The following is a 57671-nucleotide window of genomic DNA, read 5'->3' as shown; positions in this document are numbered from 1 at the left end:
CTTTTGCTCAAAAGCGCTGGTGTGCTGCTAGTGGACTTGACAATGTTGAGATAGTATCCGACCACCGCGATGCTTCGTTCGGAGAAGCTTACGGCTTATTGATGCAAGAGCTACGTCTACTAGCCCGCTCTACGTTTGTAGTGGACTCAAATGACAAAGTGACATACGTTGAGTATGTAGGAGAAGGCACAGACCACCCTAACTACGAGGCGGCAATTGAAGCGGTAAAAGCTGCAGAATAATACTTAACTCTTTAATATGCATCAAGACGAGCAGACTGTGATAATAGCAGTCTGCTTTATTTTTGCCCGCTCTCCATGTAAAATAGGAATACTGAAATTTGGCGAAAGAAACAGGGGAAAGTATTTTGTTGAAATCAACAGGAGTTCTATAGACTCCCAGACCAAAGTAGCCAATAAGAAAAGGAGTGGCATAATGTCCATTACAAAATTGGAAAATACATTCACATTATTTGATACAACAGCACAAATGCTGCAGGAAGAACTAGACTGTACATATTTAGAGGCACTTGCAGAAACAGCAGAAAACCTTTTTCATGGTTCTGTCATTCAAGAAGAAGTGTCTGAAGTGACAAAACGAAGACTCGAGAAAGAATACAGTAAGCTGAAGATCACATCCCTTCAAAAAGAAGAAATCAGAAAAGGATTTCAGCTCGCAATCCTTAAAGGAATGAAAGATGCGGTTCAAGCCAATCACCAGATGACACCAGATGCCATTGCCATGTTCATGGGATACCTTGTCGGAAAATACACATCACACCTTCAACAAATTACTCTCCTGGACCCTGCTATCGGGACGGGAAACCTTCTAACTGCAGTACTTAACCACCAACCGAACAAAAAATTGGAAGCATTCGGGGTGGATGTAGATGACCTTTTAGTAAAACTAGCTTATAACAACGCCAACCTGCAAGAACAGGCAATCAGCTTATTTAATCAGGATGGACTGAGTAATCTGTTTATAGAGCCGGTGGATGTGGTGGTAAGTGACCTGCCGGTAGGATTCTACCCTGATGACGCAAATGCAGCAAACTTCAAGCTTAAAGCTGCAGAGGGGCATTCCTATGCGCATTATTTGTTCATCGAGCAAAGCTTGCGCTATACAAAGCCTGGAGGTCACCTTCTATTCCTTGTACCAAATTCTATGTTTGAAGAAGAAGAATCAAAACAAGTGAACTCGCTAATAAAAGAGGAAGCCTATATCCAAGGTATGCTGCAGCTTCCTGAAACAATGTTCCAAAACAAAAACCATGCCAAAAGCATCCTTGTCCTGCAGAAGAAAGGAATAGGAGTCGCTCCTCCTAAAGAAGCACTGCTTGTGAATCTTCCGAGCTTCTCCAACATGCAGGCGATGGAAAAAATAATGGGCCAAATCAACCACTGGTTTTCAGAGCAAAAAAGTAAAAAATAACTAGACTATTCTAGTTTGCGATAACCCAGTTGATCGTAGTGGAAGGAGCGAAGACTCCTCGAAAATGCTAGCGCATTTCCTTCGTGCGATGAATCGCTGCCGAAGCCTTACTTGTCCTGCGGGAGGAAGGGACATGGAAGACCCCACAGGGCATAGCCCGAGGAGGCTTCCGGACCGCCCGCGGAAAGCGAAGCTCCTGCAACGAAGATCAACCGTTAAATGCTAATTCAATAGTCTGAAATAACTATGCTATTCTTCAGAAAATAACGAATATAAAAGGTAAGCGTTACCATTAGATGAAGGCTCTTGCAAATGCAGTATGACGGTGTTTAAATGAAAAAGGTATATATAATATCGGAACTTGCACAAGATAGGTAGAGTGTAAAATCATTTAAATCAAGTATCCAAGTGTGACCATATAAAAGGAGTTGTACATATCGTCATGTCAAAAGTTATTGCAATTAACGCAGGAAGCTCTTCACTAAAGTTTCAACTGTTCGAAATGCCGAGTGAAAATGTTATTACAAAAGGATTGGTGGAACGTATCGGACTGAACGATGCCGTTTTCACCATCTCCGTAAACGGTGAAAAAGTAACAGAGATCACTGACATTCCAGAACATGGGGTAGCAGTTAAAATCCTACTAAGCAAACTGATCGATCTTGACATCATCCAAAGCTTCGATGAAATTACAGGTATCGGACACCGTGTAGTACACGGAGGGGAAAAGTTCAATGATTCAGTTCTGATTACAGACGAAGTATTAGGTCAATTAGAAAAGCTTTCAGAACTTGCTCCACTTCATAACCCAGCAAACATTGTAGGCATTAAATCATTCAAGGAAATCCTTCCGAATGTACCTGCTGTAGCTGTTTTTGATACTGCATTCCACCAATCCATGCCGGAAAAATCGTTTCTTTACAGCTTGCCGTACGAGTACTATGAAGATTATGGCATCCGTAAATACGGTTTCCATGGTACATCCCATAAGTATGTATCCGAGCGTGCTGCAGAATTGCTTGGAAGACCGGTTGAGCAACTTCGTCTAATTTCCTGCCACTTAGGGAACGGTGCAAGTATCGCGGCCATTGAAGGTGGAAAATCCATTGATACATCCATGGGCTTCACACCACTTGCGGGTGTAGCAATGGGTACTCGTTCAGGTAATATCGACCCTGCTTTGATTCCATTCATCATGGAGAAAACAGGGAAAAATGCGGACGAAGTATTGGATGTATTGAATAAACGCAGTGGTATCCTCGGGGTTTCCGGATTCTCCAGTGACCTTCGCGATATCGAATCTGCTGCAAAAGAAGGAAATGAGCGTGCGGAGCTTGCATTAGAAGTATTCGCAAGTCGTATCCATAAATACATCGGTTCCTATGCTGCCAGAATGTACGGAGTAGATGCAATCATCTTTACTGCAGGTATTGGTGAGAACAGTGATGTTATCCGTGCAAGAGTTCTTCAAGGACTTGAATTTATGGGCGTTTACTGGGATCCGACTTTAAATAAGGTCCGAGGAAAAGAAGCATTCATCAACTATCCTCATTCACCAGTTAAAGTCATCATCATTCCAACTAACGAAGAAGTAATGATTGCAAGAGACGTAATGAAAATCGCATTATAATTCACAGTCCCCGTCTTCTTTCAAATGAAGATGACGGGGACTGTTTTTTTGTCCCGAATTGCTATGGTATAATGGAGTAAACTAGCAGTTGGAAAAGTGAGGGGAAGAACTGTGTCCAATAGGAAGCATGCAGAGCAATATAAACTTAAACTTTCACAGTGGGAAGAGAAGCTTTATACATATGAACCATCCCAATTTTCTGATACATTGGATCTTTGGGTGGACAAGGCGTTCGACCTTTTGCCGGACGAAACAAAGAATTTATTTTTCACACAGATTGACACGTGGTTGTTTCATTTACATGGCATCATTCAACAATCCTCCTTCCAGCAGCAAGCAGAAAGACGGATTGTCAATATGGCCCAAAGCTATAGTGAAAATGTAGAAAAAATTGAAGATATAAGAGAATTGTCATTATCACAGAAAGCATTTATCGCAGAACAGCAGATAGCCAAGCAAAAGCTGTATGCGGTGGTGCAAGGAGGGATGACTGGTACGGCAAAGCTATCCACCCTTGCTATCGATATTCCGGCTTTTGCAGCCTTGAATATCCGCACGACCCAGCTTGTGGCGATGTCCTATGGCTATCGCGCAAGTACACCGGTAGAAATGGTGAAATCCTTGCAGTTATTTTATGGCGCTACCATTCCGAGGAAGTATCAACGGCAACGCTGGGAAGCTTTGAAGGAACAGATTGGACAGGATACGGATCATTATTTTGATGTGTTGACAGATAAAGATCATCCTACTGTATGGCTACAACAACCACTGATGCACCTTGTGAAACTGTTGTTTGTTGCCATTATTGGACGCAAAAAAGTGAACAATGTCCCATTGCTCGGGATGATAACAGCCTCAGGGACAAACTATTACTGGACCAAAGAGGTTTCCGAGTTCTCCCATTACTATTATATGATGAGACATTTCGTGGAAAATGGAGAGTTGGACGAAGCCGAATGTGAACTGTTTTAAATGATAGGAAAAGCGGAGTTCCACAACGGAGCCCCGCTTTTCATTTAAGAATGTATTTTTGATTGAGATACATGTTGGTTCATTCGGTACCATAGCCATAAATCATTGATAATGCTTGCATATTCAGCAATTTCGGAGTTTAATTGGCAGGATCGTTCAAAATTGGCTTCGTCATTCAGTTGAGCTTGTTTCCAATTAATCTGTTCTTCCAGCTCTTTGATGCGATCAGGAATTCTGCCCCGGATCTTTTCCCATTGCAATAATATTTCCTGCTGCATTTCTTTATTATACTGATTCCATTCCAGCTCAAGTTCTGGCAAAGGAATCCCAAGTCTTTGATCCTTTTCAAAAGAAAACATGGCGACTTCCTTCCTTTTTTTCCCCGTTTTCCCCATTGTATAATAACTCCAATCAACATTCTACGAATACGTCATTTTTTTATTCTAGGAGAAAAAAAAGAATAAAAGGAATTTTTTCCACCATTAATTGTGTGCTACTCGATGCAAACTATGATAGATACTGAAGTTGAAGGGTGGAAAAAATGATGAAGAAAAAGGAACCGAAAGAAATCTTCTCCTATGATGACAATGCAGTGAACGAAGTGCATAACCAAATCACAGATGCCTATTCAAGTGGAGTGGTCGGTGAGCAGTATAGTTCAAACGCGTATCAACCGGTAGAAGAGGAAAGTGAACATACTTCCCACGAATAACAAAAACGGTGCCAAATTTCTGGCACCTATTTTTGTGTTTTTCCTTTTAATAACAAGTAAATGCTTGCTGTGATGATAAATGCCAAGAAGCCGGGAGAAAGAAATTCGGGTAATAAGAAATAAATCAAGATACCAATACCTATACAGATGAATGCAGGGTTGTTATAGGAGGGGAGTCCTTCATCCGGCTCTATGTTCTTCTTTTTAATAACAAGAAAATCAGTGATGATAACAGCAGATAAAGGGATGACAAAGGCACCAATTAGAGAGATATATTGCTTTGCCTCCTCCACCAGTGCAGGAGAAAGGGAAAAGAGAATCCCCACTGCCCCGAAAAGGATGGAGCTTTTCACTCTCCCAAGCCTTGGAATGGAGTTCAATAGACTGAACCCTCCTGTATAGGCATTACTTAAGTTAATAGAGACCATCGATAAAATTGCCGCTCCAAGGATAATTGACGTCAATAGGCCAGAGTCTGTCATTTCGCTTGTTGCGATAAAGGGATTAAGGCTCCCGGTCAAAGCGGCAGTGTAGGCTCCGAAAAACGCAGTCATAATAAAGCCGGCGACATTTCCGGTAAACAATCCCCAAAAGCCCTGTCTGGATGTAACGGCATACCGTGTCACGTCTGCCGATGAAGATACACCGGAAACGTATTGAACAAAGGCAAGGCTTGCAAAAAAGCCCATCATAGGTAGATTCCAACCACCTTCAGTGCCTCCAGAAATTCCGCTCACGGTAACTCCCTGATTGAATAATAGATAAAGCATGAAAAGTTGGCCGACTATTAGCAGGGGCATGAAGTATTTGGTCGCTTTTTTTACAGCATCAAACCCGACAAGTGCAAGTCCACTCATGATGAAAGCTAAGAGCAGTGCAATGCTGGAAAAAGGTAAGCTTATTTGAAAGGTTCGCTCCAAGATGAATTGAATAACCAACGTTCCACCTATCGTCTGGACGGAAAACCAATAGAGGGAGGTGATTGTTCGAATTGGAGAGGAAATGAACCTCGCCCCTTTTACACCGATGATGGACCGGATTGCGTATTGAGAAGGGATTCCCCGCTCTGCCCCTGGTAAAGATAAATAAGAGACGAAAATAAATGCAAGCGTTGCACCCACAATCGTGGAAAAGAATGCGGCAAAAAAACTGAGTCCCCCTTGGATCACTGCAAGAGCAGGCACAAGAAAATTCCCGGCATTCACGGAAAAAGCCATTTGGATAATTGTATATTCATACCATTTGGTTTTTCTTAATTCTTGTGGAACTGCTTCTAATCCGAACCGTTCCATTCGGCTTTGAGCTGGTATTACAACAGGCTGCGCTTTTGCCATGACGAGTGTCGGCTCCTTTCTTTCGTGTACCTAACAATCATTTTATCGTATCTTAACGGGTTAAATGTTGTAAATTTAGTGAAATTACAAGAAAATAGAGAAGTACGTAATTTGATTAAGGGGGAATCCAGTTTGAGACATGCCGTAATTACAGCTGGTTCCAAAGGACTTGGGAAAAAAGTGACGGAACTGCTGTTGGATAAAGGGTGTTCCGTTTCCATAAATTTTAGAAGTGATACAGAAACAATTGAACGTTTGAAAAAAGAGTGGATTGATGTTGATGAGAATAGATTGCACTTTTTTCAAGGTGACGTGACACAAAAAGAGGACTTGTCCCGACTTATCGATGAGGTCTTAGAGAAATTTGGAAGAATTGATTATCTCATTAACAATGCAGGTCCTTATATTTTTGAACGGAAAAAATTAGCAGATTATACCGATGACGAATGGTACGAAATGATAGAAGGAAATTTGAGTGCCGTTTTTCATCTTTTCCGAAAAACAATTCCTGTGATGCGAAAACAGAAGTTCGGTAGAATTATTACTTATGGTTTTCAAGGAGCAGAATCCTCCCCGGGCTGGATTTACCGTTCAGCCTTCGCTGCTGCAAAGGTAGGGCTTGTTTCACTTACCAAATCTATCGCTTTTGAAGAAGCAGAAAACGGTATTACTGCTAATATGGTCTGTCCGGGAGATATTGTCGGCGAGATGAAGGAAGCGACGATCGATCAGGCCAAAGGGTTGGGGGATGCCAAGAACACCCCAGTGGGCCGATCCGGTACAGGAGAGGATATTGCCAGAGCCATCGGATTTCTTTGTGAAGAGCAATCAGATATGATTACCGGGGCCGTGTTGGAGGTAACAGGCGGAGTGGAAGTAATCAACCGTTTTCGTTAAAGGTAGCGAAGTGCCTGTAATGTTAGATTATATTGATAATTCCGTCTGTTTTAAAGCGCTTACAAAAACCTTTAAAAAACTATTTTACATTTTCTAGTTTAATGTTATATTAGTTACGTCTTAACGCTTTGTGATTATGATGAAGGAGGTATTTGATCCATGAAAATTGGTGTACCTAGAGAGATAAAAAACAACGAAAACCGTGTTGCTATGACACCTGCAGGGGTTGTGAACCTGGTAGGTTTCGGACATGAAGTATACATAGAAAAAGAAGCAGGTATCGGATCTGGCTTTACAGATGAGCAATATGTACAAGCAGGTGCCAAAATGGTGGAAACAGCGGAAGAAGCATGGTCCATGGATATGGTCATGAAAGTAAAAGAACCTCTTCCTGCAGAGTATATTTATTTCCGAGAAGGACTGATCCTTTTCACATACCTTCACCTTGCTCCAGAGCCTGAATTGACGAAAGCTCTGATCGATAACAAAGTAGTAGGGATTGCATATGAAACAGTTCAGCTTCCAAATGGTTCCCTGCCATTATTAACACCTATGAGTGAAGTTGCTGGCCGTATGGCTACACAAATCGGTGCTCAATTCCTTGAGAAAATTAAAGGTGGAAAAGGAATTCTACTAGGTGGTGTTCCTGGTGTTCGCCGTGGTAAAGTGTCCATCATCGGTGGAGGTGTTGCAGGTACGAACGCTGCTAAGATGGCAATTGGACTTGGAGCGGATGTTACTATCCTTGACCTGAATCCAGACCGTCTGCGCCAATTGGATGACATCTTCGGAAAAGACATCCAGACTCTAATGAGTAACCCGCTTAACCTTGAAATCGCGGTGAAGGAATCCGACCTTGTGATCGGTGCCGTTCTTATTCCAGGTGCAAAAGCACCGAAGCTTGTATCAGAGGAAATGATTCAATCAATGGGTGCAGGTTCTGTTGTTGTGGATATCGCAATCGACCAAGGTGGAATTTTCGAAACAACAGATCGTATTACAACACATGACGACCCTACTTATGTGAAGCATGAAGTGGTTCACTATGCAGTAGCCAACATGCCAGGGGCGGTTCCACGTACATCTACGATCGCCTTGACGAACGTCACGGTTCCTTATGCGGTACAGATTGCAAACAAAGGATACAAACAGGCTTGCTTGGATAATGAAGCTTTACTAAAAGGTATCAATACATTAGAAGGTTATGTAACGTATGCAGCAGTTGCGGAGTCTCATGAATTAGCGTATGAGAGTGCTAGCAATTTGTTGGTGAAGAGCTGATATAGGTTCAATGAAAAGCCATACATGGGGCTCGGTCCTGTGTGTGGTTTTTTGTTGGGAAGAAAAAAACCAGATACCCTTCACTAGGGTACCTGGTATAGTATTATGCTTTAATGATCTGCAAATCTTTTGGATAGCTTGTCAACAATTCGATTCCGCTTTCCGTCACCAAAATATCATCCTCAATCCTTACGCCACCGACTCCCGGCTTGTAGATACCCGGCTCGATTGTAAATGCCATTCCTTTTTGAAGCTTCATCGTATTTGTTTCATTCATGGATGGATATTCATGTACTTCAATTCCAAGGCCATGGCCGATACGGTGCGTGAAAAATTCACCAAAGCCACTTTCCGTAATGATAGAGCGGGCTGTTCTATCAAGCTGACCGATTTCCACTCCCGGCTTACAGATATCGACTGCAGCAAGCTGAGCTTTAAGTACTGTTTCATAGATTTCTTGCTGCTGCTCGTTCACATTTCCGAAGGCAACTGTTCTTGTGATATCCGAGCAGTACCCATTTAAGACAACGCCAAGGTCGAATAACACAAGGTCCCCATCTTTAACTTGGTCCAAGCCTGGTTTCCCATGAGGCGCTGCCGTCTTCAATCCTGTTAGCGCCATGGTGGAAAAGGACATCTGGCTAATGCCTTTTTTCTTTAGCTCATACTCGATTGTAGCGACAAGCTCTTGTTCGCTAACGCCTTTTTTTAGATGGTGCACACCGACTTCCACTCCAAAATCCGCAAGTTTGGCCGCTTCTTTCAGAATGGAGACTTCTTCCTCATCTTTCACAAGACGGAGTTGATACATTTTATCTTCCGCGGCGGCAAGCCCTACACCCGGGAAAATCGTTTCTAACTTATGTAAACGTGCTACGGTCATATGCTCCTGCTCCACGGCAAGCTTTTCGATGTTAATACCTTGCTGTTTCACATACTCCTGAACCTTTTGCCAAGGGTCATCTGTATCATTGTATCCGACAATGCTATAGGCCCATCCAGTTTTCTTTACTTGCTCCACTTCCATATTCGGGCAGACAATCGCAGGTTCATTGTTTGGAAAAGCCAGAAGCCCTAAGAGTCTTTCGTGTGGATCCGTGTAAAATCCGCTTATGTAAAAAACGTTTGGGGTAGAGGTCAAGAAACAAGCTGATAAATCCTCTTCTTTTAACCAATCTACCAATTGTTGCAGACGATTCTCTTTCAATTAAACCACTCCTTTATTGAACTTACTTCTAGATACGAAGATACGTTTACATTTAGAGTATCAGGGAATCATACTTCTGTAAATTTTATTAGCTCTTTTCGTCAATTTATTAGAAGGGATTTTCTTAAAAAGAGAGAAGATTAACGAGAGTTGAAGAATTTTTGTATGTAAAGGAGAGGTTGGAATGAAGGTTTCGTATCATGGACATTCTGTAGTGAAAGTAGAGGCTAATGGGAAAACAATTCTTTTTGACCCGTTTATAACGGGTAACGGTCTGACTGATTTGAAAGCGGACGACCTAAAAGTGGATGTCATTCTATTAACGCACGGCCACAACGATCACGTAGGGGATACCGTAGATCTGGCTCTCAAAAATGATGCACTAGTAATTGCACCTTTCGAGCTTGCCGAATATTTGGGCTGGCAGGGTGTGAAGGTACACGAGATGCATATCGGAGGAGCCCATGAATTTGATTTTGGCAAGGTGAAGTTGACGCAGGCCTTCCATGGCTCGAGCTATACAGATTATGAAACAAAAACGATTACTTATACAGGCATGCCGAGTGGTATCCTACTGACCATTGACGGAAAAACCATTTTCCATGCTGGGGACACAGCACTGTTTTCCGATATGAAAATGATTGGGGAATTAAATGATATTGATGTAGCATTCTTGCCGATCGGGGATAACTTCACGATGGGGCCGGATGATGCAGTACTTGCTGCGAAATGGTTAGGCGCATGCACGGTGGTGCCAATCCATTTCAATACCTTCCCCGTCATTGAACAGGATCCGCGCAAGTTTGTTTCCAAGCTGCCAGAAGGTGTCGGTAAAGTGTTGGAGGCAGGCGAAGCTATCGAACTATAGGTCATTTTCAAGATTCAAAGAAAAGAAGCGGTTGTGCTTCTTTTTTTTGTTGTTCTGAATATACATGATACAAGCTATCCAGTATGGAAGGAGTGTCATGTGTTGAAGAACAGACTATTATTATCGTTACTATGTATAGTAGCCCTTTTATATGTCGCCGTTCCCCGTTTGCCGATGACCGAAGATGGACTTGCGGGATGGTTTGGCATTGCGTGGCTTGTGCTCGCTTTAATGGCGGTAGGGGGAAACATGGCAGCCATTATGTATCTTCCGAAGAGGAAACGAATGGTGAATAAAGTGAAATTGGCAGAGGTAAAAAAGGTCCGATTGCGCCAATATCAGTAAACACGTTGAATACAAGGCGTGACACCCGTATAATGAGGATATAAATAATTTTGTGGACGGGTGAAGAGTGTGACTAAGCATGAACAGATTCTCCAATATATCGAAGAACTTCCAATTGGGGAAAAAATATCAGTACGACAAATAGCCAAGGCGTTGACTGTCAGTGAAGGTACTGCTTACAGAGCAATTAAGGACGCCGAAAATAAAGGATATGTTAGTACCATCGAACGCGTTGGTACTATTCGTATTGAGCGGAAGAAAAAAGAGAATATTGAAAAGCTTACATTCGCAGAGGTTGTTAATATTGTAGATGGACAAGTTCTCGGCGGCAAGGAAGGACTTCATAAAACGTTGAACAAGTTTGTCATCGGTGCGATGAAGCTTGAGGCGATGATGCGCTATACGGAAGCGGGCAACCTGTTGATTGTCGGGAACCGCTATAATGCACACAAGTTGGCAATAGAGGCCGGAGCTGCCGTTCTGATTACCGGTGGATTTGACACGGACGAAGAAGTAAAGCGGCTCGCTGATGAAATGAAGCTGCCGATCATTTCCAGCAGCTACGATACTTTCACAGTTGCAACGTTAATAAACCGCGCAATATATGACCAGCTGATCAAAAAGGAAATCGTGTTGGTAGAAGATATTTTGACACCGATCGAAGCGACGACCTATTTGACCACAGAGGACACGATTGCAGAATGGTATAAAGTGAATGAAGAAATCAAGCATAGCCGCTTTCCAATCATAGACAAGAATCTTAAGGTGCAGGGTGTAGTCACCTCCAAGGATGTGCTTGGGAAGGATTCTGGGACGCTTATCGAAAAAGTGATGACGAAAAACCCCATCACCGTTAACGGCAAAACATCTGTCGCCTCCGCAGCCCATATTATGGTCTGGGAAGGAATTGAGATGCTGCCGGTTGTGGATCAGAGTCATCGATTACTTGGAATCATCAGCCGTCAGGACGTTCTGAAGGCGTTGCAGATGATCCAAAGGCAGCCACAGGTCGGCGAAACGCTGGATGACATTGTGACCAACCAGTTTGTGGATGTAACGGAATCAAAAGGGGCAGAGGCATACCAGAGTGAAGTGACCCCCCAGATGACCAATTCGGTCGGGACGATATCGTACGGTGTGTTTACGACCATTGTTACAGAGGCTGCAAAGCGTGTTATTCGTAATTTGAAAAAGAGTGATATGGTCGTGGAGAACATCACAATCTATTTCATCAAGCCGGTTCAGATCGACAGTACTATTGAGATCAGGCCAAAGGTGCTGGAGGTAGGCCGCAAGTTCGGGAAAGTGGACGTGGAAGTTTACCATGACGGCAATGTCGTCGGCAAGGCGATGATGATGGTGCAGTTGATACAGTAAGTAGTTGGGGTTTTGGGAAGCGCTCTTACCTTTGGAGGTGGGTGCGCTTTTTGGTGTTGCTTGGTGTTGTTTGGGATTTGGTGGCTGTGGGGGAGAGCTAAGGTCAAGTTCTAGGGCTTGAAGTGTGGAAGGGCTTTTGGTGGGGGAGCCGGGTTGACCCTGTGGATGTTGTCGAAACTTCCCGATTTCCTGATAAAAGTTGAAATTTCATGATATATCTTCGAATTTCATGATATATTCTCAAATTTCATGATATATTCCCAAATTTCATGATAAAATCCAATATTCATTGATAAATGAAATACCTGTCTGCTAAATTCAGTATTTTTAAAGGATTTCATGCCTCTCTATCGAATTATTTCCAACAAACCATATAAAGGAGAGATTAAATGATAAAGAAACCAAGGGAAAAGTCAGTGAGGTTATTGACACTTGAAGCGGCAATTAGAAGAGTGCCTCATGAACATCCAAAATATCGACTAATAGAGAAGGAACACGGCAAATTGCATTACGGTTTTATCGGTGAGAAAGCCCTTGATTATTTCCTCACTTTCCTCCCCAATAAAAATACGCAATTGTTACACGGACTTCGTATAGAGGACCCCCTAAATCGATTCTTTCAAATGGACACACTTTTGATCACTCCCGCGTATTGTCTAATTTTAGATTCGAAATATATTTCTGGTACTTTGGAGTTTGATGAAACAACAAATCAATTAATAAGACATAGGGGTGAGGAGAAAGAAAAGTTTGGAGATCCTTTATCCCAAATTGAGCGGCAAAAATATCAACTCTCATTATGGTTGGATAAGCATAACTTTCCCCCCTTACCGATTGCTGGACAAATAGTTCTTACTCACTCAAATGCCACCTTAATCAACGCTACACCTTCACTAATGAAAAAAGTCGCATTCCATACAAACCTTCCCAACAAACTACAAGATTTAGATAATCAGAAATTCGAACCTCTACTGGATAATCCCACTTACAAAAAGCTTACAAAGGTGCTTATTAAAAAGCATACACCTGATGATTTTTCTTTATTACACCATTATGGAATTCATTATCATGAACTTCGAAAAGGAGTAGTTTGTCCACGTTGTACCTACTTACCTATGCTACAGAAACATGGGAGCTGGATTTGTAGAAATTGCGGGTTGTATTCTAAAACGGCTCACATCGAAAATCTAATGGATTACAAATTATTAGTTGGTAATATCATAACAAACAGAATGATAAGAGATTTCCTTCTTCTGCCTTCACCAAATGTAGCAAACTATCTTTTATCCTCCATGAACCTCCCCAACCAAGGAACCAACAAAGGAAGAAAATACCTATTAAATTATTTTCAAACAATAACCATGCCGGAACATAACAAAAAGCCGCCCCGATAAAAACTCCCAAGGGCGACTCCTCTCAAATATAAAAACAAACCTTAATCCGTAACCGTCTTCTCTCTCATTTCCGCTTCCTTAACCGCTTCTGCTTCTTCAATAGCAAATGGCATGTAGAAACGGTAGGCTTTGTAGCCGGCCCAGATGCTGCCGAGTCCAACTAGTATCAGGACAATCCCTACAATAATTGCAACAGTGGACAAGGGATCAATCAGTGTATTGATTCCGAAAAAGAAAACAAAGCTCCCTAGAGCAATGCTGGATTTCGCGCTCAGCCATTTCTTTTCTGCGGGAAGGCGAGTACGGAAGTATTTTACTTTATACATCAAATAGAACATTAGTGAAAAGATAATGAGAAAAACAAAAATAGCCAAAAGGACACACTCCTTCTTGAATTCATTCATTGCTTATTATTTTAACATAAGCATACAAGCTATATTGTAACGTGTTCGTGAACAAAATTCTACTTTTGCATGATAAGGTTAATTCTTTGAGTTCGACTGAATGTGTGATTAAATAAAAGGTAATATAAGAAGGCTGTTTTCGTAAACTTTGTTGCTATTTCGTATTTTTATAACAACCGTAATAATTGTTGCTGTCGTGCTCTTTTCCTGGTTATTCGGAGAGACTGCATGATATTTTGAAAGTAGATACACTGTGAAAAATCCAAAGGCCGATTTTTCTTGGTAAAAAGTCCAAATGCCGACTTTTTACTAGTAAATAGCAACAATCTTTTAGAAAAGAGCCTATAAGAATCAGGTGAAAGAGGGATACATACAATGAGGCAGCAGATTATAGATGAAATCAAGGCGCATGATACGGTTATTATCCACCGTCATGTAAGGCCGGACCCGGATGCATATGGGTCCCAATGTGGATTGGCTGAGTTGATCAAGGAGAGTTATCCGGAAAAAAAGGTGTATCGCGTGGGGAAAGAGGAGGAGTCATTGAGCTTTTTGAGCAAGCTGGATGAAATACCTGACTCGAGTTATGATGGGGCGCTTGTAATTGTCTGTGATACGGCGAACACTGATCGAATCTGTGACCAGCGCTACAAGCTGGCTGCCAAATGGATTAAAATCGATCATCATCCGAATGAGGACAGGTATGGGGATTTTATGTGGGTGGATACGGATTCCAGTTCCACGAGTGAAATGATTTATGAATTGTATCTTGCCGGGAAAAACCAGGGATGGGTGATGACAAAGGAAGCTGCGAGACTAATTTTTGCGGGTATAATTGGTGATACAGGCAGGTTTCTTTTCCAGAGCACGAATACAAAGACATTCCAATATGCGAGTGAGCTGTTGAGCTACGGGTTTTCCATGACCGAGCTATATGATGAGCTGTACCGCACAAAGCTGCATATTGCCAAGCTGAGCGGATATGTACTTGAGAACTTTTCGCTGCATGTGAATGGCATTGCTTCCATGAAGCTAACACCGGATGTTCTGCAACGCTACAATGCATTGCCTTCTGAGGCTTCACAATTGGTCGGGATGCTCGGACATATTGAAGGTATCAGAGCATGGGTTTTCTTCATTGAAGAATCCGATCAGATCCGGGTGAGACTCCGTTCGAAGGGGATGATCGTTAATGAAATTGCGAAGAAATACAACGGTGGAGGGCATCCGCTGGCATCAGGAGCGTCCATCTATAAGTGGGAAGAGGCGGACCAGGTGCTTGCTGATTTGATAGAGGCTTCCCGCGCACAATTGCAAGGAGAATAGACGATAATAAGTAAAAAGAGGAAGTGTCCTAGAAAACAGTAGACGCTCCCTCTTTTCATTCCATTTTGACAATCAGCAAGTCGATTTCAATGGTCGTATCAACGTAGAGGAAATCGACATCAAAATAGTATTGCTTATCATCAAGAGAATAACTCTTGTTTTCAATTACCTTAATCAACAGTTCTTTGTTGTCTTTTATGCTGGCAATATCTTTTGATACAAGATGGTTCAGGTCTTCTGTAATCCTTGCGACGATCGATGAACGGCTGAAGGAGTTGAGCAAGTATTTCTCATGATTGATGATGGATATTTTGAAATCCTCAATTTTCAGTTGGTCTTTCTCTTCCTTCAGTTTATCATTGTCCTCGGTAAGAATATGGATTCTGTCTTTGTAGCTTTTCACTTCATCCTTGTACTTTTTTAAATCACCGAGATTTTTTTCCAACGTAATGCCATACATCAGCATGAATATTAGCCATCCAGCAATGGCACCTATTACAACTCCGGTAAAGAACCGTTGCCACCCTGGATCACGGTTATACGGAGGAACCCTCATATTATAAAGTCTCCTGTGTCAGCCAGCTGATAATGAGCGCGCCGGTTTGGGCACCACCGGTAGCGGAAATGATCAGAAGCAGTTGTTTGACTAGAAATTTTGTTTCTCCATTAAACAATCCCTTTTCCAGATTATAAAAGGTGTCAAAGGTACCACCGATGGCTGCTACAATTGCCCATATTTTCAAACTTTTGGCCAAACTCCACATTCTACTCAAAGGAGGGTCCCCGACGAGGAAAGCCGCAATGCCCCCAATGATTGCTCCTCCCAGTAATACCCCGACAGCAATGAAAAAACTGAATATCAGGGTAGCGACAAATGGATCTTTTACGTCCATTTTCATCATCCTTTCTGTCCTTAATCATATATATGGACAGGAAGTGGTAAGTATGTTGATGTTAATGGAGAAGTTTTCATGATTGTTTTTGTGACAGTATAGCCCCTATAATGAATGTAATAAATGGAAGCGTTAAATAAGGTGTGATGATTAATGAGTTTTGTTCATTTACATATAAAAAGCAGTTACAGTCTTCTGAACAGTTCTGTCCGTTTTTCCAAGCTGATGGAGCGGGCAAAAGAGATGGGGTTAACCTCGCTTGCACTCACAGATGAAGATGTCATGTACGGTGCAGTTGATTTTTACAAAGCATGCAAGTCTGCAGGCATAAAACCTATTATCGGGTTGACGTTATCTGTTCTAGCAACAGAGGAGGATGAAGAGTCGGCGTACCCTATTCTTCTTTTGGCAAACAATAAACAGGGGTTCACTAACCTGATGAAATTATCGAGTGTTGTGCAGACGAAAGCTCTACAAGGAGTTCCGAAAAGGTGGCTGAAGCATTATGCCAATGGTCTAATTGCCATCCTGTCAGGGACAGATTCCGAATTGGCTCATCTCGAAGAACAGACTTCAGATGTGTATAAAGATATGTTCGGGAAAGATCATGTCTACCTCGGTATCGACAGAAATTCCGATGCAGCAAGAGAGCAGTCTGAAAACACACGCAAAAGACATATAGACTTGCCGATAGTTGCTTTGAGTAAGGTGCATTATCTCCATAAGGAGGATGTGTTTGTTTATGAATGCCTACGCAACATCAAGCAAGGAACAAAACTAGAATCACTACCGAAAGTGGCCCCTGATTACTTGCGTACAGTAGGGGAAATGGTCCAGCTGTTTGAGGATATTCCTGATGCATTGGAAAACACCATTAAGATAGCAAATCAGTGTCATGTGGAAATAGAGTTTAACCAATCGGCACTTCCAAGCTATCCTGTACCTGAGGGGGAGAAAGCGGACACCTATTTAGAGAAGTTGTGTAGGGAGGGACTCAAGGCGCGGTTGGGTGAGGACCTGCCCGAGTATGAGGAGCGCCTGAACTATGAACTTAAAGTAATCAAAGGGATGAGGTTTAGTGATTATTTTCTAATTGTATGGGACTTCATGTATTTTGCAAGAAACGCAGGAATTCTGACAGGTCCGGGAAGGGGATCTGCTGCAGGATCACTTGTGGCATACAGTTTGTTCATTACAGATGTGGACCCGATTCACCACGAGCTGCTTTTTGAACGTTTTTTAAATCCGGAACGAATAACGATGCCTGATATAGATATCGATTTCCAGGATAATAAGCGTGATGAAGTGATTCGGTATGTTGCCGAAAAGTACGGACAGCTCCATGTGGCCCAGATTATCACATTTGGAACGCTTGCTGCCAAGGCGGCATGGCGGGATGTTGCGAAAGTGTTGAATCTTTCGGGAAAAGAACTGGAAATGATATCAAAAATGATTCCTTCGAGACCCGGAATAACACTTGAGGCGGCATTCAAGGAAAACGATAGGCTGCAAAAAGCCATTAACGAGACAAAAGAAAGGCAGCGAGCCTTCCAAACTGCCCAGAAGATTGAAGGATTGCCACGTCATTCCTCCACCCATGCAGCTGGGGTGGTTATCACCGAGAGTCCGCTGACAGAAATGATACCTATCCAGGCGGGACAACAGGATATCTATCTTACGCAATTCACGATGGAAACATTGGAGGAACTTGGACTTCTTAAAATGGATTTCCTTGGTTTAAGAAATCTGACCATGATCCAAAGCATTCGCTATCAGGTGAAAAAAGAAGCCAAAACAGAAGTGGACGTTATTCCAACAGATGATCAAGCGACGTTTCGTATGCTAAGTGATGGGGACACTTCAGGAATCTTCCAGCTGGAATCACCCGGAATGAAAAAGGTGCTGACAAAGCTCAAACCTACTAATCTGGAAGATATCGTCGCCGTAAATGCCCTGTATCGCCCAGGCCCAATGGAACAGATCCCTTTATTCATTGATCGAAAGCATGGACGAAAACAAGTCGATTACCCGCATCCTGATTTGATTCCAATCCTGGAGAAAACGTTTGGAGTTATCGTCTATCAGGAGCAAATCATGCAGATTGCTGCTGTAATGGCTGGCTTTTCGTTGGGGGAAGCCGACCTTTTGCGAAGAGCTGTTGGAAAGAAAAAGAAAGAAGTGTTGGCACAAGAGCGTGCGCATTTTGTGGAAGGGTGTTTAAAGAAAGGCTATGACGAAAAGGCGGCCAATGAAGTCTATGATCTCATTGTTCGTTTTGCCGATTACGGTTTTAACCGGAGCCATGCGGTTGCCTACAGTATGATTTCCTACGAGTTGGCCTATTTAAAGGCAAACTTTCCGAAGATATTTATGGCCACCCTGTTATCGAGTGTGATGGGTAATGAACAGAAGCTCTCCCAATACATTACGGAAACGAAGCGAAAAGGGATTCAGGTACTGCCTCCTTCCATCAACAAAAGCGGAATTGGCTTTCAAGTGGAACAAGAGGGAGTGCGCTTCAGTCTTTTGACAATAAAAGGGGTAGGCGTACAGGCAATAAAAGCGCTGATGGAAGAGCGGAAAAGGAAACCTTTTGCCGACCTGTTCGATTTCTGCAACAGGGCCGCATCCAAGGTCAACCGGAAAACGATGGAGATGCTCATCTATTCAGGAAGCATGGATGAATTCAAAGAAGACAGGGCTACCCTCTTGGCAACTTTGGATGTTGCCCTTCAGCATGCGGAACTTGTCATGCCGTCTGATGATGATCAGATCGATTTCTTCCTCGAAGCGGAGTTTGATATTAAGCCGAAGTATGTGAAAGTGGAGCCATTGCAACTGACAGAACAGTTGCAACTGGAAAAAGAGGCACTGGGGTTCTATCTTTCCAAGCACCCAACAGAACCTTTCACTTCATATTTTCAGTTGGCGGGTGCCAAGCTGATTTTGGACCTTCCTTCGAGTAATCAAAAGAAAGTCCGACTCGGCAGCTTCATTTCAAATGAACGTGTGATCCGTACGAAGAAAGGCGACCTGATGGCTTTCCTCACACTATCCGACCAATCAGGTGATATAGAAGCGGTCGCTTTCCCTGAGCTGTATAAGCGTTTTTCACACCTATTGAAAACGGGAGAAACTTTATTGGTTGAGGGGAATCTGGAAGAAAGAGAAGGGAAAACCCAGCTTATTCTGAAGGATATCATGGAAATAGATGCACTTGTTGAGAAATATACACATCTTATAGGAGATTTGTTTTTGCAGATAGATGAAGAAAAGCATGAAACGGAAGTGTTTTTGCATCTTCAAAAAGTACTAAAGCAGCATCACGGACCTTCACCGGTATATGTACATTATATCCAAGCGAAAAAAACGATAAAGCTGCAGCCGGCGTCCTTTGTGGCACCAACGGAGGAGTGTCTAATCAAGCTTAGGACGTTACTTGGGGAAGGAAACGTCGTATTCAAAAAATCTTTACAATGATTAATATTATGATATAGTTAACAGGGAGGTGGTCAGACCACCTTTCCTGGTTATTTAGTAAGTACTTTTCGTAAGGATTCTAGCAATCATAAAATGTAGATTAATACTGATGTTGAAAAATAGAACCACAAATAGCAGGGGGGACATATATCGTGTCTTTAAAAGAAGAAGCACTACATATGCATAAAATCAATCAAGGGAAATTGGAATCAAAATCTAAGGTTCCTGTCCGTAATGCCAAAGACTTGAGTCTGGCATATTCCCCAGGCGTAGCCGAGCCATGTAAAGCGATTTATGATGATAAAAATAAAGTATATGACTATACCATGAAAGGGAATATGGTTGCGGTAGTATCTGATGGAACGGCTGTACTGGGCCTTGGGAACATCGGTCCTGAAGCGGCTCTGCCTGTAATGGAAGGGAAAGCTGTGCTATTTAAGAGCTTCGCAGGTGTGGATGCATTCCCAATCTGCTTGAATACAACAGATGTAGATAAGATTGTAGAGACAGTAAAGCTTCTTGAACCTACTTTTGGTGGTGTGAATCTTGAAGATATCGCTGCACCAAACTGTTTTGTGATTGAAGAGCGACTAAAGAAAGAAACCAACATCCCGATTTTCCATGATGATCAGCACGGAACGGCAATTGTAACTGTGGCAGGTCTCGTAAATGCCTTGAAACTTGTAGGAAAGAATATCGGGGAAATAAAAGTGGTGGCGAATGGTGCAGGTGCAGCAGGGATTGCCATCATCAAATTATTATATCGCTATGGTGTAAGGGATATCACCATGTGTGATTCCAAGGGTGCCATCTATGAAGGGCGTCCATACGGGATGAATAGTGTAAAAGCGGAAGTGGCGACATACACGAACCGCAACAAAGTGGAAGGGACCTTGGCGGATGTCATGAAGGGTACCGATGTATTCATAGGTGTATCTGTGGAAGGTGCCTTGACTCAGGCGATGGTAGAAAGCATGAACAAAGATTCCATCATCTTCGCCATGGCCAATCCAAACCCAGAAATCATGCCTGCAGAAGCAAAGCTTGCCGGGGCAAGCGTTATCGGTACAGGTCGTTCCGATTTCCCTAACCAGGTTAATAACGTGTTGGCATTCCCGGGGATCTTCCGCGGAGCATTGGACGTCAGGGCGACCCATATAAATGAGCAGATGAAAATTGCGGCAGTCGAAGCGATTGCAAGCCTTGTGGCACCTCATGAGCTAAGTGAAGATTATGTCATACCTGCTCCATTTGACCCTCGTGTGGCACCGGCTGTGGCTGCAGCTGTGGCTAAGGCAGCAATGGAAACTGGTGTAGCGAGAATCAAGGTCGATCCAGAAGAAGTTGCCGAAAAAACTAGACGAACTGCCGTTATCGGAAAAAGTGAATAGTTTATGACCACACCTACTAAAATGTATCTTGAAATTGTCAAAAAGATTCGGGCTATTATTGTCGAGGACGGCTTGAAAACAGGAGACAAAATTCCTTCAGAACGAGAATTGTCCGACAGGTTGAATGTCGGGCGATCTTCCGTTCGTGAAGCGCTTCGAGCCTTAGAACTCCTTGGACTCATTGAAACAAAGCGTGGAGAAGGAACATTTATCAAAGATTTTAAAGAGCATCATCTCGTAGAACTATTAGGGACTTTCATTCTCGAACAGGACAAAACAAAGAATGACCTGTTGGAAACAAAATTGGAAATAGAAAAGTCATGCATACAGCTTTTTATGCAGAAAGCTGCTGCCAAAGACTATGAAAAGCTGAGAGGAATGATAGAATCAGCTCCTTCGAGAACGGATTTCTTCAAAGAGATGGTCACAATTGTAGATAATAGTCTGATGCTACGAATTTGGACTCTTGTAAATAGTTATGCACGTATTATCGTAAAGGATAATATGATAGAGAGTGGTGCGTTTGAGGTTTTGCTAGAGGCGATGAGAGAAAAGCAACCCGAACAAGCAATAAAGTTATATGAAAAACATTTTGCAGAAATTGTCGATAGAAAGTAGACAAGAATCTACAACATCCATTGAGGAGTTTCCGTTACATTAACAGTATGAGAAAAAAGGTAAGTTAAGGAATTTGTTTATTGAAATAATTTTAACAGCCTTACTTGCCTAAATTTTAACCTGTTATTAGTACCAAATACCAAAGCTAAGTAACAAGTTTTCGATTGACCTTTGAATAGTCGCTGAGTAAGGAAATACTAGACACCCGAAGAACGGAGCATGTCATATATATGCAAGTGTCCACGGCTGGTGTGCCTTTTGCTTCCAATACTCAAATAAAGGGAGGTTCTGTTGTTTTGTTAAAGGATTTGTTCACAAAAAAGAAAAAGTACGCGTCCATTCCATCTGAACAAGCACACCAAGATGTGCCGGAAGGAATTATGACCAAATGTCCAAGCTGTAAAAAAATCATGTACACAAAAGAGCTGATGAAAAATTTGAAGGTGTGTCTACACTGTGGCCACCATCACCCAATGAATGCAAAAGAAAGAATTCAAAGCTTACTGGATAAAGGAAGCTTTGTTGCATACGATGTTGAAATGGTCTCAGAAAATCCGCTTAATTTTCCGAATTACCTGGAGAAGCTTGAAGGCGACCAAAAGAAAACAGGCATCAATGAGGCTGTTGTAACAGGTGAAGGGACAATTAATAGTTTACCGCTCGTCATTGCGGTCATGGATTCCACCTTCCGTATGGGAAGCATGGGATCTGTTGTGGGAGAAAAGATTACCCGAGCTATCGAAAAAGCAAAGGAAAAGCGAGTTCCATTCCTTATTTTCACTGCTTCAGGTGGCGCCAGAATGCAAGAGGGCGTTTTAAGTTTAATGCAGATGGCAAAGACTAGTAGTGCTTTGAAGCTTCATAGTGAAAGTGGCGGACTGATCATCTCCGTAATGACCCACCCTACAACCGGTGGTGTTTCGGCGAGTTTTGCATCACTTGGGGACTATAACTTTGCGGAGCCTAAAGCGTTGATAGGATTTGCTGGGCGACGAATCATAGAACAGACGATTCGCGAGGATCTTCCCGAAGATTTCCAAACTGCAGAATTCTTATTGAAATGCGGACAATTGGATGCGGTCATTCCTCGTCTGGATCTAAAAGAAACCTTAACTAATGTACTAGATATACATCATGAAGGAGGGGAGACGAGATGGTAGGAGAAATGGAATTTGAAAAGCCGGTAGTGGAACTGCGGAAGAAGATAGGGGAACTGAAAGAGTTCACGAAAAATAGTGAGATGGATCTTACTAGTGAAATTGAAAAACTGGAAGTCAGACTCGAAAAATTAGAAGCTGATATCTATGGGAATTTAAGCCCTTGGGACCGTGTTCAAATTGCCAGACATCCTGAACGCCCGACTACCCTGGACTATATCGAACGTGTGTTTACAAACTTTCTCGAACTGCACGGGGATCGTTATTATGGAGATGATGAAGCCATTGTGGGTGGAATCGGGAAATTTGAAGGCCACCCAATCACAATCATCGGCCACCAACGCGGGAAGGATACGAAAGAAAACATCCGCCGCAACTTCGGTATGCCTCACCCGGAAGGCTACCGTAAAGCTTTGAGACTGATGTACCAAGCGGAGAAATTCAACAGACCGATTGTCTGTTTCATTGACACGAAGGGTGCTTATCCAGGAAAGGCAGCAGAAGAGCGGGGACAAAGTGAAGCAATCGCCAAAAACCTGTTTGAAATGGCTGGATTAAAGGTGCCAATAATCTGTATCGTTATTGGGGAAGGCGGAAGTGGTGGGGCGCTTGCACTAGGTGTCGGAAACCATGTACACATGCTCGAGAATTCCACTTATTCGGTTATCTCTCCGGAAGGGGCGGCAGCCATTCTATGGAAGGATGCAAGCCTTGCTAAAAAAGCGGCAGAGTCCATGAAAATTACTGCACCTGACCTGTACGATCTTGGAATCATCGATAAAATAATTCCTGAAGCAAAGGGTGGCGCACATAAAAATGTGGATTTCCAAGCCAATGGAATCCGTGAGATCTTGAAGGAGTCCCTTCAAGATCTGATGCCGCTAAGCGCTGATGAGCTAATTGAACATCGCTATGCAAAATACAAACGAATTGGTGCTTTCTCATTCAAGGAGCAACTAAAACCTCAAAAGATTAATTAAAAGTTATGGGACGAGGCACTTAATGCTCGTCCTTCTTTCTTTAGTTTGAAATTTTTTTATTGATTTGGGAAAAATATGGGTATCTTAGAAATAGGCACGGCTGACGGGGAAACAACATAATTGGGAAGCTACTCATCAAAGACTAGCCTATTTAAATAGGTAGGAACAAATACCCGTAAACAATGGAAAAATAAACCACCTCAAATAAAAGCGCATACATAAATATAATCGACAGATTTCAGTTGTTTTCGACATACCTTCGTGGTAATTTTTAATATAGAGACTTTACATGCCACTCGTTTTTCTAATAAAATGTATGTTTGGGTATACGTTTATAGGCAAATTAGCTTAAGAGGTGAAATAAATGAAGCGAATAGGCGTTCTAACAAGTGGTGGAGATGCACCAGGTATGAATGCTGCGGTCCGTGCAGTAGTAAGAAAGGCCATTTTTCACGACATGGAAGTATTCGGGATCTACCGTGGATATGCTGGATTGATTGATGGAGACATCAGAAAGCTTGAAATTGGTTCCGTTGGAGACATCATCCACCGTGGTGGTACGATGTTATATTCTGCGAGATGCGAAGAATTTAAAACAAGAGAAGGCCAGCTTAAAGGAATTGAAAACCTGAATAAGCATGGAATAGAAGCATTGGTGGTTATCGGTGGAGATGGTTCCTATCAAGGTGCCAAGAAACTTACGGAGCACGGTTTTCCATGTATCGGTGTCCCTGGTACAATTGACAACGATATTCCAGGTACCGATTTTACAATAGGCTTTGATACAGCGCTGAATACTGTTATCGATTCTATTGACAAAATCCGTGACACAGCAACATCTCATGAACGTACATACGTAATTGAAGTTATGGGACGTCATGCAGGTGATATTGCACTTTGGGCAGGACTTGCAGGTGGTGCAGAAACTATCCTTATCCCTGAAGCGAAAGATGATATGCAGGAAGTGATTGCAAGGCTGAAGCGCGGAACAGAACGCGGGAAAAAGCACAGCATCATCGTGGTAGCAGAAGGTGTAGGAAGTGGAGTGGAATTCGGAAAGAAGATTGAGGTTGAAACAAGTTTCGAAACGCGTGTAAGTGTGCTTGGTCATATCCAACGTGGTGGATCTCCAACAGCGTTTGACAGAGTGTTGGCAAGTCGCTTAGGTGCTCGCGCTGTGGAGCTATTGATGGAAGGTAAAGGCGGAAGATGTGTAGGTATTCAAAGCAACGTGCTGGTCGATCATGACATTATTGAGGCTTTATCCAAAACCCATTCCATCGATAAGAAAATGTACGACCTTTCAAAAGAACTATCCATTTAGCAATCTAAGCTTATTGGAATCGTTTTCATTACCAGGTTCTTGAGGCTTATGTTGGTGTAATGCCACTCTATTGCTTTATAATATAAAAAGATGAAAAGAACGGTATATAACTAGGAGGAAAATTTATATGAAAAAAACCAAGATTGTTTGTACGATTGGACCAGCCAGTGAAAGTGTCGAGCTATTGATCAAACTGATGGAAGCTGGTATGAATGTTGCTCGTCTGAACTTTTCACACGGTGACTACGAAGAACATGGAGCGCGTATCCGTAACATCCGTGAAGCGGTAGAACGCACGGGGAAGAATGTCGCGATTCTATTGGATACAAAAGGTCCGGAAATCAGAACACATACCATGCAAGATGGTGCGATTGAATTGGAACAAGGAAAAGAAATCATCATTTCCATGGAAGAAGTTATTGGAACAACCGAAAAGTTCTCCATTACTTACCCTGGACTATTAGAAGATGTGACACCTGGTTCCCATATACTGTTGGATGATGGTCTTATCGGATTGGAAGTTCTTGAGATCGGAGACAATGAAATCAGAACAAAAATCCTGAACTCCGGTACATTGAAAAACAAAAAAGGAGTTAACGTTCCTGGAGTAAAAGTGAACCTTCCTGGAATTACAGAAAAGGATGCAAATGATATCCGTTTCGGTATTGAGCAAGGAGTGGATTTCGTTGCTGCATCTTTCGTGCGTCGTGCATCTGACGTTCTTGAGATTCGTGAATTATTGGAAGCACATAATGCAGCGGACATCCAGATCATCCCTAAAATTGAAAACCAGGAGGGAGTTGACAACATCAACGAGATCCTGGAAGTATCCGACGGGTTGATGGTTGCTCGTGGAGACCTTGGTGTGGAAATCCCTGCCGAAGAGGTACCTCTAGTACAGAAAGACCTTATCAAAAAATGTAACCTTGCTGGGAAACCGGTTATCACAGCAACTCAAATGCTTGATTCTATGCAACGTAACCCACGTCCAACTCGTGCAGAAGCAAGTGACGTAGCGAACGCCATCTTTGATGGTACGGATGCAATCATGCTTTCTGGTGAAACTGCTGCAGGTTCCTATCCTGTTGAAGCGGTTCAAACAATGCACAACATCGCTTCCCGTGCAGAACAGGCATTGGCGTACGGGGAAATCCTTAGCAAGCACAGCAAACAGGCAGCACTGACTGTTACAGATTCTATCGGACAATCTGTTGCTTACACAGCAATCAGCCTGGACGTATCTGCAATTGTTACACCAACGGAAAGCGGACATACAGCACGTATGATTTCCAAATACCGTCCTAAAGCACCAATCGTTGCCGTTACTTCTTGTGAAGCGGTTTCCCGTAAACTGGCATTGGTTTGGGGTGTGTATCCACGTATCGGACGTCAAGCGAATACTACAGATGAAATGTTAGAAGTGGCAGTTGAAGAGTCCTTGAATACAGGTATCGTCTCTCACGGTGACCTGATTGTCATTACAGCCGGTGTACCGGTTGGAGAAAAAGGCACAACGAATTTAATGAAGATTCACGTTGTAGGCGACGTCCTTGCAAGTGGACAAGGAATCGGCAGAAAATCCGCTTACGGTAAAGTGGTTATAGCAAAAACAGCAGAAGAAGCTGCAGAAAAAATGACGCATGGTGCTATCTTTGTTACAAATGGCACTGACAAAGATATGATGCCATCATTGGAAAAAGCATCTGCCCTTATTACGGAAGAAGGCGGTTTGACCAGCCATGCAGCTGTTGTTGGATTAAGCCTTGGCATTCCGGTAATTGTTGGAGTGGAAAACGCAACTTACCTTCTGGAAGACGGACAGGAAATCACAGTGGACTCATCAAGAGGCACAATTTATACAGGCCACGCAAGCGTACTATAATAGTGGACATGACCCCCTATATCCCGGCATTTGCTGGATTCTGGGGGTCTTTTTGGGTGAAATTAGAGTAATTCTTTCATTTTTGATATAATTAGTAGGAAGTTTGTTTTTTTATAGAAATGGGGTAGTCCTCTTATGTTTAGGATTTTATTAGCGTTGATTATAGTTGTACCAGCACTTGAAATATGGCTTCTTATTACTGCAGGAAAATTGATTGGTGCAATTCCAACAATTATTCTGATCATCCTAACAGGTGTACTTGGGGCATGGCTTGCAAAATACCAAGGTGTCTCTGCACTTAGAAGTGCACAACAGAAAATGAACAGCGGGCAGATGCCTGGGGATGTAATTATTGACGGTCTTTGTATATTAGTTGGAGGCGTGGTCCTGCTCACTCCCGGTTTTATTACGGATGCCATAGGTTTTGCCTTGCTTTTACCACCGACAAGAAACTTGATCAAGCCTTCCATTATGCGAGCAATCCGAAACAGAATGGATCGTGGGCAATTCATTGTGATCAATAGAAGATAAAAACAAAACAACAATAATATGCAATAACTAAGTTGATCGTAGTGGAAGGCGCGCAGACTCCTGCTGGAGGAAGGGACAAGGGAGTCCCCGCAACGAAGGAGGCCACTGAAAAAGTACTGATTTTTAGTTCTTGGTAAACACCGCTGTTGATTTCCGCAAATAGCTTCGCTTTCCGCGGGGCGACCTTGAGCCTCCTCGGGCTGCGCCCTGCGGGGTCTCAAGATTGTCGCTACTCCCCTGCAGGAGTCTACGCTATTTGCTCCAATCCACAGCTAGAAACCATTAAAAACAATTCGGTTTCAGTTTTTCAATGCCCTCCAACGAAGTGAGGAGGGTCCCGGACCGCCTGGAACGGAGAGCAACAGCTAGGTGTATTTTAGAGTTTATAAGAGTTTACCAACAGTCTAAGGCAGTGGAGGATTTCCATTGCCTTTTTCTAAAATCATGATAATATGAAAAAATAGATAGAGAGCATTGTAAAATTTGTAAAATCAGTTTGGGGGAAATAGAAATGAAGCATTGGTTGAAGTATATGCTTGTATTAACCTTGGTTTTATCTGGACTCAGTTTGACGAATGTTGTACATGCTACCGGTGGAGAAGACGAAGAAGAAAGCATCAATGAAAAGTTTGGCTTGCCGATTGTGGTATATGGTGGGACATTAAATGACGACCAAAAGCAGGAAGTTCGGGACCTTTTAAAAGTGAAAAATCCTGAAATGGTAGAAGAGATTACGGTCACAGGTGAAGACCTTGTTAAATACATTGACGGAGAAGACCGAAATGCCCGTATGTTTTCTTCAGCTAAAATTACCAGAAAAGAAAAAGGCGAAGGCCTTGTCATCGATAGAGCTACTCCTGAAAATATCACACAAGTTACCGATGATATGTATGCAAATGCGTTATTGACTGCGGGAATTGAGGACGCAGAAGTAATTGTCGTCTCTCCTGTGAAGGTAAGTGGACATTCTGCATTGGTCGGTATCTATAAGGCTTATGAGGTAAGTGGGGAAGTGCTTGATAAGGACCGTATGGAAGTGGCTAACGAAGAGTTGAACATTGCCACAAAACTTGCCGAAGAAGAAGGCATGGATAGTGAGAAAGTTAGTGAATTACTGACAGAAATCAAGAAGCAGATTGCAGAACAAAAGCCAGCAACCCGTGAAGATGTGGAGCGGATTGTAGAAGAGCAGCTGGCGAAACTGAACATAGAATTAAGTGAAGAAGACAGACAACTATTGATTGACCTGTTTGAAAAGATGCGTTCACTGAATATCAATTTTGATAATGTGAAACAGCAGCTTGAGGACATTTCTAAGGATATCAAAAACAGGATTGAAGAAGTAGTAGGCGATGAAGGTTTCTGGCAAGGTGTTGCAGATTTCTTCCGTAACCTTTTCCAATCCATTGCGAACTTGTTCAAATAGAATATGATGACCGCTTTCTCCTTTGGAGGAGGCGTTTTTTAAAAATTTATGAAAGTACTTAATACTGTTGATTTCCGTTCCAGGCGCTTCGCTTTCCTGCGGGCGGTCCGTAATTTCTAGCTGTGGATTGTCGCCCCGCGGAAAGCGTAGCTATTTGCGGAAAGGAACAGCGACGATAAACAGAAAAGCAAAAATACTCCTATACAATTCTATTCTTACCCACTACAAACAAATAAATATCCTTAATCACATCCGCCTTCCAAAGCGTATTGAAAATGACCACAATAACCGGACCGACGATCAACCCGAGGAATCCAAACAGTTTGAATCCTACAAACAAGCTGACAAGCGTCGCTAATGGATCAAGGCCGATACTCGATGACAATATTTTCGGCTCCATAAGCTGTCTCTGTACAATCACGATTAAATACAAGACTCCAAGTCCGATGGCGAGAGGTAGATTCCCGCTGATGGCCAAAAAGATGATCCAAGGTACAAATACGAGTCCAGTTCCGAGATAAGGAATCAAGTCGACTAAGCCAATAATCAAAGCGACGGTAATGGCATATTCGACTCGTAGTATCAATAACCCTATCAAAACAATGATGGTAGTGATGGAAATTAGTGTAGCCTGGGCACGCATGAAACCAAAGAATGCTTTTTTAAGACTTAAGAACACTTTTGTAAGACTTCCTTGTGCTTGGATCGGAGTTATTTTCTTCAGTCTTACTTTGAGCTTGAACCAGTCCTTGCTGATGAAAAAGGTTGCAAGCAAGGAAAAAATCAGTACTGTTGCGAAACTGGGAATCCAAGTAATAATTTTGGGGAGATTCGTTAAGAAAGTCTGAATGAATTCTCCAACTGTGCTGGCAACAGTGCCTCCGATATTTTCTATGTTAGTCAACAGAGATTGTTGCTGACCTTCCTCCAAGCTGTGGAACATGGTGCTCATCTGGTTGAAAAATGGGAGTATTTTAGTAACGACGAACTGCTCCACATATACAACCAAGGTTTCAAAATGTCCCGGTACAACCTTTGCCAAATACTCAGTACCAGAAACGATTTCAACGATAAGAAGGGTGACTATACCAGCAACAGTGGCAAACACTGCCATTAAAGCGATGAAAACAGCCAAGCTTCTAGGAAATCTTCCCTTCGCTTCAAGCAGATTGACGAGCGGGTTTATCAAGAATGCAAATATCAATGCAATGATGAATGGATATGCGATGGAGAATAAATAATAGAAAGAGAAAAGACCTATCGCGATGATGAAAAGAACCAGGAGGAGTCTAAAAAAGATGTGTACATAGTTCCAATTCAACAACAACACCCCTTATTACCAGAAATTCCTTATAAATTATTTTACAGCCTGGACCATTCTTTTCATAGTTTTAAATTAATATTTCGGAAAATTCAGTACAATATCAATTCTTTTTCTTTCTCTTTTCATTATGGTAGTATGAAAATTAGGGTCTGGGTTTGGAAGGATGAAACAGAATGTTTAGTCAAGCTACCTTGTTTTTACTGGTACTTCTTTTAATAGGCTTTGTTGCTAAGAATCCATCATTGATGTTTGCTGTTGCAGTATTGCTTGTTATTAAAGTTATTGGTTTGGATAATAAAGTATTCCCTTATCTTCAGTCTAAAGGAATCAATTGGGGAGTAACGATCATTACCATTGCAGTTCTTGTTCCGATTGCTACCGGTGATATAGGGTTCAAGCAGCTACAGGAGGCTTTAAAATCTTCTTATGCTTGGGTTGCACTAGGTGCAGGAATAGCGGTAGCGCTTATTGCGAAAAGCGGTTTGACCCTTCTTGCGAATGATCCACATATTACCACGGCACTTGTGTTTGGTACCATACTCGCGGTTTCCTTGTTCAATGGAGTGGCGGTAGGACCTTTGATAGGTGCAGGAATAGCGTATCTGGCAATGAGGGTAGTGGAGTATTTCACTTAATGGATTTTTCACAAATTGTTTTTCCGTAATAATATTTTTTGCAGGACTTTCCTTCTTTTCATTCACAAAAGTCAGATAATTGTTTATAATAGGGACAAGGACACTTCCTTCCTACTGAGCAAGAGTAACATTGTTCGCCGAAAATGCGCGCACACCCATGAATATAGTGGATAATGCGCTTATTTTTATGAATGGAAATGTAAGCATTTTCTTAGTTTGCTAGATTCTGAATTGATAAATTACTCTAAATAATTATGCAGAGATATGATTTTTATCATTATGTTGAGCAAGCGTTCAAGTGAACAATGGTAGATAAGGATTTGAGGAAATTTTCACATAAAGGAGAGGTTTCATATGACAACAACTAAAGGTCTAGAAGGAATTGTAGCAACGACTTCCGCTATCAGTTCTATTATTGACGACACACTAACGTATGTTGGCTACAACATTGATGACTTAGCAGATCATGCTAGCTTCGAAGAGGTTATCTATCTTTTATGGCATCAAAAACTGCCGAACAAAGTTGAGTTAGCTTCCCTTAAAAAGGAAATTGCAGAAAATGCTGCGCTTCCTGAAGAAGTAATCAACCATTTCAAAACATACCCAATCGATAAAGTTCATCCAATGGCTGCACTTCGTACTGCTGTATCTCTGCTTGGACTATATGATGCGGAAGCAGATAATATGGATCCGGAAGTAAACTACCATAAGGCTGTCCGTCTTCAAGCTAAAATGCCGACAATCGTGACAGCGTTCTCAAGAATCCGCAAAGGATTGGATCCGATCGCACCAAGAACAGATTTAGGGATGGCTGCCAACTTCCTATACATGTTGACTGGTGAAGAGCCTTCTGACGTGGCAATTGAAGCTTTCAATAAAGCGTTAGTGCTTCATGCTGATCACGAATTGAATGCGTCGACTTTCACTGCACGTGTATGTGTTGCGACATTGTCTGATGTTTACTCCGGCGTTACGGCTGCAATTGGAGCGTTAAAAGGCCCATTGCATGGTGGAGCGAACGAAGCTGTAATGAAAATGCTTTCCGAAATCGGGGAAGTAGAAAACGCGGAAAGCTACATTCGTGAAAAACTTGCCAACAAGGAAAAAATTATGGGCTTCGGACACCGTGTATATCGCCAGGGAGATCCTCGTGCGAAGCATCTGCGTGAAATGTCCGAAAAGCTTACTCACCTGACAGGGCAACCAAAATGGTATGAAATGTCCGTGAAGGTAGAAGAGGTTGTCACTTCCGAAAAGCCGCTTCCACCGAACGTTGATTTCTACAGTGCATCTGTGTATCATTCTTTAGGAATTGACCATGATTTATTCACACCTATTTTCGCTGTAAGCCGTGTATCCGGTTGGTTGGCACATATCCTTGAGCAATATTCCAACAACCGCCTGATCCGTCCTCGTGCCGATTACACGGGCCCTGGCAAACAGGAATATGTACCATTGGAAAAACGCAGCTAATTACCTGACAAGCGACATTGCTGCAAACTTTGTTATAATAGCAGGGGAGGGACAATCCCTCCCAAAATACTCACGTAATTATATTTTCTTAGGAGGTTTTTACTTTGACACAAGGAACAAAAATTACAGTTACAGAAGGCGTACTAAATGTACCTAACAACCCAATCATTCCATTCATCGAAGGAGACGGAATTGGTCCTGACATTTGGGCATCTGCATCCCGTGTTTTAGAAGCAGCTGTTGAAAAAGCATATAATGGTGAAAAGGAAATTGTTTGGAAAGAAGTATTGGCTGGAGAAAAAGCATTCAACCAAACTGGCGAATGGTTGCCAAGCCAAACACTTGATGATATCCGCGAGTACATAATTGCAATCAAAGGACCTTTGACTACCCCAGTTGGTGGCGGAATCCGTTCTCTTAACGTTGCTTTACGTCAAGAGTTGGACCTTTTCACATGCTTACGTCCTGTTCGTTATTTCCAAGGAGTTCCATCTCCTATTAAACGCCCTGAAGACACTGACATGGTTATTTTCCGTGAAAACACAGAAGATATCTATGCTGGAATCGAGTATGCGAAAGGCTCTGAAGAAGTAGAAAAGCTAATCAACTTCCTTCAAACAGAAATGGGCGTAAACAAGATTCGTTTCCCTGAAACTTCCGGAATCGGAATCAAGCCGGTATCTGAAGAAGGAACTTCCCGTCTTGTTCGTGGTGCAATCAACTATGCAATCGAGCATGGCCGCAAATCTGTAACACTAGTTCACAAAGGAAACATCATGAAGTTCACTGAGGGTGCTTTCAAAAACTGGGGTTACGAGTTAGCTGAAAAAGAATTCGGCGATAAAGTATTTACATGGGCACAATATGACCGTATCGCGGAAGCGGAAGGTAAAGATGCTGCTAACAAAGCTCAAGAAGCTGCAGAAGCAGAAGGCAAGATCCTAGTGAAGGATTCCATTGCTGATATCTTCTTACAACAAATTCTTACTCGTCCAAAAGAGTTCGACGTTGTTGCAACGATGAACCTAAATGGAGACTACATCTCAGACGCACTAGCTGCGCAAGTTGGTGGAATCGGAATCGCTCCTGGAGCAAACATCAACTACGAAACTGGACACGCTATTTTTGAAGCTACACATGGTACAGCTCCTAAATATGCAGGACTTGATAAAGTAAACCCATCTTCTGTTATCCTTTCCGGTGTATTAATGCTTGAGCACCTTGGTTGGACAGAAGCTGCGAAACTTGTAGTAGATGCTATGGAGAAATCCATCGCTGCCAAAGTGGTAACTTACGACTTTGCTCGTCTAATGGACGGCGCAACAGAAGTGAAATGCTCCGAGTTTGGTGACGAACTAATCAAAAACATGTAATTTTAAAAAGAAGCAAAAACCCTTGAAGGGTTTTTGCTTTTTGAAAATAAACCAGCACTCTAGCTGTTGATTGGAGCACAGGGCGTAGACTCCTGAGGGAGATAGCGGTAGGTTGAGACCCCGCAACGAAGTGAGGAGGCTCAAGCACCGCCCCTAGGAAAGCGAAGCCCAGTGCGGAAATCAACAGCGGTGTAGGAGATGTCCATTAATAGGTTAGGGAGGAATGAACATGACAATGAGGCGTAAAAAAGTATCTGTAATCGGTGGAGGATTCACAGGTGCAACTACAGCATTCTTACTTGCACAAAAAGAACTTGCAGACGTTGTACTTGTAGATATCCCACAAATGGAGAACCCTACTAAAGGTAAAGCTTTAGATATGTTAGAAGCAAGTCCTGTACAGGGATTTGATGCAAACATAACTGGCACATCCAACTATGAAGATACAGCTAATTCCGATATCGTCGTAATCACTGCAGGTATTGCTCGTAAGCCTGGTATGAGCCGTGACGATCTTGTAACTACCAACCAGAACATTATGAAAAGCGTAACAAGGGAGATTGTGAAACACTCTCCTGATTGCTATATCATCGTGTTGACCAACCCGGTAGATGCAATGACTTACACTGTATTCAAAGAGTCCGGGTTTCCAAAAAACCGAGTAATCGGCCAGTCTGGTGTACTTGATACAGCTCGCTTCCGTACATTCGTTTCCCAAGAACTTAACCTGTCAGTCAAGGATGTTACAGGATTTGTTCTAGGTGGCCACGGTGATGACATGGTTCCACTTGTCCGCTACTCCTATGCTGGTGGTATCCCACTGGAAACCTTACTTCCGAAAGATCGCCTAGATGCGATTGTGGAAAGAACGAGAAAAGGTGGAGGAGAAATCGTCAACCTTCTTGGGAACGGTAGTGCGTATTATGCTCCTGCAGCTTCCATGGTGGAAATGGTTGAAGCAATCCTTAAAGATCAACGTCGTGTACTCCCATCCATTGCATACCTCGAAGGCGAGTATGGACATGAGGGAATCTATCTTGGCGTACCGACAATTTTAGGTGCTGGTGGGATCGAGAAGATTATCGAACTAGAATTGACAGAGGAAGAAAAAGCTGCACTATCCAAATCTGTTGAATCCGTAAAAAATGTCATGAACGTCTTAACCTAATATAGAGTAGATGATTCGGGGAATTGTTTCCCCGAATTTTTACCATACTATTGTAACCGTTTTCAAAACAGAGGTTTTTTTCAATTTCATCAGGGGGTGTCTATATGTTACTTGGTAAAAAGAGAAAGCTTGGAAGAAAGCTAGCAGAAATTCAAGTGGGAGAAAAGCTGGAGTTGACGGAAAAAATAGAAGATAAAGATCTACTACTTTATCTTGGGCTGACAAACGACGCGAACCCATTGTATATACAGCACGATTACGCGTCCCAAACTCCTTTCAAAAAACCTATTGTTCCTAATATCATGCTGACTGGAATCATTACATCAGCTGTATCAAAATACTTACCCGGACCAGGAAGCCATGTTGTTGGTCAGGACATTTCATTTCCGAAACCAGTCTATCATTATGCAACTGTACAGTTCCTTTTTGAAGTGGTGGAGGTCAACGAAGATGATCACAGTATCGTATTAAGTGTCCATGGAACAAATGAAGATAACCAGACAGTTGTAAAAGGCTCCATCACAGTCTGCCCGCCACATCGTCTCGAACCGATGGAAAGCAGTGCTATGGAAAACTTTTAAAAAGGCTATTTTCGTAAACTTTGTTGCTTTTTCGAAATTTTACTACAAACGTTATAATCGTTGCTGTCGTGCTCTTTTCCTAGCTGTCCAATATAAATGGCATGCCTTATTAAAAGTAGATAAACGGTAAAAAGTCCTAATGCCGACTTTTTACTAGCAAATTAGCAACACTCTTTGAGAAAAGAGCCTTAAAAAAGAGCTGAAATCAAGCTCTTTTTTTGTTTGGGCATTTTTGCAATGCTTAAAGACTTCTATTCTTCTTTATTGTGATGAATAATGTTTACGTGTAAAATGGAAAAGTAATGATAGTTAAATAAAAAGAGTTGGCTACTGGGTGAATAAATAGGGTTTTCCAAAACAGTTGGTGGAGGAAAAAGATGAATAAAAAGGTTCTTATAGTAGATGATGAACAATCGATTGTGACATTATTACAGTACAATTTAAAGCAGGCAGGGTATGATGTTTCCGTTGCAATGGATGGAGAAGAAGGTTTGAATAAGGCTATGAAAGAGCGTTTTGATATGATTGTATTGGACCTGATGCTTCCAAAGAAAGATGGAATTGAAGTCTGTAAAGAACTGAGACAGCACAAAATTCATACACCGATTCTAATGCTCACTGCAAAAGATGATGAATTCGATAAAGTACTTGGCTTGGAACTTGGAGCGGATGACTATATGACAAAGCCATTCAGTCCTAGGGAAGTGGTCGCAAGGGTCAAAGCGATTCTCCGAAGAATGCAGCAGCATGCAGCGGTAAATGAAGTACCTAAGGAAGCAGAAGATACTTCCGAGAAACTGGTTATCGGAGAAGTGAAAATTCTTCCGGAACATTATGAAGCTTATTTCCGTAATGAACGCTTAGAGCTGACTCCAAAAGAGTTTGAGCTTCTTGTCTACTTATCCAAAAACAAAGGAAGAGTGTTGACAAGGGACCAGTTGCTAAGCGCAGTATGGAATTATGATTTTGCAGGGGATACACGAATTGTGGATGTACATATCAGCCACTTGCGTGAAAAAATAGAAACAGACACGAAAAAACCTACATATATAAAAACAATAAGAGGTCTGGGCTACAAGCTGGAGGAACCGAAGATACATGAATAGGTTCCGTTCCCGACTCCTATTTGCACTCATCACATTAATTATCGTGGTGCTTGTGTGCTTGGGATTGTTACTTGGTCAACTTTTCAAAACCTTTTATTTGAATACGTTCAACCAAAGGCTTGTAAAAGAAACGAACCTTGTGACGATGATGGTAGAAGAGGAGAGCAATATTACCCCTGATATGCAGAAACAGTTAGAAGACGTCAGTAGCACCTTATCTGCTAGAATCAGTATTACCGATAAAAACGGAATCGTCCTCTTTGATACCAATGGACATAATCCAACCGGAGCCGATTCCCATCAGGAAATTATAAGAGATACGATCCAGAACAACAAAGATCGGGATCGAATCTTTTATGAGCAGAATAATGAGCTTTACTATTATGGAAACTCCATTACAAGAGACGGAGTGCGGGATGGTTATGTCATGCTTAGCACTCCGATTGATTCTTTGCAAAGGGTGAACCAACAGATCTGGGGATTGCTTATTGCAAGTCTCGGTGCGGCTTTTGTAGTGATTTTACTGCTTGGTGTCAGAATCACTTCTCAATATACCCGGCCCATTGAATCTGCAACAAAGGTGGCAATGGAGCTGGCCAAAGGTAACTATAAGGCTAGAACCTTTGAAGAACATGTGGATGAAACAGGGATGCTTAGCCAATCCATCAATATTCTGGCAAGAAATCTTCAGGATATGACCAAAGCGCAGGAAATGCAGCAGGATAGGCTTCGCACGCTTATTGAGAGCATGGGGAGCGGATTGATATTAATTGACGGCCGCGGCTATGTGAATCTTATTAACCGGACTTATAAGGATACATTTGATGCAGATCCTTCAGAATACCTTTACCGGTTATACTATGAAGCGATCGAACATAAAGAAATCGTCACCTTGATCGAAGAGATATTCATGACCGAAGTGAATGTCCGCAAACAGCTGCTGCTGCCTCTGAAAATTGAAAGAAGGCACTTTGAAGTTTATGGAGCACCAATTATTGGAATCAATGATGAGTGGAAAGGGATTGTCCTTGTTTTCCACGATATTACGGAATTGAAAAAGCTCGAACAGATGCGTAAAGATTTTGTGGCCAATGTTTCCCATGAATTAAAAACACCGATCACATCCATTAAAGGCTTCTCGGAGACATTGCTGGATGGTGCAATGAATGACCGGGACACGTTGGAGTATTTCCTTTCCATTATTTTAAAAGAGAGTGATAGGCTACAATCCCTGATTGAGGATCTGCTCGACCTGTCAAAAATTGAAAAACAAGGTTTCAAACTGGATCCTGCCTATATCGAAATCAATGAAATTCTGGAAGAAATATTTGTGATTCTGAGAGGGAAAGCAAAAGAGAAAGAAATAGAGCTTGTTTTAGATAGACCTCAAAAGGATTTGTATTTATTTGCTGATGCCTCCAGGGTGAAACAGGTTTTCATTAATCTTATTAACAATGCCATAGCCTATACACCGGCCGATGGAGAAGTGAAGGTAAAAATGGAAGAGGTTGGAGAAGAGATAGTTATAGAGGTTTCGGATACAGGTATCGGGATGGAGAAAGATGAAATTCCGAGAATCTTCGAACGCTTTTATAGGGTGGATAAAGCGCGCAGCCGAAACTCGGGTGGAACCGGACTTGGTTTGGCTATCGTCAAGCACATCGTTGAAGCCCATCATGGAAGTATTTCTGTAGACAGTAAATTGAACACAGGCACCACTTTTACGGTAAAATTGTCTAAAGAAAACAAAGATTTACAATAGCTTTACACACCTTTCATAACACCTTAACAAACCTTTGCTAATATAATCTATGAAAACCCCTTCATCCAAGGAGCCAATTTTGGAAGAGGAGAGAGCCCACCCTGCTCTCTCCTTCTTTTTGTTCTATATAGCCCCCCGGTACCTGACCCCTAAAACAAACAATCCTTATTACTACAACACACATTGCAGGGGTACCGCTCTTTAGAAATCTTCACAAATGATGAAACTTTTTCCCCCCACCAACGTATAAATCAACGAGAACAAAAAAAGGGGAGAGTACAACATTGATAAGTTTAAAAAGCATTTATACGACCGTTTTCCTAGTGGTCCTTGCTGCGTTTATCGGGTCAGTTGCCTTGACATCCTGGTACACAGTCGATCAGTCCGAACAAGCAGTCATCATGACATTCGGAAAAGTGGAAGAGGGAATTAGTGAACCAGGGTTACATTTTAAAATGCCTTGGCCAATTCAACAAGTAGAGAAATTGTCCAAAGAGACATTCAGCTTACAATTCGGCTATGAAGAAAAAAATGGAGAAATAGTTGAATTCACCAATGATACAAAAATGATTACAGGTGACGAAAATATCGTGTTGGCGGATATGGTCGTCATGTGGAAAATAAGTGAACCGGAGAAATACTTATTTAATAGTGATGATCCGCAAGCGGTCCTGTATAATGCAACGTCCGCATCTTTAAGAAGTATTATCGGAAGCACACAGATAGATGAAGCCCTTACTTCAGGAAAAGCACAGATTGAAGTAGAGGTTTTCGATCTTCTTACATCCCTGATGGAAACATATGATATTGGTATTGCTGTCACATCTGTCAATCTTCAAGATGTGGAATTGCCGAATGCAGAAGTACGTAAAGCCTTTACAGATGTTACGGATGCAAGAGAAATGGAGAACACCAAAAACAATGAGGCGAAAAGATATCAGAACCAGCGGATGAATGAAGCCGAAGGGGAAAAAGACGCTCTCATCTCCAAGGCGGAAGGGGAAAAGGCTGCCAGAATTGAGCGTGCACGAGGAGATGTAGCGAAATTCAATTCCATATACAATGAATACGTGAACGCTCCGGAATTAACAAAGAAGCGCCTGATTTTGGAAACGATGGAAGAGGTATTACCATATGCTGAAATTTACATTATGAATGACGATGGAAATACGATGAAATACTTCCCGCTCCGAACGGAAAATCCTGCACCAAAACCACCAGCGAACCCGGAAGGAAGTGGGAACAATGAGTGATCAAAACATAATTAACTTAGAAAAGAAAAAGCCTGATGTACAATGGAAGACAATCATCCGTGGCGGAATATTCGGAGTAGTACTCCTTATAATCCTGGGAGTTATCCTGGCCAATGTGTTTGTAGTTAAAGAAGGCGAATATAAAGTGGTCAGACAGTTCGGTGAAGTGGTCAAAATTGTCGATGAACCTGGATTGAATTTAAAAACACCATTTATTCAATCCGTTACGACTGTGCCAAAATACCAAATGCTATATGATGAAGCGAGTGCAGAAATAAATACACGCGACAAAAAACGGATGCTTATCGATAACTATGTGGTATGGCGTGTGGCAGATCCTCAATTGATGATCAGCAATCTTGCAAGTCTTGTGAACGCGGAAACAAAAATGTCTGAGTTTGTATTCTCTGTTGTCAGAACGGAGCTTGGTCAATTGAACTATGATGATATTATCAATGATGAAAAATCATCAAGGGGAAGTCTGAACGATCGGGTTACAGAAAGAGTGAATGAACTATTGGCAAAGGATAATTACGGAGTTGTGGTGACGGATGTCCGGATGAGAAGAACCGACCTGCCACCGGAAAATGAAGAGTCCGTATTTACACGAATGATTTCTGAGCGTCAGTCCACTGCTCAGGAATACCTTTCACGTGGGGATGCTGACAAGAACAGAATCATGGCTAATACAGACCGTGAAGTAAGAGAGATCTTGGCAAAGGCTGAAGCTGATGCTGACACAATTGTTGGGCAAGGGGAAGGGGAAGCTGCAAAAATTTATAATGACACTTTCTCCAAGGATGCAGAATTCTATGAACTATACCGTACTCTAGAATCCTACAAAAAAACCATTGATGGAGAGACAGTCATTGTCCTGCCATCTGACTCACCATATGCAAAACTGCTAATGGGCGGAATGGAATAAAGTATATGTTATTAGATGGATTAGAGCGGAGGGCACTCGACTCCGGCGGGAGGTAGAGGGAAACGGGAGACCCCTCAGGCTTGCCGAGGCCACTGAAAAAGTACTGAATTTTAGTTCTTGGGTAAACACCGCTGTGGATTTCCGCAAATAGCTTCGCTTTCCGCGGGGCGACCTTGAGCCTCCTCGGGCTGTGCCCTGCGGGGTCTCAAGATTGTCGCTACTCCCCTGCAGGAGTCTACGCTATTTGCTCCAATCCACAGCTAGAAACCATTAAAAACAATTTGTTTTCAGTTTTTCAGTGCCCTCGGCTTGCCGAGGAGGCTTCCGTCCCTCCCCGCGGAAAGCGAGTGCCTGCAGCGAAAAGGAACGGTCAACCTTTAAAGCCAATTACAACAATCTAGAGTCTAAGACTTATAATGCCACAATTTTTGTTTCTATTCTTATCCATGATAGAATAGAGGTAGAATTGTGGCTTTTTAAAGTTGAATTTATACATACGAAAATAGATAGGTTAGAAGGAGGAGTCACACTTGGCAAACAAATTAGTATTGATTGATGGAAACTCTATTGCATACCGTGCTTTCTTCGCACTCCCGCTATTGAGTAATGAAAAAGGGATACATACCAATGCCATCTACGGGTTCACCATGATGCTTATGCGGATACTAGAAGAGGAGAAGCCTTCACATATGCTGGTGGCATTTGATGCGGGAAAGACGACTTTCCGTCATAAGACTTTCGGGGAATACAAAGGGGGTCGTCAAAAGACGCCACCTGAACTATCCGAACAATTTTCTTTCTTAAGAGAGCTTCTGGACGCCTACAATATCAAGCGCTACGAACTACCTGAATATGAAGCGGATGATATCATCGGCACACTCGCACAACAAGCTGCAAAAGATGATTTCGATGTGAAAATTATCTCCGGAGACAAAGATTTAACACAACTTGCAACAGATAAAATCACAGTTGATATCACGAAAAAAGGGATAACAGATGTGGATTCCTACACTCCTGCTTTCATAGAAGAGAAGTACGGCTTGAAAGTAGATCAAATCATTGACATGAAAGGGCTGATGGGAGATTCATCTGATAATATTCCTGGTGTGCCAGGTGTCGGGGAAAAGACTGCCATCAAGCTGTTAAAAGAATTCGGAACAATTGAAACACTTCTCGACTCGATTGATAAAGTCAGCGGTAAAAAGCTGAAGGAGAAACTTGAGGGCAATAAAGAACAGGCGATGATGAGCAAAGAGCTCGCTACCATCATGACGGAAGCTCCGGTTGAAATTACGGTGGGGGAACTGCTTTATGAAGGATACGACAAGAAGAAAGTGCTCGACATCTTCAAGGAGCTCAGTTTCAACTCCCTGTTGGACAAGCTTGGCGAGGATGGCGAGACGGTAACAGAAGATCTGGAGGATATTTCATTCGAAATACTTGAGGAGGTCAAAGAAGAGCACTTTGCCAAAGAGAACTTCTTCATGATCGAAGTATTGGATGAAAGTTACCACCGTGCAGACATCCAAGGAATTGCTCTCGTGAACGAAAAAGGGAACTACTTCATTCCGACAGACGTAGCCTTGCAATCGGAGGAGTTCGTTGCCTTTGCATCAGATTCGAAGAAAAAGAAGACGGTCTTTGATGCTAAGAGAGCAATTGTTGCATTGAAATGGAAAGGAATCGAGCTGAATGGAATCGACTTTGATTTCATTATTGCATCCTATATTGTCAACCCTTCTGACACATCTGCCGACCTTGCTGAAATTGCCCGTAAGAAAGGCTATTATCAGATTGAAACAGACGAAGCGGTCTATGGAAAGGGCGCAAAGCGTGCTATTCCGGATCAGCAGATAGTGGCTGACCATCTTGTGCGGAAAACCTTCGCCATGCAGGAAATGAAGGAATCGTTTATTCACGAATTAAAAGACAATGAGCAGCTCGAACTATTTGAAGAGCTTGAAATGCCATTAACATTGGTGCTGGCGGAAATGGAAGCACTCGGAATCAAAGTGGATAAAGCCCGTTTGGAAGAAATGGGAGCAGACTTAGGTAATAAACTGGAAGAAATCGAAGGAAAAATATTTGAACTGGCTGGTGAAAAGTTCAATATCAATTCTCCGAAGCAGTTGGGCGTCATCCTTTTTGAGAAGCTTGGGCTTCCACCAGTTAAGAAGACAAAAACAGGCTACTCCACTTCCGCAGACGTCTTGGAAAAGCTTGCTGAAAAGCATGAAGTAATTCAACAGATCTTGCATTACCGTCAATTGGGGAAATTGAAGTCCACCTATATCGAAGGGTTATTGAAGGTTATCCATGAGGATTCTCATAAGATCCACACTCGTTTTAACCAGGCACTAACGCAAACTGGACGTCTTAGCTCGATTGATCCGAACCTGCAGAACATTCCGATCCGTCTTGAGGAAGGAAGAAAGATTAGAGAGGCATTCATACCGTCACATGAAGACTGGGTTATTTTTGCAGCAGATTATTCCCAGATTGAGTTAAGAGTTCTTGCGCATATAGCAGGCGATGAAAAATTGATAGAGGCATTCAAGGAAGATGCGGATATCCATACAAAAACGGCGATGGATGTTTTCCATGTTTCCGAGGATGAGGTCACTTCCAATATGCGCCGCCAGGCAAAAGCGGTAAACTTCGGGATTGTTTATGGAATCAGTGATTACGGCCTCTCGCAAAGCCTCGGCATTACCCGGAAAGATGCCAAAACATTCATTGACCGATATCTGGAAAGCTTCCCTGGTGTGAAAGAATATATGGCAGAAAGTGTACTTGATGCGAAGGACAAAGGCTATGTGACCACGCTACTACATCGTCGCCGTTATCTGCCGGAAATTACAAGTAGTAACTTCAACCTTAGAAGTTTTGCAGAAAGAACAGCAATGAATACACCTATACAAGGAAGTGCTGCAGATATCATCAAAAAGGCGATGATTGAAATGGCCTACAGACTCGAAGAGGAAAACATGCAGGCGAAAGTACTTCTTCAAGTGCATGATGAACTTGTATTTGAAGCACCAAAAGATGAAATTGAAAAACTGAAGAAAATCGTTCCAGAGGTGATGGAGCAGGCAGTGGAATTGAAGGTTCCTCTTAAAGTGGATTACTCCTATGGCTCCACCTGGTACGATGCGAAATAAATAAAGAAAAGATTCATAAGGAAACTCAACAAAAGTAAAAAAGCAGTCAAGCTATTAGAGGATGTGTGTTACCATGCCTGAACTACCAGAGGTTGAAACCGTCAGAAAAACGCTGGTTCAGCTTGTGAAAGGCAAAAAAATCAGTGAAGTGAAAGTGTTATGGCCAAAAATGATTAAAGAACCGGATGATGCCGTTCTTTTTGAAGAGATGCTCATTGGCCAGGAAATTGTAGAAATAGGTAGAAGGGGAAAGTTCCTCCTGTTCTATCTGAATGACTATTGCATGGTGTCCCACCTCAGAATGGAAGGGAAATACGGCTTGTTCCAGAAAGCGGAGCCTACCAATAAACATACACATGTTTTCTTCCATTTCGAGGATGGAACTGAGTTGCGTTATCAGGATGTTCGAAAGTTCGGTACGCTTCACCTTTATAAAAAAGGGGAGGAGTTGGCTGCAAAATCACTTGCAAGCCTAGGACCGGAGCCTTTTGAGGACGAGTTCAACCTAGATCTGCTAAAAGAAAGACTTGCAAAAACCAACCGAAACATCAAAGCGGTGCTCCTAGATCAGACCGTTGTGGTCGGACTTGGAAACATCTATGTTGATGAGGCCTTATTCCGTGCAGGAATCCATCCGGAAAAGACGGCTAGCAGTCTGACCGAGGAAGAACTGATCGAACTGCAACGTGAAATAGTCCTTACCCTTCAGGAAGCCGTGGACAAAGGTGGAAGCACCATCCGCTCCTACGTAAACTCACAGGGACAGATCGGCATGTTCCAGCTGGAGTTGTTCGTATATGGGCGCAAAGGGGAACCATGCCGTAAATGCGGCCACGAAATCGAAAAGACGGTCGTAGCTGGCAGAGGAACCCACACCTGTCCAAATTGCCAGCCGAAATGATGCCTGTAGATGCTCGCCCCGCGGAAAGCAACATACGGAACGGAAAGCAACAGGGAGTTTATAAACACACCACACAATTAAAACATTAGCACACATCGAATGGGCTCCTGCCATATACTATCGTAGTGATAGTTAGGGAGGAGCTCTATATGATTCCATACATCTCACTTATCCTATTAGCTTTTGCAGTTAGTCTGGATAGCTTCAGTGTCGGGTTGACATATGGCCTCAGAAAAATGCATATGCCACTTAGATCTATCAGTATTATTGCGTGCTGTTCGGCCGTCTCGCTCTTGCTTGCCATGTTAGTTGGCACCATACTTATGAATTTCCTCTCTCCTGCTTTTGCAGAGACGATTGGTGGAAGCATTCTGATACTACTGGGAATTTGGGTTCTTTATCAATTCTTCCGTGCCAGTACTGCCGATGACACCACATCATTTGTGGATGAACGAATTCTATTCAATCTTGAAATTAAATCTTTGGGGGTTGTTATTAACATCCTTAGGAAGCCGACAGAAGCCGACTTTGACCGTTCCGGTTCCATCACTGGACTGGAGGCTTTTTTTCTTGGTATTGCTTTGTCCTTGGATGCATTTGGAGCAGGTATCGGGGCGGCTTTATTAGGATATTCCCCTGGGCTTATGGCAGTCTCGGTTGCAGTAATGAGTTCTCTATTTGTTATTACTGGGATAAAATTGGGAAGGGTATTCTCCACTGTATCTTGGATCAATAAATTCTCATTTTTACCTGGCGTATTACTTATTGTTATCGGTATTATTAAAATGTGAGAAAGACTAGAGGAGGCTGTTTGGTGCAGTCTCTCTTTTAAAAAGGAGGAATGGACATGCCTTTGATCATAGGTCTAACCGGTGGGATAGCCAGTGGAAAAAGCACAGTGGCCAACATGCTGCGTGACAAAAACATACCAATTGTGGACGCAGATGTAGTGGCTCGTGAGGTCGTCGAAATCGGTACAGATACATACAAAGAATTGATAAAAGAATTTGGGGAAGAAATCCTAAATGATGACAAAACGCTGAACCGACCAAAGCTCGGAAGCATTATTTTTCAAGATCAGGAAAAACGGAAAAAGCTCAATAGCATCATGCATCCTAGCATCAGGGCAAGCATGAAAGAGAAGACAAAGAAATACATAGAAGAGGGTCATAAAGTTGTAGTGATGGATATTCCATTACTTTTCGAAAGCAACCTGACCAACCTTGTTGACAAGACCCTACTCGTCTTTGTAACCGAGAAAACCCAGCTAAAGCGCTTGATGGAGCGGAACGATTTGTCCGAAAAGGAAGCAACAGACAGAATACAATCCCAGATGCCCCTTGCCGAAAAAGTAAAGCTCTCCCACGCCGTCATAGACAACAACGGCTCGCTCACCAAAACAGAACAACAACTAAATGAAATACTAGATGAATGGCAGGTTTAAGATTTTCACGAAGTTTGTTAGACCCAGTTGATTGAAGTGTAAGCCGTGAGACTCCTTGAAAATGCTAGCGCATTTTCTTCGTGCGATGAATCGCTACCGTAGCCTTCCTTGTCCTGCGGGAGGAAGGGACAGGGAAGACCCCGGAACGAAGGAGGGCGCTGAAAAACTGAAAACGAATTGTTTTTAATGGTTTCTAGCTGTGGGTTGGAGCAAATAGCGTAGACTCCTGCAGGGGAGTAGCGACAATCTTGAGACCCCGCAGGGCGCAGCCCGAGGAGGCTCAAGGTCGCCCCGCGGAAAGCGAAGCTATTTGCGGAAATCAACAGCGGTGTTTACCCAAGATCTAAAATTCAGTACTTTTTCAGTGCCCTCCAAAGAAGTGAGGAGGCTTCCGGACCGCCCGCGGAAAGCGAACGGCTGAAACGGAAATCAACAGCTTTACAAAAATAAAATTATGTTTTAAAAAAGTATTAGTGGCATATCCAAAAATAGGGATATGCCCTTTTTTTATTTTTTACATGACATCTAGAAATCAATTATGTTATACTATTTGCAGGATAACAGATTAATAAGTATAACACATATATAGAAATGGGGAATTTGCATGAAGGCAAAGGTTGCAATTAATGGGTTTGGACGAATTGGAAGAATGGTATTCAGACGTGCCATCCAAGAGGAAGGATTAAATATTGTTGCAATCAATGCTAGCTATCCAGCTGAGACGCTAGCTCACCTTATTAAGTATGACACAAATCACGGTCGCTTTGAAGCGGATGTCTACGCACAGGACGATGCCCTAGTCGTAAATGGTAAGCGCATTCAATTGGTGAATAACCGTAATCCTGAAGAGCTTCCATGGAAAGAAATGAACATTGATATTGTCATAGAAGCTACCGGGAAATTCAATTCCCGTGATAAAGCGGCACTTCATCTTCAAGCTGGTGCGAAGCGGGTTGTCTTAACTGCTCCAGGGAAAAACGAAGATGTAACAATCGTTATGGGAGTAAATGAGGAAGTACTGGATATGAATGAGCACTTTGTCATCTCGAACGCTTCTTGTACGACAAACTGCCTAGCTCCGGTTGTAAAAGTACTAGATCAGCAATTTGGCATTGAAAATGGATTGATGACAACCGTCCATGCATATACAAACGATCAAAAGAACATTGATAACCCGCATAAGGACCTTCGTCGTGCAAGAGCATGCGGACAGTCCATCATTCCTACTTCCACAGGTGCAGCAAAAGCATTATCTCTTGTGCTGCCACACTTGAAAGGGAAGTTGCATGGAATGGCTCTTCGGGTACCGACACCTAACGTATCATTGGTAGACCTTGTAGTCGACTTGAAAAAATCTGTCACAGTAGACGAAGTAAATGATGCTTTCCAAAGTGCCTCCATCGGCTCATTGGACGGAATTCTTGGGGTGACAATGGAGCCGCTTGTATCCGTCGATTTCAACACCAACCCTCACTCCGCAGTCATTGATGGATTGTCCACAATGGTAATGGGGGACACAAAGGTAAAAGTTTTGGCATGGTATGACAATGAGTGGGGATATTCTTGCCGGGTAGTGGATCTTGTCCATTTCGTAGCCGAGAAAATGATGGAAACCAACGAGGTTATGGCTGGATAATGATTGAGATGAAGTAAAAATAGAATTTCATTAAATGTAAGCGGTTAACATTCAGTGTTAACCGCTTTTTTTCCATGAGTCGAAATCTATGTTCCGTTAGAACACACTTGGAAGCAAATCTTTTAAAAGAAAAAATACATAGCTTACGAGAAAAAAAGTCAAAAATGCCTGTTGCAAATCTAATATAAAAGCATTATACTATTTTTCGTGAACTTCTTGAAACGGTTATGTGGCTACTTAAAGGGTTAGGACCTCTCTGGACTAACTTTCCCCCGTGGTAGTAATACATTAATCACTCTTTACCTTTGAGGATTTCATGTATTTTAAAAAATGAAAAGGGGGAACGTGAGATGGAAACAGTAGGTCGTCACGTTATTTCAGAATTATGGGGTTGCGATTTTGATAAATTGAATGATATGGATTACATCGAAAAGACATTTGTCGATGCGGCATTGAAGTCAGGTGCTGAAGTAAGAGAGGTTGCATTTCATAAGTTTGCACCTCAAGGGGTAAGTGGAGTAGTCATTATTTCCGAATCCCACTTAACAATCCATAGCTTCCCTGAGCACGGATATGCAAGTATCGATGTTTATACATGTGGAGAATTAGATCCTAATATTTCAGCAGATTACATTGCAACTGCATTAAACGCTCAAACACGTGAAACAATCGAGCTTCCACGTGGAATGGGACCTGTTCAAGTAAACAAAGCAAAAGCTCTTTAAAATTATAACTAAATCGATTAGAATAAAGAGAGGTGTATAGATACACCTCTTTTTGTTATACTCACAATAAATTATACATAAATAATTCACGAGTAAGGGGTTGTCAGGCTAAAGTGGGAGCAATTCAGAAGTTGAAAGGGATATTGACTAATCATTCAGAAACACGGGAAAATCATACGGATGATGAACTTCGCAGTCGATATTATAAAACTACCAATAAAAATGCGATGAAGTCGTTACAGGACCTGTTTAAAAATATGGAAGGGGTAACGGTAAAATCCGTTTCCGAGGAACACGGAGAAATTGCGGTGCAAGTGACCAAAGGCAGGAAGGCTTTTGTCATTGTTACGGTCATTTCTGTCCGACCTTTTGAAACCGCAGTCGATTTTTCAGTTACAACAGATACGAAGCTCTTGCCATTCGATTTTGGATACAGTCGTTTACTGATTAAGCAGATGTATGACCGGGTTGATAAATCGATGATCTATATTGGTTCCGGACTGAATTCGGAAAAAAAGTAGATTGGAAATGGAGTTGAAACCATCATGAAATGTCCTGCATGTCACCATAATGGAACGAAAGTATTAGATTCACGACCTGTAGAAGAGGGCCGCTCCATCAGAAGAAGAAGAGAGTGCGAATCTTGCTCATATCGTTTTACCACCTTTGAAAAAGTGGAAGAAATGCCGCTTATCGTCGTGAAAAAAGAGGGAATCCGTGAAGAATTCAGTAGAGAAAAAGTTTTGCGGGGTCTTATCCGTGCATGCGAAAAAAGACCTGTAGCCCTTAAACAGCTCGAAGACATTGTGATGGAAGTGGAAAAGGAATTAAGGAATATCGGCATTTCCGAAGTGAAAAGCGATATGGTCGGGGAAATGGTAATGGAGAGACTATCAAAAATTGATGAAGTCGCTTATGTCCGCTTTGCCTCTGTTTACCGTCAATTTAAAGATATCAATGTCTTTTTGGATGAATTAAAGGAAATCATTGAAAAGGAACGAAAATAAGTAAGGGCTTCTACTTTTAGGAACCCTAAGTGAGAGAGGAAAATCAGATGCCTCTCTTTTTCGATTATTTTATGAAAAGAAAGGTTTGGATGTTTCATGTCTGATCGCCATTGGAAAGAACTGGTCCCTGTAGATCGGTATATAGTACGTTCAAATGGAGTGCTCCAGCAGTTTGACCGGAAACTCCTTACAATGCTTTACCAGCCATTGCTGGGCTTCAGGGGGTACAGTCTTTATATGACCCTTTGGAGTGAACTGGACCAAGATCGCCTATGGGGTGGGGAGACTACCCATCATGGAATTATGACAACCATGCAATGCAATCTGAAAGATATTCACCAGGAACGGATCAAGCTTGAAGGAATCGGTCTTTTAAAGACTTGGGTTAAAGAAGAAGATCAGATTCGCACCTTCATTTATGAACTTCAGCCCCCACTCTCCCCGGAAGCCTTCTTTTCAGAGCCTATGCTGACCATCTACTTATACAATCGTCTAGGAAAAAATAAATACTCAAGTGTAAAAAAATACTTTTCCGATAAGGTGATTCCTATAGAAGAATTCCAAGAAGTGACCCGAAGCTTCAATGATGTTTTCCAATCCGTCCAATCGGAAAATATGGCCTATGCAGCCAATGAAGAAATGATGGAGGAGCTCCCCTTGCCAGAAGGGGAAGAATGGTTGGATCGAAAAACCGGGAACGAGCCAAGAGTAGAGCAAGAGGTGTTTGACTTTGATCTATTTTTTGCAGGACTCTCGGAGGTCGTCATACCGAAAAAATCTATAACGGCAAAAGTGAAGGAAGCAATTGTAAAACTGTCCTTTATCTATACCATCGATCCGATTTCCATGCGCGATCTGATTATGAATGTGATAGACGTAGATGAAAAAGTGGATCTGGAGAAACTTAGAAAGGCGGCAAGGGATTGGTATCAGCTGGAATATCAGGATACCTTGCCTGGACTTGTGGAGAAAACACAACCGATGAACTTGAGACAGTTTACGGACAAAAAGCCTGCGACTAAGGATGAGCAGTTGATTCAACAGCTGGAGAATGTATCACCTAAGCAGATGCTTACAGATCTTTCAGGTGGATCTGAACCATCCGCCTCCGATCTTCGCATTGTGGAGGATGTCATGTTCAAGCAGCAACTGACCCCTGGTGTCGTGAATGTATTGCTCTATTATGTTCTATTGAAAACAGACATGAAGCTAAACCGTAAATATGTCGAAAAGATTGCAAGCCATTGGGCGCGCAAACAGGTGAAAACCGTAGGCGAAGCCATGGAGCTCGCAAAAGAGGAGCACCGCCAGTACCAGAACTGGGCTGATACGAAACCTGCCGCCAAGGGTTCCAACGCAGGAAGCTTTTCCAAGGCCAAAACGGGCAAAGTAGTACGCAATCGCTTCGTCAGCTCAGACGGTGCTGCCACTGAATCGGAAACGGATCAGGGGCAGTCCGACAAATTCAAGGAAGTGGAAGAGGACGAAAAGCAAAAGCTGATGGAACGTCTGGCAAAAATGAAAGAGAAGAAGATAAGGCTGGATGAATAGATAGGATGGACTTAGCGAACTGCATTTCCCATTTGGGGGGATGCAGTTTTTTTCGAACAACTATAACCAAAAAAGATGTTAATACTACTGAAAAAGGGTATCGTCTACTAAAGTCTAAAAAAAAGGGGAAATACCTTTGAAAAGAGTTGCATTAATAGTAAATCCCAACGCCGGAAATAAAAAACTGATAAATTCCATCGAACAAATAGAAGAGATGCTATTAAGCAAGTTTAAGGAAGTGACCATCCATAAGACAAAAAATGAAGGGGATGGTGCAAAACTGGTGAAGAAGATGGCTGGTGACGTGGATCTCCTTATTGGTGCTGGTGGGGACGGCACCATCTATGAATTGATCAACGCTTTGGTTCCCCTTGAGAAAAGGCCTGTTTTTGCCATCATACCCGGTGGGACCTGCAATGATTTTTCAAGGACATTAGGAATTGATCAGGTTCCTATAAAGGCAGTGAAGCAGATTCTAAAACAGAACACAGAAAAAGTAGATATCGGCCGAAGCGATAATCAGTACTTCTTGAACTTTTGGGGAATTGGACTGGTTTCCAAAGTATCAGAAAACATCGACAGTGCGACAAAGCAGCTGCTCGGAAAGCTATCCTACTACATTAGTGCAGGACAGACGGTGATGGAGGAGGAACCTTTTCAATTGAAGATTGAGAGTGAAACCACTTCCTATGAAGGAGATGCCGTCATGTTGCTTATCGGTAATGGTTCCTTTCTTGGAGGCATACAGTCCTTCTTCCCATCCTCAAGTGTGCAAGATGGCGACCTGGATGTGCTGATCATCAAGCAAACCTCCATCGCCCAGCTATGGACATGGATGCAAACAAGACTTCAAAAGGAGGTTCCGGCAGAGGGGAATGACGATCTCGTCTATTTTCGTGCAAAGGAACTGAAAATAGAGGCAACCCCCAACCAGGAAATTGATACGGACGGGGAGAAGACCTCACACACACCAGCTACCGTTTCCATTCTCCCTGGTCACCTTGAAGTGATAGTAGGGAATTTTCCGTTACAATAAAAGGTGTAATAAGCGCTTGGCCTATTCGGGACAGGCGCTTATTTTTTTTGGCTCTTTTCTCAGAAATCGAATACAGCATTTTTTATTATTTATTCATTTTTCCCCCCTTGCACCCATATACATAGAATCAGGTGTACCAAAGGGGGGACAAACTTGTTTGAGATTTCCTTTCGAAATGAATCGGATGCAAGTGCCATATATGGGAGTATGATTGAAAAAAATCCTGAAAGTGATTCTATCCTTTCTTTACATAAAGAAAAAATCGTCTTGGAATCGAAGGATATTCATTTTTACCAAAACACCATTACCCCGGTGTTGAAGAAATATATTCAACGGACAAAAGAAAAAGAGTGGATTTTGCATGTACTGGAAAATACGTTTTACTTTAAAGAGGCGGAGGAACAGGAACAGATCCTCTGTATCCTGCAGTCCATCCTGCTTGGAGAAAGGTCCGATATCCCGAACCTCCCATCAATTGAACAACGCGGAAATCAGTTGGAAGAGGTAATGGAATCATTTTTTCAGAAACCCATTTCATTTTCTTTCGATTCGTTCCTTACATTCCGGTTAAAGGAGTATTTTGAAAGCCTTCAAGTCTATATTGAAGCGGCAATTGATGAATACAAGCTGGAACAGGAATACCAATCGTTCGTTCACCAGCTCCGTGACCTGCTGGAAACTACCGAATCCAAGATAGATGAATTGCATCTCGTCTATCAATACCAATTCGACTTCTATGACAAATCATTTTCTCATATTCCAAAAAGTCAGCTTATCAAATACATGAACAGGACCCACTTTAACAATTACTCCTATTACATTGATTCTGTCGTGCTGGCTCCATTGGTTTCCATCTCTCCGAAAAAGCTCTACCTCTATACCGATAATACGGAGCATCAATTGGTGGAAACGATCCGGAACATCTTTGACGAACGGGCAGTTGTTTTACCTTTTCACTATTTTGGGCATAATAAAAGTAAAATTGATTAAAGTGACTACTTGATTTTCCTGGATAGGGAGAATATAATAACCTACATAATCAATTTTAATTTCATAGCTCAAAAAGTATCGATGAGGACATGAGTGTTTTAAAAACGGATGTTAGAGAGGGAAGTCACCGGCTGCAAGCTTCCTATCACGATTAAAGCCCTAACCACCTCTGAACTTCAACAGTGAACCTTGCAGTAGCTGTTGACGGGGAAATCCCTCGTTATCGAATAATGAAGCCGTCTTTTGTGTTTTTTAAAAAAGATGGGAACTTGGGTGGAAACACGGATATTAAACTCGTCCCTTATTTTATATAAGGGGCGGGTTTTTTTATTTTGGTTCTATAAACCATTAGTAATTACTTGGAGTAAAAGGCGAAGACTCCGGCGGGAGATAGCGCTTGGTGGAGACCCCGCAGGCTTGCCGAGGAGGCTCCAGCAGCGCCCCGCGGAAAGCGAAGCCGTTTGCGGAAAGTAATTGCGGCGTTATATGAACCAACAAAAATTTTATAGAAGAGGTGACAGGGATGTCTGAATTAATGAAAATCACATTTCCAGACGGAGCGGTAAAGGAGTTTGAGCGTGGTACGACAACAGAAGATATCGCTGCATCCATTAGCCCCGGTCTGAAAAAGAAAGCAATGGCAGGAAAGCTGAACGGAGAACTTATCGACTTGCGTTCTCCTATTGAAATAGACGGAGAGATCAGCATCATCATGCAGGACTCCGACGAAGCGCTTGAAATCATGCGGCACAGTACAGCCCACTTAATGGCACAAGCAATCAAACGTCTGTATGGCAATGTGAAGCTTGGAATCGGACCTGTAATCGAAAATGGTTTCTACTACGATATCGACATGGAGGAATCATTGACTCCAGAAGATCTTCAGAAAATTGAAAAAGAAATGAAGAAAATCGTCAGCGAAAACCTAGATGTTGCCCGTGTGGAAGTAAGCAGGGAAGAGGCCCTACGCCGATATGAAGAACTGAATGATGAGCTCAAGCTTGAATTAATCCGTGAGTTGCCGGAAGGAGAGACAATCTCCATTTACGAACAGGGAGAATTCTTTGACCTTTGCCGTGGAATCCATGTACCATCCACTGGGAAAATTAAAGAGTTCAAGCTGTTAAGCATCGCGGGTGCATACTGGAGAGGCGATAGCAAAAACAAAATGCTGCAACGTATCTATGGAACTGCCTTTTTCAAAAAAGCAGAACTTGATGAGCATCTTCGCCTCTTAGAAGAAGCAAAAGAGCGGGATCACCGTAAAATCGGGAAAGAGCTAGACCTGTTCTTCAACTCCCAAAAGGTAGGGCAAGGCTTACCGCTTTGGTTGCCGAAGGGTGCTACTATCCGACGTGTAATCGAGCGATATATCGTCGACAAAGAAGTAGAACTTGGCTATGATCACGTGTACACTCCTGTAATGGGAAGCGTGGAGCTATACAAAACTTCCGGTCACTGGGACCACTATCAGGACGGCATGTTCCCTCCGATGGAAATGGATAACGAGCAACTGGTGCTTCGTCCAATGAACTGCCCTCACCATATGATGGTGTACAAAAACAGTATCCATAGTTATCGCCAGCTGCCGGTGCGTATTGCCGAACTTGGCACTATGCACCGGTATGAAATGTCCGGAGCGCTCGCTGGACTTCAGCGAGTACGTGGAATGACTCTGAACGATGCACACATCTTCGTTCGCCCTGATCAAATCAAGGATGAGCTGAAGCGTGTAGTGAATCTTGTTCTTGAAGTATATAAGGATTTCGGTTTGGATGATTATTCCTTCCGTCTATCCTACCGCGACCCGGAAAATAAAGAAAAATACTTTGATGACGATGCAATGTGGGAAAAAGCGCAAAGCATGCTGAAGGAAGCAATGGATGAGCTTGGCCTTGACTACTTCGAAGCAATTGACGAAGCAGCATTCTACGGCCCTAAATTGGACGTTCAAGTTCGTACTGCCCTTGGCAAGGAAGAGACTCTTTCCACTGTACAGCTTGACTTCTTATTACCAGAGAAATTCGACCTGACTTATGTCGGGGAAGACGGCAAGCAGCACCGTCCGGTTGTTATCCACCGCGGTGTCGTATCCACAATGGAACGCTTTGTGGCATTCCTGATCGAAGAGTACAAAGGTGCATTCCCAACTTGGTTGGCGCCTGTACAAGTGCAAGTGATTCCTGTATCGCCTGATGCGCATTTCGATTATGCAAAAGAAGTGCAAGACCTTCTGAAATCTAAAGGAATCCGCGTGGAAATGGACGAAAGAAACGAAAAAATCGGCTACAAGATCCGTGAAGCACAAATGCAGAAGATTCCATACATGATTGTGCTTGGAGACAATGAAATCCAAGATCGCGGAGTAAACGTCCGTAAATACGGCGAACAAAAATCCGAGACAATTTCATTGGAGAAATTTGTAGATGACTTGGTGAAAGAAGCGAAGAGATAAGCTTTTCGTGATAGAGGGGATGGCTTGGCTGAGGATGCCAGGGCATTCCCTTTATTTGTTGTTGCGGTACAAACCGGGGAGTAGTGAAGTTGTTGCTCGTTGTCGGAAATTGATGGGATATGTCGTTTGGCATGTATTTCAGTGGGTTTGGACAGTAAATGGCTCACTTTGGCTTGTATTTTTAAAATTCGGACAGTATTTCCCTTAGAACGGACAGTAAATGGATATTTTCCGACAGTAAGCTAAGTGAAAATGTTTAAACAAACTCTCCCTGTCGACTGAAGTGCAGGGTGGTCGACTCCTCGAAAATGCTAACGCATTTTCTTCGTGCGATGTAATGCTGTCGCAGTGTTCCTTGTCCTGCGGGGGATAACGGTAACTTGAGACCCCGCAACGAAGTGAGGAGGCTCAAGCACCGTCCCGCGGAAAGCGACCAACCGGAACGAAAGGAGACAGGGAGTTAACCCGAACACCCATCTTTTAACCTCAATGAAAAAAACTATTGCACAATCCCATTTAATCTGATATCATTTAAAACGTTGTTTCATTTGATACGAATTCTTGACAATCAATCATCATTAATGATATATTATACAAGGTCAAATTGAATACTTGTTTGAGGACAAGAAGAAGCACCCGCTTCTCACCTGATTGACGCAGATCATGCAGTTGGCAGGTTTTACGAGAAAGATTCTATCTTTTACTTATGTAATCGTAAAGTGTGGGTGTACATGTACATCCACACTTTTTTGTTTGTACAAAAGAGTAAATTGTTCGTCAAACGGTGTTCGGAATAAACCTTGGAGGTGGCTAATTATTAGCAAGGATATGATGGTAAACGATGGCATTCGTGCTCGTGAAGTTCGTCTAATCGGTCAAAATGGAGATCAGCTTGGAATTAAGTCAAAAGTGGAAGCGCTGGAAATTGCAGCTCGTGCAAACCTTGACTTAGTAATGGTTGCGGCTAATGCGAAACCTCCTGTATGCCGAATTATGGACTACGGAAAATTCCGTTTCGAGCAACAGAAGAAAGATAAAGAAGCGCGTAAAAACCAAAAAGTAATCAGCTTAAAGGAAGTTCGTTTAAGCCCTTCAATTGATGAACATGACTTCAACACGAAGCTTCGCAATGCAATAAAATTCCTTGAAAAAGGAGACAAAGTAAAAGCATCGATCCGATTCAAAGGACGTGCGATTACGCATAAAGAGATTGGTCAGCGAGTGCTGGATCGTTTCTCTGCTGCATGTGCAGAAGTATCAACAGTTGAGTCCCATCCAAAAATGGATGGTCGTAGCATGTTCTTAATTTTGGCACCTAAAAACGAAAAGTAATTCATATGAGGAGGAACTCCAATGCCTAAAATGAAAACTCATCGCGGATCAGCGAAAAGATTCAAAAAAACTGGATCTGGTAGCTTAAAGCGTTCTCACGCATACACAAGTCACTTATTCGCTAACAAGTCTCAAAAGCAAAAGCGTAAATTGCGCAAGTCAGCTATGGTCAGCAAAGGTGATTTCAAACGCATCCGTCACATGTTAGACAACTTAAGATAATTTTTTTTAAAATAGGAGGTATTCATAATGCCAAGAGTTAAAGGCGGTACAGTAACACGCCAACGTCGTAAAAAAGTCATTAAATTAGCCAAAGGTTATTACGGTTCTAAACACACTTTATATAAAGTAGCTAACCAACAAGTAATGAAATCCTTAATGTACGCTTATCGCGATCGTCGCCAGAAAAAGCGCGACTTCCGTAAGCTTTGGATCGCTCGTATCAACGCAGCGGCACGCATGAACGGTCTTTCTTACAGCCGTCTAATGCACGGATTAAAAGTAGCTGGTATCGAAGTAAACCGCAAAATGTTAGCTGAGCTAGCAGTTAGCGACGAAAAAGCATTTGCTGAATTTGCAACTGCTGCGAAAAACAGCTTAAATAAATAAATTCTTACACAAAAGAGGCTAACAATTTGGTAGCCTCTTTTGTATTTGATAAAATGAATGAATAGACTGAGTAAGACATAGGTCACTAGTCTGCAAAATAAGTTTGGCACACATTCCAACGCTGGAGGATATGATGGAAGTACTCATCGGTTATTGTATTTTTATTAATATAGTAGGCTTCATTATTATGAAAGTGGATAAACAAAGAGCAATCGAGCATCGATGGAGGGTACCTGAACTTCATCTATGGGGAATTGCGCTGCTTGGTGGCTCTCTCGGTGCATGGATGGGAATGCAGACATACCGTCATAAAACAAAACGTCCGCTTTTCCGTTTGGGGCTGCCTTTTGTCACCTTTTTATAT

53 protein-coding genes and 1 other annotated feature (2 of these 54 cut by a window edge) are annotated in these 57671 nt (G+C 42.4%); of the genes, 46 read left to right on the top strand and 7 right to left on the bottom strand.

Features of this window, described 5'->3' with window-relative positions; genetic code table 11:
- From tpx to AB685_RS18730, 4 genes are all read left to right on the top strand, one after another.
- Nucleotides 1–242: the end of a thiol peroxidase gene (tpx, locus tag AB685_RS18745; protein WP_047972137.1), read on the top strand. It extends 259 nt beyond the left edge of the window; 242 of the gene's 501 nt are visible here — the last part of the coding sequence; the start codon falls outside the window, past its left edge; the stop codon is at nucleotides 240–242.
- A 193-nt stretch (nucleotides 243–435) separates the two neighbouring features.
- Nucleotides 436–1431 (top strand): class I SAM-dependent methyltransferase, encoded by a 996-nt coding sequence (locus AB685_RS18740; RefSeq protein ID WP_047972136.1) that lies wholly within the window; start codon nucleotides 436–438, stop codon nucleotides 1429–1431.
- A gap of 442 nt (nucleotides 1432–1873) precedes the next feature.
- Entirely contained in the window at nucleotides 1874–3061 is a 1188-nt protein-coding gene (locus tag AB685_RS18735; protein WP_047972135.1) for an acetate kinase, read from the top strand.
- Nucleotides 3062–3172: 111 nt separating this feature from the next.
- Nucleotides 3173–4033 carry an EcsC family protein gene (locus AB685_RS18730; RefSeq protein WP_047972134.1) on the top strand — a complete coding sequence of 287 codons (861 nt, stop codon included), beginning with the start codon at nucleotides 3173–3175 and terminating at the stop codon, nucleotides 4031–4033.
- Nucleotides 4034–4077: 44 nt separating this feature from the next.
- On the opposite strand, the gene AB685_RS18725 is transcribed toward AB685_RS18730, so the two are convergent.
- On the bottom strand, nucleotides 4078–4392 hold the full coding sequence (locus AB685_RS18725; protein ID WP_047972190.1) for a hypothetical protein: 315 nt from the start codon (nucleotides 4390–4392) through the stop codon (nucleotides 4078–4080).
- A 182-nt stretch (nucleotides 4393–4574) separates the two neighbouring features.
- Between AB685_RS18725 and AB685_RS31400 the strand changes: the two genes are divergently transcribed.
- Nucleotides 4575–4745 carry a hypothetical protein gene (locus tag AB685_RS31400; RefSeq protein ID WP_157860744.1) on the top strand — a complete coding sequence of 57 codons (171 nt, stop codon included), beginning with the start codon at nucleotides 4575–4577 and terminating at the stop codon, nucleotides 4743–4745.
- A gap of 26 nt (nucleotides 4746–4771) precedes the next feature.
- Here AB685_RS31400 and AB685_RS18720 read toward each other — a convergent pair whose 3' ends face one another.
- Nucleotides 4772–6079 (bottom strand): cytosine permease, encoded by a 1308-nt coding sequence (locus AB685_RS18720; protein WP_047972133.1) that lies wholly within the window; start codon nucleotides 6077–6079, stop codon nucleotides 4772–4774.
- A 132-nt stretch (nucleotides 6080–6211) separates the two neighbouring features.
- On the opposite strand from AB685_RS18720, the gene AB685_RS18715 reads away from it, so the two are divergent.
- The gene (locus tag AB685_RS18715) at nucleotides 6212–6976 is read left to right on the top strand and encodes an SDR family oxidoreductase (RefSeq protein ID WP_047972132.1); all 765 of its coding nucleotides are present in this window, start codon (nucleotides 6212–6214) and stop codon (nucleotides 6974–6976) included.
- A 159-nt stretch (nucleotides 6977–7135) separates the two neighbouring features.
- Entirely contained in the window at nucleotides 7136–8257 is a 1122-nt protein-coding gene (gene ald, locus AB685_RS18710) for an alanine dehydrogenase (RefSeq protein ID WP_047972131.1), read from the top strand.
- 103 nt (nucleotides 8258–8360) lie between these two features.
- On the opposite strand, the gene AB685_RS18705 is transcribed toward ald, so the two are convergent.
- On the bottom strand, nucleotides 8361–9464 hold the full coding sequence (locus tag AB685_RS18705) for a Xaa-Pro peptidase family protein (RefSeq protein WP_047972130.1): 1104 nt from the start codon (nucleotides 9462–9464) through the stop codon (nucleotides 8361–8363).
- Nucleotides 9465–9648: 184 nt separating this feature from the next.
- Here AB685_RS18705 and AB685_RS18700 point away from each other — a divergent pair, with 184 nt between their 5' ends.
- The 4 genes from AB685_RS18700 (at nucleotide 9649) to AB685_RS18685 (ending at nucleotide 13448) form a co-directional block, all read left to right on the top strand.
- Entirely contained in the window at nucleotides 9649–10332 is a 684-nt protein-coding gene (locus tag AB685_RS18700; RefSeq protein WP_047972129.1) for a metal-dependent hydrolase, read from the top strand.
- A gap of 99 nt (nucleotides 10333–10431) precedes the next feature.
- Entirely contained in the window at nucleotides 10432–10677 is a 246-nt protein-coding gene (locus tag AB685_RS18695) for a hypothetical protein (RefSeq protein ID WP_047972128.1), read from the top strand.
- A gap of 69 nt (nucleotides 10678–10746) precedes the next feature.
- Nucleotides 10747–12054: a CBS domain-containing protein gene (locus tag AB685_RS18690; RefSeq protein ID WP_047972127.1), complete on the top strand. Its 1308-nt coding sequence runs from the start codon at nucleotides 10747–10749 to the stop codon at nucleotides 12052–12054.
- 425 nt (nucleotides 12055–12479) lie between these two features.
- A complete protein-coding gene (locus tag AB685_RS18685; protein WP_157860743.1) occupies nucleotides 12480–13448 on the top strand; it encodes a nuclease-related domain-containing protein in 969 nt (322 codons plus the stop codon).
- Between the two features lie 41 nt (nucleotides 13449–13489).
- On the opposite strand, the gene AB685_RS18680 is transcribed toward AB685_RS18685, so the two are convergent.
- Complete coding sequence (locus tag AB685_RS18680; protein ID WP_047972125.1) at nucleotides 13490–13822, bottom strand: YtpI family protein; 333 nt, start codon at nucleotides 13820–13822, stop codon at nucleotides 13490–13492.
- Between the two features lie 405 nt (nucleotides 13823–14227).
- Here AB685_RS18680 and AB685_RS18675 point away from each other — a divergent pair, with 405 nt between their 5' ends.
- Complete coding sequence (locus AB685_RS18675) at nucleotides 14228–15178, top strand: bifunctional oligoribonuclease/PAP phosphatase NrnA (RefSeq protein WP_047972124.1); 951 nt, start codon at nucleotides 14228–14230, stop codon at nucleotides 15176–15178.
- 55 nt (nucleotides 15179–15233) lie between these two features.
- Here AB685_RS18675 and ytrI read toward each other — a convergent pair whose 3' ends face one another.
- Together ytrI and AB685_RS18665 are read right to left on the bottom strand one after the other, a co-directional pair.
- Entirely contained in the window at nucleotides 15234–15734 is a 501-nt protein-coding gene (gene ytrI / locus AB685_RS18670) for a sporulation membrane protein YtrI (RefSeq protein ID WP_047972123.1), read from the bottom strand.
- A 1-nt stretch (nucleotide 15735) separates the two neighbouring features.
- Nucleotides 15736–16071 (bottom strand): YtrH family sporulation protein, encoded by a 336-nt coding sequence (locus AB685_RS18665; RefSeq protein ID WP_047972122.1) that lies wholly within the window; start codon nucleotides 16069–16071, stop codon nucleotides 15736–15738.
- A gap of 153 nt (nucleotides 16072–16224) precedes the next feature.
- Between AB685_RS18665 and dnaE the strand changes: the two genes are divergently transcribed.
- The 9 genes from dnaE (at nucleotide 16225) to AB685_RS18620 (ending at nucleotide 28860) form a co-directional block, all read left to right on the top strand.
- Nucleotides 16225–19551 (top strand): DNA polymerase III subunit alpha, encoded by a 3327-nt coding sequence (gene dnaE, locus AB685_RS18660; protein ID WP_047972121.1) that lies wholly within the window; start codon nucleotides 16225–16227, stop codon nucleotides 19549–19551.
- Between the two features lie 152 nt (nucleotides 19552–19703).
- Nucleotides 19704–20942: a malic enzyme-like NAD(P)-binding protein gene (locus AB685_RS18655; protein ID WP_047972120.1), complete on the top strand. Its 1239-nt coding sequence runs from the start codon at nucleotides 19704–19706 to the stop codon at nucleotides 20940–20942.
- Nucleotides 20943–20945: 3 nt separating this feature from the next.
- Nucleotides 20946–21560 (top strand): GntR family transcriptional regulator, encoded by a 615-nt coding sequence (locus AB685_RS18650; protein WP_047972119.1) that lies wholly within the window; start codon nucleotides 20946–20948, stop codon nucleotides 21558–21560.
- A gap of 296 nt (nucleotides 21561–21856) precedes the next feature.
- Nucleotides 21857–22720, top strand: a complete 864-nt coding sequence (gene accD, locus AB685_RS18645; RefSeq protein ID WP_047972189.1) for an acetyl-CoA carboxylase, carboxyltransferase subunit beta — start codon at nucleotides 21857–21859, stop codon at nucleotides 22718–22720.
- On the top strand, nucleotides 22714–23697 hold the full coding sequence (gene accA, locus AB685_RS18640) for an acetyl-CoA carboxylase carboxyl transferase subunit alpha (RefSeq protein WP_047972118.1): 984 nt from the start codon (nucleotides 22714–22716) through the stop codon (nucleotides 23695–23697). Before accD ends, accA begins: the two co-directional genes overlap by 7 nt.
- Nucleotides 23698–24061: 364 nt before the next feature.
- Complete coding sequence (pfkA, locus tag AB685_RS18635; RefSeq protein ID WP_047972117.1) at nucleotides 24062–25021, top strand: 6-phosphofructokinase; 960 nt, start codon at nucleotides 24062–24064, stop codon at nucleotides 25019–25021.
- Nucleotides 25022–25148: 127 nt separating this feature from the next.
- Entirely contained in the window at nucleotides 25149–26903 is a 1755-nt protein-coding gene (pyk, locus tag AB685_RS18630) for a pyruvate kinase (protein WP_047972116.1), read from the top strand.
- Between the two features lie 135 nt (nucleotides 26904–27038).
- Nucleotides 27039–27434 carry an FxsA family protein gene (locus AB685_RS18625; protein ID WP_010195639.1) on the top strand — a complete coding sequence of 132 codons (396 nt, stop codon included), beginning with the start codon at nucleotides 27039–27041 and terminating at the stop codon, nucleotides 27432–27434.
- A 511-nt stretch (nucleotides 27435–27945) separates the two neighbouring features.
- The gene (locus AB685_RS18620; RefSeq protein WP_047972115.1) at nucleotides 27946–28860 is read left to right on the top strand and encodes a DUF1002 domain-containing protein; all 915 of its coding nucleotides are present in this window, start codon (nucleotides 27946–27948) and stop codon (nucleotides 28858–28860) included.
- Between the two features lie 199 nt (nucleotides 28861–29059).
- Here AB685_RS18620 and ytvI read toward each other — a convergent pair whose 3' ends face one another.
- A complete protein-coding gene (gene ytvI / locus AB685_RS18615; RefSeq protein ID WP_047972114.1) occupies nucleotides 29060–30181 on the bottom strand; it encodes a sporulation integral membrane protein YtvI in 1122 nt (373 codons plus the stop codon).
- Between the two features lie 176 nt (nucleotides 30182–30357).
- Here ytvI and AB685_RS18610 point away from each other — a divergent pair, with 176 nt between their 5' ends.
- From AB685_RS18610 to AB685_RS18490, 25 genes are all read left to right on the top strand, one after another.
- Nucleotides 30358–30819 carry a DUF441 domain-containing protein gene (locus tag AB685_RS18610; RefSeq protein ID WP_047972113.1) on the top strand — a complete coding sequence of 154 codons (462 nt, stop codon included), beginning with the start codon at nucleotides 30358–30360 and terminating at the stop codon, nucleotides 30817–30819.
- A gap of 354 nt (nucleotides 30820–31173) precedes the next feature.
- A complete protein-coding gene (gene citZ, locus AB685_RS18605) occupies nucleotides 31174–32292 on the top strand; it encodes a citrate synthase (RefSeq protein WP_047972112.1) in 1119 nt (372 codons plus the stop codon).
- A gap of 104 nt (nucleotides 32293–32396) precedes the next feature.
- Nucleotides 32397–33665 (top strand): NADP-dependent isocitrate dehydrogenase, encoded by a 1269-nt coding sequence (gene icd, locus AB685_RS18600; protein WP_047972111.1) that lies wholly within the window; start codon nucleotides 32397–32399, stop codon nucleotides 33663–33665.
- A 229-nt stretch (nucleotides 33666–33894) separates the two neighbouring features.
- Complete coding sequence (gene mdh, locus AB685_RS18595) at nucleotides 33895–34833, top strand: malate dehydrogenase (RefSeq protein WP_047972110.1); 939 nt, start codon at nucleotides 33895–33897, stop codon at nucleotides 34831–34833.
- A gap of 104 nt (nucleotides 34834–34937) precedes the next feature.
- A complete protein-coding gene (locus tag AB685_RS18590) occupies nucleotides 34938–35414 on the top strand; it encodes a MaoC/PaaZ C-terminal domain-containing protein (RefSeq protein WP_047972109.1) in 477 nt (158 codons plus the stop codon).
- Nucleotides 35415–35791: 377 nt separating this feature from the next.
- The gene (locus AB685_RS18585; protein ID WP_047972108.1) at nucleotides 35792–36520 is read left to right on the top strand and encodes a response regulator transcription factor; all 729 of its coding nucleotides are present in this window, start codon (nucleotides 35792–35794) and stop codon (nucleotides 36518–36520) included.
- A complete protein-coding gene (locus tag AB685_RS18580; RefSeq protein ID WP_047972107.1) occupies nucleotides 36513–38282 on the top strand; it encodes an ATP-binding protein in 1770 nt (589 codons plus the stop codon). Before AB685_RS18585 ends, AB685_RS18580 begins: the two co-directional genes overlap by 8 nt.
- A gap of 284 nt (nucleotides 38283–38566) precedes the next feature.
- Complete coding sequence (gene hflK / locus AB685_RS18575; protein WP_047972106.1) at nucleotides 38567–39535, top strand: FtsH protease activity modulator HflK; 969 nt, start codon at nucleotides 38567–38569, stop codon at nucleotides 39533–39535.
- The gene (locus AB685_RS18570; protein WP_047972105.1) at nucleotides 39528–40460 is read left to right on the top strand and encodes a protease modulator HflC; all 933 of its coding nucleotides are present in this window, start codon (nucleotides 39528–39530) and stop codon (nucleotides 40458–40460) included. The genes hflK and AB685_RS18570 overlap by 8 nt, the downstream gene beginning before the upstream one ends.
- A gap of 530 nt (nucleotides 40461–40990) precedes the next feature.
- Nucleotides 40991–43621: a DNA polymerase I gene (gene polA, locus AB685_RS18565; protein WP_047972104.1), complete on the top strand. Its 2631-nt coding sequence runs from the start codon at nucleotides 40991–40993 to the stop codon at nucleotides 43619–43621.
- Nucleotides 43622–43694: 73 nt separating this feature from the next.
- Nucleotides 43695–44522, top strand: coding sequence for a DNA-formamidopyrimidine glycosylase (mutM, locus tag AB685_RS18560; RefSeq protein WP_047972103.1), 828 nt, complete (start codon nucleotides 43695–43697; stop codon nucleotides 44520–44522).
- A gap of 149 nt (nucleotides 44523–44671) precedes the next feature.
- On the top strand, nucleotides 44672–45313 hold the full coding sequence (gene ytaF, locus AB685_RS18555; protein ID WP_047972102.1) for a sporulation membrane protein YtaF: 642 nt from the start codon (nucleotides 44672–44674) through the stop codon (nucleotides 45311–45313).
- 56 nt (nucleotides 45314–45369) lie between these two features.
- Entirely contained in the window at nucleotides 45370–45966 is a 597-nt protein-coding gene (gene coaE / locus AB685_RS18550; RefSeq protein ID WP_047972101.1) for a dephospho-CoA kinase, read from the top strand.
- Nucleotides 45967–46570: 604 nt separating this feature from the next.
- Nucleotides 46571–47602 carry a glyceraldehyde-3-phosphate dehydrogenase gene (locus tag AB685_RS18545; protein WP_047972100.1) on the top strand — a complete coding sequence of 344 codons (1032 nt, stop codon included), beginning with the start codon at nucleotides 46571–46573 and terminating at the stop codon, nucleotides 47600–47602.
- 350 nt (nucleotides 47603–47952) lie between these two features.
- Entirely contained in the window at nucleotides 47953–48327 is a 375-nt protein-coding gene (gene speD / locus AB685_RS18540) for an adenosylmethionine decarboxylase (RefSeq protein WP_010195679.1), read from the top strand.
- 113 nt (nucleotides 48328–48440) lie between these two features.
- Entirely contained in the window at nucleotides 48441–48848 is a 408-nt protein-coding gene (locus AB685_RS18535; RefSeq protein ID WP_047972099.1) for a hypothetical protein, read from the top strand.
- 24 nt (nucleotides 48849–48872) lie between these two features.
- Nucleotides 48873–49334, top strand: a complete 462-nt coding sequence (gene nrdR, locus AB685_RS18530) for a transcriptional regulator NrdR (RefSeq protein WP_047972098.1) — start codon at nucleotides 48873–48875, stop codon at nucleotides 49332–49334.
- Nucleotides 49335–49430: 96 nt separating this feature from the next.
- Nucleotides 49431–50885 (top strand): DnaD domain protein, encoded by a 1455-nt coding sequence (locus AB685_RS18525; RefSeq protein WP_047972097.1) that lies wholly within the window; start codon nucleotides 49431–49433, stop codon nucleotides 50883–50885.
- A 136-nt stretch (nucleotides 50886–51021) separates the two neighbouring features.
- Complete coding sequence (locus AB685_RS18520) at nucleotides 51022–51921, top strand: diacylglycerol kinase family protein (protein ID WP_047972096.1); 900 nt, start codon at nucleotides 51022–51024, stop codon at nucleotides 51919–51921.
- Nucleotides 51922–52074: 153 nt separating this feature from the next.
- Complete coding sequence (gene ytxC / locus AB685_RS18515; RefSeq protein ID WP_053073882.1) at nucleotides 52075–52911, top strand: sporulation protein YtxC; 837 nt, start codon at nucleotides 52075–52077, stop codon at nucleotides 52909–52911.
- Nucleotides 52912–53434: 523 nt separating this feature from the next.
- Entirely contained in the window at nucleotides 53435–55366 is a 1932-nt protein-coding gene (thrS, locus tag AB685_RS18510) for a threonine--tRNA ligase (RefSeq protein ID WP_047972095.1), read from the top strand.
- A gap of 618 nt (nucleotides 55367–55984) precedes the next feature.
- Nucleotides 55985–56123 (top strand) — a sequence feature (ribosomal protein L20 leader region).
- 56 nt (nucleotides 56124–56179) lie between these two features.
- Nucleotides 56180–56698 (top strand): translation initiation factor IF-3, encoded by a 519-nt coding sequence (infC, locus tag AB685_RS18505; protein ID WP_082153704.1) that lies wholly within the window; start codon nucleotides 56180–56182, stop codon nucleotides 56696–56698.
- Nucleotides 56699–56719: 21 nt separating this feature from the next.
- Complete coding sequence (gene rpmI / locus AB685_RS18500; protein WP_010195692.1) at nucleotides 56720–56920, top strand: 50S ribosomal protein L35; 201 nt, start codon at nucleotides 56720–56722, stop codon at nucleotides 56918–56920.
- Nucleotides 56921–56947: 27 nt separating this feature from the next.
- Complete coding sequence (gene rplT, locus AB685_RS18495) at nucleotides 56948–57307, top strand: 50S ribosomal protein L20 (protein ID WP_047972093.1); 360 nt, start codon at nucleotides 56948–56950, stop codon at nucleotides 57305–57307.
- 130 nt (nucleotides 57308–57437) lie between these two features.
- Nucleotides 57438–57671, top strand: partial view of a DUF1294 domain-containing protein gene (locus AB685_RS18490; RefSeq protein ID WP_047972092.1) — the 5' portion only. Its footprint extends 33 nt past the window's final position; the window shows 234 of its 267 coding nt (coding positions 1–234); its start codon is at nucleotides 57438–57440; its stop codon lies beyond the right edge, outside the window.

The sequence above is a fragment of the Bacillus sp. LL01 genome, from assembly GCF_001037965.1.
This window is presented reverse-complemented; position numbering and strand designations above follow the sequence as displayed.

Coding starts and splice junctions, on each gene's coding strand:
- ytaF (WP_047972102.1), top strand. CDS start 44,672: ATGATTCCATACATCTCACTTATCCTATTAGCTTTTGCAGTTAGTCTG.
- AB685_RS31400 (WP_157860744.1), top strand. CDS start 4,575: ATGATGAAGAAAAAGGAACCGAAAGAAATCTTCTCCTATGATGACAAT.
- AB685_RS18585 (WP_047972108.1), top strand. CDS start 35,792: ATGAATAAAAAGGTTCTTATAGTAGATGATGAACAATCGATTGTGACA.
- AB685_RS18700 (WP_047972129.1), top strand. CDS start 9,649: ATGAAGGTTTCGTATCATGGACATTCTGTAGTGAAAGTAGAGGCTAAT.
- thrS (WP_047972095.1), top strand. CDS start 53,435: ATGTCTGAATTAATGAAAATCACATTTCCAGACGGAGCGGTAAAGGAG.
- AB685_RS18590 (WP_047972109.1), top strand. CDS start 34,938: ATGTTACTTGGTAAAAAGAGAAAGCTTGGAAGAAAGCTAGCAGAAATT.
- AB685_RS18735 (WP_047972135.1), top strand. CDS start 1,874: ATGTCAAAAGTTATTGCAATTAACGCAGGAAGCTCTTCACTAAAGTTT.
- AB685_RS18525 (WP_047972097.1), top strand. CDS start 49,431: ATGTCTGATCGCCATTGGAAAGAACTGGTCCCTGTAGATCGGTATATA.
- pyk (WP_047972116.1), top strand. CDS start 25,149: ATGAAAAAAACCAAGATTGTTTGTACGATTGGACCAGCCAGTGAAAGT.
- coaE (WP_047972101.1), top strand. CDS start 45,370: ATGCCTTTGATCATAGGTCTAACCGGTGGGATAGCCAGTGGAAAAAGC.
- AB685_RS18580 (WP_047972107.1), top strand. CDS start 36,513: ATGAATAGGTTCCGTTCCCGACTCCTATTTGCACTCATCACATTAATT.
- accA (WP_047972118.1), top strand. CDS start 22,714: ATGGTAGGAGAAATGGAATTTGAAAAGCCGGTAGTGGAACTGCGGAAG.
- AB685_RS18675 (WP_047972124.1), top strand. CDS start 14,228: ATGAGGCAGCAGATTATAGATGAAATCAAGGCGCATGATACGGTTATT.
- nrdR (WP_047972098.1), top strand. CDS start 48,873: ATGAAATGTCCTGCATGTCACCATAATGGAACGAAAGTATTAGATTCA.
- dnaE (WP_047972121.1), top strand. CDS start 16,225: ATGAGTTTTGTTCATTTACATATAAAAAGCAGTTACAGTCTTCTGAAC.
- ald (WP_047972131.1), top strand. CDS start 7,136: ATGAAAATTGGTGTACCTAGAGAGATAAAAAACAACGAAAACCGTGTT.
- ytrI (WP_047972123.1), bottom strand. CDS start 15,734: ATGAGGGTTCCTCCGTATAACCGTGATCCAGGGTGGCAACGGTTCTTT.
- mutM (WP_047972103.1), top strand. CDS start 43,695: ATGCCTGAACTACCAGAGGTTGAAACCGTCAGAAAAACGCTGGTTCAG.
- mdh (WP_047972110.1), top strand. CDS start 33,895: ATGACAATGAGGCGTAAAAAAGTATCTGTAATCGGTGGAGGATTCACA.
- citZ (WP_047972112.1), top strand. CDS start 31,174: ATGACAACAACTAAAGGTCTAGAAGGAATTGTAGCAACGACTTCCGCT.
- AB685_RS18570 (WP_047972105.1), top strand. CDS start 39,528: ATGAGTGATCAAAACATAATTAACTTAGAAAAGAAAAAGCCTGATGTA.
- pfkA (WP_047972117.1), top strand. CDS start 24,062: ATGAAGCGAATAGGCGTTCTAACAAGTGGTGGAGATGCACCAGGTATG.
- AB685_RS18725 (WP_047972190.1), bottom strand. CDS start 4,392: ATGTTTTCTTTTGAAAAGGATCAAAGACTTGGGATTCCTTTGCCAGAA.
- AB685_RS18620 (WP_047972115.1), top strand. CDS start 27,946: ATGAAGCATTGGTTGAAGTATATGCTTGTATTAACCTTGGTTTTATCT.
- AB685_RS18650 (WP_047972119.1), top strand. CDS start 20,946: ATGACCACACCTACTAAAATGTATCTTGAAATTGTCAAAAAGATTCGG.
- AB685_RS18665 (WP_047972122.1), bottom strand. CDS start 16,071: ATGGACGTAAAAGATCCATTTGTCGCTACCCTGATATTCAGTTTTTTC.
- rpmI (WP_010195692.1), top strand. CDS start 56,720: ATGCCTAAAATGAAAACTCATCGCGGATCAGCGAAAAGATTCAAAAAA.
- AB685_RS18720 (WP_047972133.1), bottom strand. CDS start 6,079: ATGGCAAAAGCGCAGCCTGTTGTAATACCAGCTCAAAGCCGAATGGAA.
- AB685_RS18740 (WP_047972136.1), top strand. CDS start 436: ATGTCCATTACAAAATTGGAAAATACATTCACATTATTTGATACAACA.
- speD (WP_010195679.1), top strand. CDS start 47,953: ATGGAAACAGTAGGTCGTCACGTTATTTCAGAATTATGGGGTTGCGAT.
- AB685_RS18625 (WP_010195639.1), top strand. CDS start 27,039: ATGTTTAGGATTTTATTAGCGTTGATTATAGTTGTACCAGCACTTGAA.
- rplT (WP_047972093.1), top strand. CDS start 56,948: ATGCCAAGAGTTAAAGGCGGTACAGTAACACGCCAACGTCGTAAAAAA.
- AB685_RS18610 (WP_047972113.1), top strand. CDS start 30,358: ATGTTTAGTCAAGCTACCTTGTTTTTACTGGTACTTCTTTTAATAGGC.
- AB685_RS18545 (WP_047972100.1), top strand. CDS start 46,571: ATGAAGGCAAAGGTTGCAATTAATGGGTTTGGACGAATTGGAAGAATG.